Origin of the sequence: Paenibacillus kobensis NBRC 15729 (assembly GCF_004000825.1) — a bacterium.
In the GTDB taxonomy this organism is placed as follows: Bacteria; Bacillota; Bacilli; order Paenibacillales; family Paenibacillaceae; genus Paenibacillus_T; species Paenibacillus_T kobensis.
This window is the reverse complement of record NZ_BILZ01000004.1, coordinates 57,672-115,342: the sequence shown is the minus strand read 5'-3', so window position 1 is coordinate 115,342 and position 57,671 is coordinate 57,672. Positions and strand designations below refer to the sequence as shown.

The window sequence follows — 57,671 nt, the reverse complement described above, 5'->3', positions numbered from 1 at the left end:
ATGCGTCCGGTCCAGGAGGTTTGGCGCATGGATGGCGCAGCGCTGGCCCGATTGGAAATTAGCAGCGCAGACGGATACAGTCTGCATCCCGCATTGTTAGACGGAGCGCTGCAAACCGCAGCCGCAGTTATCGAATCGGCTGGCGGCAGACTTGCCGCCAGACTGCCATATTCTGTTGACCGGATCGACATTGCCGGACCTTTGCCGAACGAATGCTACGTGGTTGTATCGGAAGAGGGCGGCGGAGGGCCAACCGGACAGGAGGATTTCAAATGTACGATTCGCCTCGCTGATATGGAAGGCCGGGTACTTGTACAGATGGAAGGCGCTGCGTTCCGCTTGGATCAACGTTCGTCGAGTTCAAGCGGAGAAGGGGCGCTGAGAGCCGAGTCTCGGTCTAATGAAGCGGATCCATCAGAGCCGATGTTGTTCCGCCCTGTGTGGCTTCGGTCAAAGCCGGCGCAGCAGGGGGAGCACCCGGATGAAGGAACGACATTAATATTTGCACACAAAGGGATTGAGCAGTGGGCGGATCCGATTGTGAAAGGTGCGGTCATCGTGCATCCCGGGTTCAGCTTCAAACAGCTGGACGGCAACCGGTACGAAGTCAACCCATCTAACCAAGAGGATTACCAAAAGCTGCTGGAAGAGCTGAACCGCAGAGGGGAAGCACCGCGCCGAATCGTTCAACTGTGGTCGCAATCAGTCGGCCTGGCGATTGAGACGGCGAGTGCGTCAGAAGCAGATACCTCAATCGGCGCTCTGTTCTACCTATGCAAAGCATACTTGGTGCTGAAGCTGACTCAACCGGTTCATCTCGTCTATGGTTTTGCAACGCGAGCTGGCGAGACGATGCCGATGCACGCCGCTGTCGGCGGATTCATGCATTCGCTGCGCAAAGAAAATCCTTTGTTCCGCTGTACGCTAGTGGAATGGAAGGAACAAGAGCCGGCGAACACTGAGTCAGCGCGTTCGCTGCTGGCAGTTGTCCGTACGGAACTGGAGGCGGCGCATGACGGTGAGGAAGTCCGAGAGATTCGCTGGGAGAACGGCTCGCGGTATGTCCGTGCCGTGCAGGAGTGCGGTCCGGATGTGCTGGAAGCCGCCGGAGCCCAGGCGGTCAAGGCTGGCGGCGTCTATTTGATTACCGGGGGAATGGGCGGACTTGGACTTGTTTTTGCCCGTCATTTGGCGAAGTCGGCGCCTGTGAAGCTGGTGCTCGCCGGAAGATCGAAGCCAGATCGACAGCGGATACATGAATTGACGCAAAGCATCCGGACTTACGGTTCGGAAGTTGTCTATCTGCAGGCCGATGTGACAAGTCGCGAGGACGTCCGTTCGCTCATTCGCAGTACGAAAGAAACATTCGGCCCAATAGACGGCATCATTCATTGTTCGGGCGTCTTGCGGGATTCGTTCCTGCTCTTTAAGACGAAGGAACAGTTCGATGAAGTGCTTGCTCCCAAGCTGAACGGAACGGTCTATCTTGATGAAGAGACGCGCGGCGAACGGCTTGATTTCTTCGTTCTCTGCTCGTCGATCAGTTCGTTGTTCGGCAACGTTGGACAATGCGATTACGCGTATGCCAACCGGTTCATGGATGCTTACGCGGAGCAGCGGTCGCAGCAGGTTCGTTACGGACGGTCGTTGTCGGTCAACTGGCCCTTGTGGGCTGAAGGCGGAATGAAGGTGGATGGCCGTCTGGAGCACATGCTGGAGCAGTCGATGGGCATCCGTTCACTCGGCAGCGCGGCAGGCATTCGGGCATTGGAGCAAGGCTTGAACAGCAAGCTGACGCAACTGCTGCCGCTCCAAGGTAATCCGAGCCGAATCCGTGCTTCCATCCTTGGAGATATCGCGAGAACAGGTGACGCTCAGCAGAAGCCAGAGCCCCCGTCCGTTTCGCCGCGGCACAATGTTACACCGCAAGCGGTGAGGCCGTCACTTGATGCGTCGTCGTCGGCATCACCGCTTCCAGCGCCAACGGTACAACTAGAGCTGCGCAGCGTTGCCGAACGGTTCGTGACCGCTATATTGTCGGACATTATTAAGCTGCCTCCGTCGCGAATCAATGTGCGAACGGCGCTGGAGTCCTACGGCATCGATTCGGTTATGATCGTGCGTATGAACGAGGAGCTGGAGAAGGCGTTCGGACCATTGCCGAAGACGCTGTTATACGAGTACCAGTCGATTGCGGAACTTGCCGCTTATTTGGTTGAGCAGCATGCGGAGAGCATAAGCGCCCGCCTGATGCCGCAGCCGGTTCGCGAGGCGAAGCAAGCAGCTGTTCCATTAGCTGCTGCATCCGAGACCATTTCGGAATCCGGAATGGCTGAATCTGCTGGATCTGCCAGCGTTACCCGCACGCGATTCTCAGCGCGCAATGCGAATGCAAGCGATAGGAAGAAGACGGGGCACTTGATGACCGACATTGCGATTATCGGCTTGGACGGCAAATACCCGATGGCGTCAACGCTGGAGCAGTTCTGGAGCAACTTAGCCGAGGGCAAGGATTGCGTTACAGAAATTCCGCAGGACCGCTGGAGCGTGACGCCGGAATTTTACGATCCGGATCGGAACCGGCCGGGAACCAGCTATAGCAAATGGGGCGGATTTATCGACGAGGCTGACCGCTTCGATCCGCTCTTCTTCGGCATTTCACCGAAGGATGCGAAAGGCATTGATCCGCAGGAGCGGCTGTTCCTCGAATCAGTATGGAGAACGGTCGAGGATGCGGGCTACACCCGCAACTCATTAAACCGTTATAAGGTGGGCGTGTTCGCAGGCGTCATGTACGGACAGTATCAATTGTTCGCCGCCGAAGAGCATTTGAAAGGCAATCCCGTGACGGCGGCTTCCTCGTTCGCGTCCATCGCGAACCGGGTGTCGCATTTCTTCAATTTCCGGGGTCCGAGCATTGCGCTCGATACGATGTGCTCGTCTTCTTTGACTGCGATCCATCTCGCGTGCGAGAGCATCCGCCGGGGAGAGAGCCAGCTGGCCATTGCCGGGGGCGTCAACTTGTCGATCCATCCGAACAAATATGTGCTTCTAAGCCGGGGGACGTTCGTCTCCAGCGACGGAAGATGCCGCAGCTTCGGTGAAGGCGGAGACGGCTATGTGCCGGGAGAGGGCGTCGGTGCCGTCTTGTTGAAGCCGCTTGAGCTGGCAGAAGCCGACGGAGACCGGATTTACGGAGTGATTAAAGCAACGGCCGTCAATCATGGGGGGAAAACGAACGGCTATACCGTACCGAGTCCGGCTGCGCAAGGCGAAGTCATCGCTGAGGCGCTCAAACAGTCGGGAATCGATCCGCGCACGATCAGCTTCATTGAAGCGCACGGAACCGGCACGCCGCTCGGGGATCCGATTGAGATCGCCGGCCTTAGCAAAGCGTTCGAAGCGTACACCTTGGACAAAGGCTTCTGTTCCATCGGATCGCTGAAGTCGAACATCGGCCATTTAGAGTCTGCGGCTGGCATCGCGGGACTGACGAAGGTGCTGCTGCAGATGAACCGCCGGCAGCTCGTGCCGTCGCTCCATTCCGGCAAGCTGAACGCGAATATTAATTTTGCCGACACGCCGTTCTATGTTCAGCGATCGCTTACGGATTGGGAACAACCTGTGCTGACGGTAAATGGCGCGAAAGTGCAGCTTCCGAGACGGGCTGGCATTAGCTCTTTCGGAGCCGGCGGCTCCAACGCGCACATCATCGTCGAAGAATATGCCGGAAACGCAGGCGTCGGTACGGATCATGCGGGGACGGATCATCCGGACCAGCAGGAGCTGATCGTGCTGTCGGCCCGTAACAAAGACCGGTTGAAGCAAGCTGCTCAACGGTTAGCGGACGATTTGAGAAAAGGTGCGTCACCGCCGGTTGGAGTACGGACCTCGTCTATTGCTGTTATTGATGGTACGCCTATATCGGGGCGCGCAAAGCATAGTGAGCTGCTGCAGGAGCTGTCCGAAGTGGTGTCAGCCGTAACCGGCGTTCCGGTTGAAGCAGTGGACCGCTGCGAAGCGGTGCGGACGTACTTGCAGGACGGCCATCAAGCCGGCGCCTTCGCAGAATACGTTCATGCTTCGACGTACAGCGAGCTGTCAGCGGCCGAGCTGGCAGAATTCGGCTCGCTGAGCGAACTGGCAGAAGCGTTGGAGCCGAAGCTTAGGGCAGACCGCTCTTACTCGGAGAGTTGTAAGAAGGGCGATACCGGCGATGCCGTTTGCAGAGAAATCAGCCTTCGCGACTTAGCCTATACGCTGCAAACCGGCCGTGAAGCGATGACCGAGCGGATTGCATTCTCTGCAAGCGACATCCAGACCGTGATTCGCGTTCTTGAACAGTACGCAGGTTCGAATGAAGAAGCCGCCGGCGTATATTCGGGGCATGTGAACGAACAGACGGATACCGCGTGGGCAATTCTTGCCAGTGCGGAAGGCCAGCAGTTTGTAGAGCAGCTCATCGGCAACAGACAGCTCGACAGCCTGGCGCAGCTGTGGGTATCAGGCGTTCCATTCGACTGGAGCCTGCTGCACAATGGGGCGCGGCCAAAGCGGTTGCAGCTGCCGACGTATCCTTTTGCCCGCGAGAGGTATTGGGTGGATATTGCGGACATGCACTTTGCGAAGACGGAAGAGCGTTCCGTACGAATGCTGCATCCACTTGTCGAGATCAATGAGTCGACGTTCAAGCAAACACGCTTTACGGCGTCCTTGAAGGGCGGTGCATCCGCTTGGCAGGGAGGCTCGAAGGAACATTCGATCCTGTCCGGCGCAGCAATGCTGGAGATGGCGAGGTTCGCTGGAGCGGCCGCGCTGGAGCAATCTATATATTCGATTGCAGACGTGAAATGGGCAAAACCGGTTCTGCTTAAGGAAGCAATGCAGGGCAAGCTTGCCGCCATGCTGCAGATGAGCCCAGACGGCATCCGGTTCGAGGTTCGGCTGGAGGAAGAAGGCCAGCGGCGTTCGACCGTTATGACGCGGGGCTGGATGAAGTCGAGGGAAGCTGAACCGGAGTTGTCAGGGGCGGTATGGGCTGATCTGAATCCGAAGCGGATGACGGGACCAAGTGCAGCTGCAGTTGTCAGCGATTCGTCCATGCCAGGACGGAAGAAACACAACCGTATCCAACTGACTAGCGGCAATGGCGAGGTGCTGTTGTCTTTCCGCACGGAAGCGGCTAGCGATTCGGAGAACGCGAAGGTACAACTGCCGATCGAACTGCTGGAAGCGGCATTGCAGTCCATACCGGACTGGAATGAAAGCTCGGCAGCAACGGGTTCGAATGTGTATGTGCCAGTATCGATGGACGAGCTGCTGATTCGCGGTGATTTTCGTCAGAAGGAAACGCTGCTTGCTGCCGTGACAACCCGGCAGGACGGCAAGCTTAACATTCGAATTGCGGACGAAACCGGAAGAGTCGGCATCGTCGTACACGGCTTAAAGGCACGGACGATCGAACGGCAACCGGTCGCACGCGTTCAACAGGAGCAATGGCTGGATATCTTGCAGCGGGTATGGAACGGCGGACAGACGGAGGAAGCCGTACAACAATTAATGGGGGAGCGACATGAGTAATAGCCGTGTTCGACTGACAGAAATCGTAGATAAAGTCCGGCAGCATGAGCTGACGCCCGAACAAGGGGCCGAGCTTCTTCGCGCCTTAGCCGGGAAGGAGGAGGACGAGGACGGGAACGCTCCTGCCCTCGTCATGCTGCGCAACGACTGGATTCGAGAGGAAGAGCAGCAGTCAGCCGCAGCTGGAACAACGGCTAGTCTGGAAGGCGATCTGCTCGTTTTTGCGGAGGACAGGGGCTCTGGAATCATAATCGAACGATTGCTGCGAGAGGTTGGAGTTGCTTCTTCAGTACGCGCAGCCGTCGTCGTCCCCGGTACGGCGTTCCGCGAAGCCGGAGAACGATGCTGGCAGTTGAATCCGGATTCGCCGCAGGATTACATCCGGCTTGCTCAGGCGGTGAGCGATAGCGGCTTGACGCCTCGGCACGTATGGCAGCTGTGGCCGGTCGTTGAGGGGAGCTATGCGGAGCAAAGCGCGACGGACCGCTTCTGCTCCCTTCTCTATTTGACTCAAGCCTGCATGGAGCACAAGTCGACGTTCTATAAAGTGTCGTTTGCATGGGTTCATCCCATTAAGGATGGCAGCGCAACACCTCAGGACGAAGCAACGGCCGCTTTCGCCAAATCGGTTCAACTGGAAAATCCGAATTATTCGTTCGTCTCCATCGGGATCGATTCATCGTTGTACGACCGGCAGGCGGAGAACGATGCAAGCGGATTGTATCGCGCGCTCATTCAGGAATGCGGCCAGTCATTCGGGAATGGAACAGAGGAAACAACGGAGATCCGTATCGCCCGGGAAGGACGTTTCCGCAAAAGACGCGTTCGGTTCTACGGTGCGGGTGAAGCCTTATCCGATAACGCGGACGCAATTCAGACAGACGGCGTGGTCCTCATTACGGGCGGCATGGGGGGACTTGGTTATTTGACGGCTCTTCATTTGGCGGAACAAGGCGGCGCTAAGCTTGCTTTAATCGGTCGCTCGGAGCTGAATGAAGACCGGAAGCGGAAGCTTCGTGCGCTAGCCGAACAAGGAGCGGAGGCCGAATATTACCGGGCGGACATATCGGATCAGGAACAGGCGGTCCGGCTCGTCTCCGAGATCCGCTCGCGTTTCGGTCCGGTTCGCGGCGTTGTACACAGCGCGGGCGATTACCGGAACGCCTTCGTAATGCGGAAGAAGAAGGAAGATGCGGAGGCCGTTCTGGCGGCGAAAGTTTCGGGTACGATCGCATTGGACGAGGCGTTGAAAAATGAGCCGTTACGCTTTTTTGCGCTCTACTCGTCCCTTGCAGGGGTGACGGGAAAGGTCGGCCAATGCGATTACGCTTACGGCAATGCCTTCATGGATTCTTTTGCGCAGCATCGGGAACGGCTCCGTTCGCAAGGGGTGAGGAGCGGCGTAACGGTATCGCTCAACTGGCCGCTCTGGGAATCCGGCGGAATGACGCTTGACCAAGCGGAGCAGGAAGAGCTGGAGGCGAGAGCAGGCCTTCGCGCTTTGCCAGCCGCTGCCGGCTTGTCGGCACTGCGGCAATCGATTCGGAGCGGACATCCTCAACTGCTCGTTACATGGGGACAAGCGGACCGAATCGAAGCTTTTTTCACGCAAGGGTCACAAGTTCAAAAGTCCCCTTCATCGGCAACAGATGCGGCGTCACGCTCTCATGCCGCTGCTCCGGTAGACGAAGCCCGAATGACAGAAGCAGCGGAGCGGTTCGTCAGCCGAGTCGTTGCGGAGGAGACGGGCGTGCCGGAAGAGCAGATCGAGGCCGGTACGAGCTTCGAGCAATACGGCATCGATTCGATCGTCATTAACCATTTTAATGGCCGAATGGGCAAGCTGTTCGCCTCGCTGCCGAAGACGCTGTTATTCGAATATCACAATGTACGGGACGTTTCCCGCTATTTGATCGCCAATCATAGGGAGGAGCTGCTGCGGCAGTTATTCCCGGATGCGGCAGAGGGAAAGCCCACGGTAACGGCCCCTGCGAATGGTACATTAGCAGATGGCGAATGGGAGGTGCTGGCGCCGGCTGTAGGCACGTCAATGAGCGGAGGTTTATCAACGCAGCTTGCCTCATTGGAGAACGAGCCGCGACGGCAATCAGCGGATGAGAGCTTTGACGGGAACGGCGGAAGCCGCCCCCGCCCGAATGAGGAAGAAGCGATTGCGATCATCGGCATTAACGGGCGTTACCCCGGAGCAGATGATTTGGATTCATTCTGGGAAGTGCTGTCCGGCGGAGTTGATTGCGTGACCGAGATACCGGCGGAGCGGTGGGATTGGCGGGACTATTACGATGCCAATGCCGTGCGGGTGAAGGAAGGGAAGTCGTATTGCAAGTGGGGCGCTTTCTTGTCCGGTGCCGACCGCTTCGATCCGCTGTTCTTCCAGATTTCCCCCCGTGAAGCGGAGATGATGGATCCGCAGGAACGTTTATTTCTGGAGACGGCATGGGCCACTCTGGAAAATGGCGGTTACACAAGAAGCAAGCTGCAGGAAGCGGCAGGCGACGGAGAAGGAGCGAATGTCGGCGTATTCGTTGGGGTAACATCGAACACGTATATGCTGCTGGCGCCGGAGCAATGGTCGAAGGGCAACATGGTGACGCCGAATTCGATGCCTTGGTCCATCCCGAACCGGGTATCCTACGCGATGAATTTTACGGGACCGAGCATCCCTGTCGATACGGCGTGCTCCTCCAGTCTCGTTGCGATACACCTAGCTTGCGAAAGTTTGCGGAAAGGCGAATGCGCCATGGCGCTGGCCGGAGGAGTCAATCTCTATCTGCATCCGTTCAAATACGTCGGCATGAGCCAGATCAAGATGCTGTCCCCGACCGGCAAATGCCACAGCTTCGGTGCGAATGGAGACGGCTTCGTGCCTGGAGAGGGCGTCGGTGCTGTTCTGCTGAAGCCGCTGAAGCGGGCTATCGCTGACGGCGACCGGATTCATGCCGTTATCCGAAGCAGCTCCGTCAACCACGGCGGCAGGACGCACGGCTATTCCGTTCCGAATCCGAAGTCTCAGGAGGCTGTGATCCGGTCCGCGTTAGACAAAGCAGGCTTGAACGCAGCGACGATCGGATACATCGAAGCGCACGGAACCGGCACGGAGCTGGGCGACCCGATCGAGGTGGCGGGCTTGACGAACGCGTTCCGCGAAGATACGCAATCAGTGCAATATTGTGCGATCGGTTCGGTGAAGACAAACATCGGCCATCTTGAATCGGCGGCGGGCATAGCCGGACTGACCAAAATCGTACTGCAAATGAAGCACGGCCAGCTTGCGCCTTCCTTGCATGCGGAGCAGTTGAATCCGAACATCGCGTTCGGAACGACTCCGTTCTACGTGCAGAGAGAGCTGACGGACTGGCAGCCGCTGACGGAAGAGAGGCTTGGCCGCACCGTCGAGCTGCCCAGAAGAGCAGGTTTAAGCTCCTTCGGAGCCGGAGGAGCCAATGCGCATTTGATCATTGAACAATATGAACCGGCTGCCGTGCCGAGCGCAGACGCTGGTACCGGACCGCAATGCATCATCCTCTCTGCCCGCAGCAAGGAAAGCCTTCGCGAGGCGGCGGGAAAACTTGCCGCGAGCGCGGCCGGCAAGCTGCGGGAACAAGCAGATGGTTTGATTACTGCCGTTACTTCCAGCTTCGGCGCGGCGATGGAGGAGATTCGCGGGTTCTCGTCTCAGCGGTATGCGGAGGATGAAGCTGAGATTGCTGTTCTTTCTGCTGGATTTGAAGAACTGGAGGCTTATGGGCGATTCCGTCTCTACCAATCGTTTCAACGGATGGGATTGAGCGCAGAAGGCGGCGAATCGTATGCTGCTGCTGAGTTGAGGGGAATGCTCGGCATTACTTTGCAATACGAGAGACTGCTCGAAGTTTTGCTCGACATCCTCGTTCGGGCCGGACTGATCAGGATGGATGAAGGGCGTGTGACGTTCATTCGTCCTGTGCCGGAAGCGGCGCCGGAGCGTCTTGTGGAGCACCGCGACAGCATGCTGCGGCAGTATCCGGAGATGGCGGCGTACATCCGGCTGTTGGACGCATGCCTCGATGCTTATCCTGACGTACTTCGCGGACGGCAAAGCTTTGCTGACGTCATGTTCCCGGAAGGGTCGCTTGCGCTGGTCGAAGGCATTTACCGGGGGAACAGGCTGGTCGATTATTACAATCGCGTTACGGCACGTGCCGTGGCCGCCTCGGCAGAGCTGCGTTTGCAGCATGATCCGAATACGAAAGTGCGCATCATGGAAGTCGGGGCGGGGACCGGGGGAACAAGCGCCTTCGTGCTGGAAGCATTGAAGCCGTTCGCAGACCGGGTTGTGTATTGTTATACGGATATTTCGGCAGGGCTGCTTCAGCAAGCGAAGCAGACGTTCGGCCGCAAATATCCTTTTGCGGAGTTCAAGACGTATAATGCGGAGCTTGCTCCTTCCGTTCAAGGCTTCGGCAGCAGCGAATTCGATATCATAGTCGCGACCAACGTGCTTCATGCCACGAAGCGGATTGAAGGAACGCTTGGCCGTTTGAAGGAACTGCTGAAGCCGGCAGGGTTGATCGTGATTAACGAAATGACCAGCGTCGTCGACTTTGCGAACTTAACGTTTGGATTAACCAGCGGCTGGACGCTGTATGAGGATCAGCATTTGCGGCACTTCAATTCGCCGCTGCTAAGCGCAGCGAGTTGGCGGGCAGCGCTCCACAATTCCGGTTTTCAAGAGGCGCAGCACATCGGGATCGAAGGGATGGGACAGCATGCCGCATCCCAGCATGTCATCCTGGCTGAAGCTCGCCCTGAAGACGCCCGACAACACTTGTGGCTGGCGTCTGCAGCCTATACGCTGCAGGAGGGCCGCGAGCCGATGGAAGAACGTCTGGCATGCGCGGCTGAAAGTACGGAGATGCTGTTGTCCATGTTGAATGCTTATTCGGAAGAGGGGATCATGCTTCCGGGCATGTTCAGCGGCGCCGTCTCTCGTCAATCTGTTAACCGGCAGCAGCCGGCAAACACACCAGAGAGCATAGAAGCAGCGGCTTCCCGTTGGGTGACTGGCGGGACCGTAGATTGGGACAAGGTTAGTCACAGTCGTCTGCGGCAGCTTATCGATCTGCCGGCGTATCCTTTTGACAAGGCCCGTTATTGGATTCCGATAAGCAGCGAGAAGGCGGGGAACATTCTCGAACCGGCAGCACAGCCAGTTGCAGAGGAATGGACGGACGAGCAGGAGGAGCAGCGGACGCTGGATGTGATCCGCATGCTGGAGCAAGGGACAATTAACATTGAAGAAGCTGACCGTTTGCTGGAGGGGATATGGAATGAGTAAGGATGCGATCCGCGGCCGAAAAGAGAAGCTGCTGCAAATGCTAGAGAGCGGTCAAATCCGTTCGGAGGGCGTATTGTCGCAGCTTCGGGATCTATATTCCGGGAATAAGGAAGAGGGCGAAGCGAAGCATTATCCTGACCGGCTGCTGTACAGGACGGAATGGGCTGAAGCACCGCTTGCAGCAAGTCCGGAAACGATGTTCACGCCTTGCTGCATTCTCCTCCTGGATACGGACCGTTCGTTATGGTCCCATCTCCAGCAGTATGCCGGCTCCGAGGCACGGCTTATTCTGGCCCTTCCGGGAGAAGCGTTTGAGCAAACGGATGAGTATACGTTCGTGCTTCATCCATCCCGTGAGACAGATTACCGGGAGATGATGCAGACGCTTGCACGGCAAGGCGGCCTGCCGCATCGCATTATCCATCGATGGTCACGCCGGCATGACGGCGTGACCATCGAGAATCTTGCGGCAGATATCGAGCGGGCAGCGGGGCCGGTCATATCTTTGACTTATTTGGCCCGCGCATTAATGGAGCATAAAGTTCGGCACGAAGTCGATCTTCAGTATGTTTATACCACGGCTCCAGGCGTTATCCGCCCGGTTGACGGAGCAGTCAGTGCTTTCGGCCAATCGCTGGCGATGGAAAATGACGCCTACCGGTTCCGCTCGGTTCAAGTCGAGTTGGAGGAAGGCGAAACATCGGCAGCAGCTCAGCTCGGCTCCGTTGTATGCGCAGAATTCGGAACTGGCGCAGCATCCGCTTCAGAAGTTGTTTATCGGAATGGACGTCGCATGGTTCCGGTTTGGAAGAGAGCGGATCACGAGAGTTCGCCGGATATACCGCTGATCAAGTCTGGCGGCGTATATCTCATTACCGGCGGTCTGGGTGGTGCCGGTTACAGTATAGCGCGTCAGATCGCCGATAAGGCGGATGTGAAGCTCGTGCTGTCCGGCCGGTCCAAACGATCGAAGAAGAGGGACGAGAAGCTTCAAGCGTTGAAGGAGCTCGGAGCGGAAGTCTTATACATACAGGCGGATGTCAGCAATCAGGACGAAACCGCCGCTTTAGTAGATAGGATTCGCCGGACATACGGCCGGTTAGACGGGATTGTTCATTGCGCGGGCGTCCACTATGACGGCTATGTATTAAGCAAATCCAACGAGGATACGCTCCGGACGCTCGGTCCGAAGCTGGCCGGAACGGTTCATTTGGATGAGGCTGTTCACTCCGAACAACTCGACTTTTTTATTCTGTTCAGCTCAATGGCGGCCCGGTTCGGCAATGCGGGGCAGAGCGATTACGCCTGCGCGAACCGGATGATGGATCTGTATGCGGAATACCGGAACGTACGGGTACGAGCAGGAGAGCGCCATGGCGTTACCCTATCCGTCAACTGGACGCACTGGGCAGCCGGCGGCATGAAGGTGCCGGAACAGGCAGCGAGAACGCTTCGCGACGAAGCCGGACTGCTCCCGCTTCCCGAAGGGGATGCGTGGGCATTGATGGAGGCGGCGGCTGCTTTGCGTGAAACGGTCTGTTTTGCCGGTGTCGGCGACAGGCCGGTGTTCAAGCGTTTTTTGGATCAGTTGAATTCGCATGCGGATTCTGCAGCGGGGGCGGCAGCGGATGAGGAGAAGGAAAAGGTGGAGGCTCAAGACCATCCCGTAAACCGGGAATGGCTGCGCAGCCGCACCGAAGCACTGCTGAAGCAGGTGTTCGAGGAAGCGCTTAAGCTTCCGCCTTCGCTTATTCGGCCGGACCGGACGTTCCAAGAGTATGGCGTCGACTCCATCATGGTAGAGCAGTTCAACCTAAGAATGGAGCGTTACGCGGGACATTTGCCCAAAACACTTCTGTTCGAGTATCAGACCATCTCTGAGTTGACCGATTATATGCTGGAACGGCACGGCGCAGCGATGAACGCGTTGTTCCCTGCGGAGCAGCCGAAGCGCTCTGATCGGAAGAAGGCGCAGTCAGATCAGGCAGTAGTCGAATCCGCGGCAGCAGACCCAATCACAACGGCAGCAACAACATCAACAACATCAACATCAACAACATCAACAACAACGAACAGTACCAGCAGCCGGGACATTGCGATTATCGGGCTTAGCGGACGTTTCCCTGAGGCGGACACGCTGGAGCAGTTCTGGAACAACCTTATTAACAGCCGGGACAGCATTACCGAAGTGCCGCCGGACCGATGGGACGCCAACCGCTATTATGACCCGGACCCTGAGATGGCTTCCTTGGGCAAAATGTACTGCAAACAAGGCGGCTTTCTTCGTAACGTTGACCGTTTCGATTACGGCTTCTTCTCCATCTCGCCAAGAGAAGCGGCGACGATGGATCCGCAGGAGAGACTGTTCCTTACTCTCTGCTGGGAAGCGATGGAGGATGCAGGCTACACGCGGCCCTCGAATCGGACCGGAGCTGCTCTTGACTCTAAAGTCGGCGTGTTCGCTGGCGTAACGACGAATACGTACGCACTGCTAGGGCCGGAGCAGTGGATGAAAGGCAACATCGTCATTCCGAACTCGATGCCTTGGTCGATTGCGAACCGGGTGTCCTATCATTTTAATTTCACCGGTCCGAGCATGCCAGTCGATACGGCATGCGCTTCGGGACTGACGGCGATCCATCTCGCGGCGGAAAGCATTCTGAAAGGCGAATGCGCGATGGCGATAGCCGGCGGAGTGAATATGTACCTTCATCCGTCGCGTTATGTCGGCATGTGCGCAATGCGAATGCTGTCTAAGAAGGGGCGCTGCAGCACGTTCGGCGAAGATGCGGACGGCTTCGTTCCCGGCGAAGGGGCAGGCGTCGTCCTGCTGAAGCCGCTTGAGCAGGCTGTTGCCGACGGTGACGCCATCTACGGCGTTATCAAAGGAACGGCAGTCAATCATGGCGGTACGACGAGCGGCTATACGGTGCCGAATCCGAATGCGCAATCCTCATTAATTATGGACGCGCTGGACAAGGCCGGTCTGCATCCACGGACAATAAGCTATATGGAAGCGCACGGAACCGGAACGTCGCTGGGCGATCCGATCGAAATTGCCGGTCTTACGAAAGCGTTCGGAGCGTATACGGAAGACGAGCGGTTCTGCGCCATCGGCTCCGTCAAATCGAATATCGGCCATTTGGAATCGGCAGCCGGCATTGCGGGCTTGTTCAAGGTGCTGCTGCAGATGAAGCATAAACAGCTCGTGCCGACGCTTCACGCTTCCCGGCCCAATCCGAAGATCGCATTCGAACGTTCCCCATTCTACGTGCAGCAGGAGACGGCAATCTGGGAGCAGCCGCTTGTGCGGATCGGGGGGACGGAGGTCCGCTGTCCTAGGCGTGCGGGCATCAGCTCTTTCGGAGCGGGGGGCGCCAACGCTCATATCATCGTCGAGGAATACGATCAGCCGTATTCAGAGACAAAGACAACAACGCAAGGCCCTTATCTCTACCTGCTGTCGGCCCGTAATGAAGAGCGGCTGCGCGCGTATGCGCGAAAGCTGCTGCAGTACGTCGAAGATGTTTTCGGCGGCGACGATCTGGCGTCGGATGAACTGGATGCATGGCTTCCGGATGCCGCCTACACGTCGCAGATCGGACGCGAGCCGATGAAGGCGAGGGCGGCTTTGTTATGCGAGAGCGGGAACGATTTGATCCAACAATTGCAGGCACTGGGCAGCGGTGAAACCGTGCTTGAGCATCTGTCAGCGGGAATGGCGGAAAGAGCGGCGGAGCATGCGGAAGCAGACGATGCTTATGTGCGCGAGCTGCTGGCGAAACGAAATCTTGCGGATCTGGCACAGTTGTGGGTCGGCGGTCTCGAACTCGATTGGCGGCTCCTCCATGAACCGGGCGAGCGCAGGAAGGTAACGCTTCCGATTTATCCGTTCGCGAAAGAACGCTGCTGGATTCGTCTGGCCGACAACGATCTGCCTGCTGCGGAGCAAGCGGGCCGTCCGCTCCATGCCTTGATCGACCGGAACGAATCGAATTTTGCAGCTTATAAATTCTCGAAACATTTTACTGGATCGGAGTTTTTCTTGGAGGATCATCTGCACATGCTGCCTGCTGTCGTCTACATGGAGATGGCGCGTGCTGCTGGGCAATTGGCCGACGTCTCAAGCCGGGTAACGCATTTGAGTAACGTCGTGTTCGCAAGTCCGATTATGGCAGCCGCCGGCGGAGTAGAGACGGAGACGCTGTTGTTCCCTCGGGATGACGAAACGGCCGACTTCGAAATTCGTACGGTATCTGATACAAGCCGCGGAGCACATGCGCAAGGAACGCTGCGATTCGGTTCGCAAGTCGCGGGTACGGCTTCTTCGAGCATCGACATCAGCGCCGTCATGCGGCGTTGCGAAGGCGGCCAAGAGGAAGCCCAGTTGTATTACCGGCATTTGGCTTCCATCGGAGCGCCGTTCGGTCCGCGGTTTCAAGGCATTGGCGCTTTCTATTGGAATGAAGAGGAGGCGCTGTCCGCCGTCCGCATGCCGGACGGTCTGGAACAGGAACAAAGCAAATACGCGCTTCATCCGACTTATGCGGACGCCTGTCTGCAGACGGTAATCGCATGGGCATACCGGACATCGGCAGATCTAGACTCCATTTACTTACCGTTCGTGATCGGCGAACTGGAGCTGGCGGCATCCCCGCTGCCTCAAGCCGCTTTTGTGTACGCAAAACGCCAGGCAAGCCCGGGGGCATCGACGGAGGAAGCGGTGTATGAGGCAAACATGCTGGACGAGAACGGGAACGTGATCGCATCATTCCGGGATTATTCAGTTCGTCCATTCCAGCCTTATCAAGCCGGAACGCCGGCTTCGAATGCTTCTGAGCTCCACTATTTCCGGCCGGAATGGCATGCCGGTCAGTTGCAGGAGCGGAGCGCTGGAGACAGGCGGAGCCATTCCGTTATCTTGCTCTTCGACGAACAGGAAGAAGTAGCTGAAAGTCTAAGGAAACATGCAGACTGTCAGGAATCGAAGGTTATACGGGTCGCACGGGGAAGCGGATGCGGCTGGACGTCCGACAGCATTTACGAGCTTCATCCTGGGAAAGGCCAGCATTATGAGATGCTGCTCGACCAATTGACGGAGCGGTATGGGCCGTTCGCGGGCGAGCGCGGCCTTGCTGTCGTGCATGCTTGGTCACAGGAGTTGGCAACTGATTCGCTATCCCAAATGTTGGAGCGCGGCATCGTTTCGGTCTTCCATATGATGAAAGCCTTGCAGCAATGCGGATTACACGCATCGCTGCTATTTGTGCATGCAACAGAACAGACAGAACCTCATCCGGCTTATGCCGCCGTAAGCGGATTTGCTTCCTCGGTTTCTCAGGAATCCGAAGAAATCCGATTCCGTACGGTAGCTTTAACCGGACATAGCAGAAAACCGGACGATACAGCCGATTTAATCGCTGCTGAGCTCTCCTTTCCGGCTGGAACGGCCGATGTGCGTTATGCGGGACAGGAGAGGCAGGAGCGCCGGATGGTGCGTCATGCCGCCGAGAAGAACGCAGCCTCTCTGCGTGAGAATGGAACGTATATGATCACGGGCGGTGCCGGGGGCCTTGGCAAGCTGTTCGCACATTTTCTTGCTGCACAGTACGGGGCGCGTCTAGTGCTTGTCGGCCGTTCGGGAATGAACGGCGCTATAGAGCAGCTGATCGCCGGACTTCGTCAGTCAGGCGGACATGCTGTATATATGCAAGCGGATATCGGCGTGCCGGGCGAAGCGGAACGGGTCGTACATGCGGCCCGTGAAGCATTCGGTCCTATCCATGGTGTATTGCATTGTGCAGGAACGGTGCGGGACGGGATGCTGAGGAGCAAATCCTGGTCGGATATGGAAGCGGTCATGCTGCCTAAAGTGAACGGTTTAATGCAGCTTGGGGAAGCGTTGAGGAACGAACAGCTCGACTTGTTCGCGCTGTTCTCTTCCTTGTCTGCTTTCGGCAATGCCGGCCAGTCCGATTATGCTTATGCGAACAGCTTCCTCGATCATTATGCGGCACGTTTTGCCGGAAAAGCACATTTCGGCAAGCTGTTGTCCATTAATTGGCCGTATTGGTATGAGGGCGGCATGCGGCTCGGAGAACAAGAGCTTGCCGCGCTCGAAGCCCGGCATGGCTTCCGGCCGCTGGACTCAGAGGACGGGACGCATGCGTTCTCCCTTCTACTGGGGCAGCAGGGCTGTCAGTATGCGGTCGTAAACGGGGACGCGCAGCGGATACAAGCTGCTTTCTCGCCGGAACGCACAGACGAAGTCAGGCATCCCGTTTCGCCGTCAGCGGTTCAGAATACAGCCGCCGATGCTGCGGCAGCAATGGAGCTGTTCCGTGCTGATTTCGTGAAGAGCATCAGTGCGGTTCTGCAGCTCCGGGAATCGGAAATTCAAATGAACAGCAGCATGAGCGAGTTCGGATTCGATTCGATCACGTTCACCGAATTGTCCAACCGGTTGAACCGGACTTACGGCTTGAATCTGACGCCGGCCGTCTTCTTCGCGCATGAGTCGCCGGAGTCGGCAGCCCGTCATATCTACGAAGTCTATGGGAATCGGTTGGATGACTATTATAGGGAGTCCTTACCCGAAGCGGCGCCGCAAGTTCAATCGGCTGGAAAGGGAAGCGGCAATGCGGCAGCGGCGAAGCGTGCTGGCAGTATGGCCCAATCTGCAATTAGCAAGTCAGCGCCTTCAACATCGCCATCACGGCCATTAACACCAGATCGTTCGAAGGCTGCCGCTTCGGGACAGGCTCTGCCGTCTGCGGGCGAGCGGCATCTCGAGCCGGTCGCCGTCGTAGGAGCGGCAGGTCTGTTCCCGCAATCGGATGATATCGGCCAGTTCTGGGGTCATCTTGCTGCAGGAGATAATCTGGTGACGGAAATCCCTGCGGACCGTTGGGATTGGCGGCAGTATTACGGCGACCCGCTCAAAGAACCGCATAAAACGAATATCATCTGGGGCGCGTTTATGAACGATCCCGCTTCGTTCGACCCGCTGTTTTTCGGCATTTCGCCGAGGGAGGCGGAGCGTCTCGATCCGCAAGCTCGTAAAGCGATTGAGACGGTATACCGGGCGATCGAGGATGCGGGCTATAAACCTTCCGATCTGTCCGGTACGCGTACAGCCTTATTTATGGGCGTCTCGAATGCGGACTACTCGGAGCTAATGGCGCAGCACGGACTGGAGTCGATCGCCACGCAATCGATGCTGGCGAACCGGATCTCGTTCCTGCTCAATTTGCGCGGACCGAGCGAGCCGGTCGATACGGCATGCTCCAGCTCGCTGGTTGCGATCCATCGAGCCGTCGAAGCCATTCGAAACGGCGGCTGCGAGATGGCGATAGCCGGCGGTGTGAACATGATTTTCAGCCCGAACTTGTATATCTATGAGAGCCAGTCCGGCATGCTGTCGCCAGACGGCATGTGCAAAACGTTCGATGCAGCCGCCAACGGCTATGTAAGAGGCGAAGGAGCCGGTGCGGTGCTGCTGAAACCGCTCAGCCGGGCGGTGGAGGACGGCGATCATATCTATGCTGTCATTAGAGGCACCGCCATTAATCATGGCGGCCGAGCCAGCTCGGTAACGGCGCCGAACTCGGGTGCGCAAGCGGATTTGATCGTGGAAGCTTACGCGCAAGCGGGGATCGATCCGGCTACCGTCAGCTATATCGAAACGCATGGCACGGGAACGAGCCTAGGTGATCCGGTCGAAATTGAAGGCTTGAAACTTGCATTCGATAGAATGTATAAGCAAGCCGGGCATACGGAGCGGCCGCAGGCGCATTGCGGACTTGGCTCAGTGAAGACGAATACGGGCCATTTGGAATCGGCTTCCGGAATTGCGGGCTTTATCAAGGTGCTGCTTGCGATGAAGCATCGGATGCTGCCAGGCTTGATTCATTATACGAAGCAAAATCCTTATATCCGGCTGGAGGACAGTCCGTTCTACTTAGTAACGGAAGCGACGGAATGGAAGTCCTTAACGGATAAATCAGGGCGCCCGATTCCGCGAAGAGCCGGCATCAGTTCCTTCGGTATCGGCGGCGTCAACGCGCATATCGTGTTGGAGCAGTTCGAGGAGCGGGAGGCAGCGGCTTCGTTCGAAGAAGGACATTCCCATCTGTTCGTTCTTTCCGCGCGGAACAAAGAACGGTTGTCGGCTTATGCGATGCGAGTGTACGAGCGGCTGACAGCCGAGGCTGACTCCGGACACGCTGGTGAAAGGCTGAGCAAGCCTATGCAGCCGGGCACGACCGAACGAAACCGCGTCTATGAGATCTTGTTAGAAGAAGCGGCTGATGTACTGCAGGTCGACCCGGGCAGCATCGACGGCAATGCAGATCTGGCAGAGGCTGGATTCGATCCGGCGTCGCTTGAAACTTTCTTGCTTCGCGCCGCAAGCCGACTAGACGCCGATGTTTACGGGATATCGTCCGGTTGCCGCAGCTTAGCGGAGCTGGCACACCTATGGCAGGAGTCGATCCAGACGGATCAGGCGGTTGCTGCGCAGATGGATACGGTTTCCTTGTCGGAGTCTGCGGACGAGGAAGCGGCGTGGCTCGCTCACGCAGCCTATACGCTGCAAGTCGGGCGGGAAGCGATGGCGGAGCGCGCCGCTTTCCTTGTCCGGAGCAAAGCCGAGCTGGCGGACAAGCTGCTTCGTTTTGCCGAAGGCGATACAAGTCTGACCGGTGTGTTCGCCGGAAACGTGCAGAGCGGCAAAGAAAAGCTGGAGTGGCTGACAATGCTTGCGCCAGCTGGCAGCAATCCCGCAGAACAATGGCTCAGCAGCGGGAATCTGGAGGCGTTGGCGAAGCTGTGGACGAACGGCATGGCGATCGATTGGGAGCAAATGTACGGCGGACGGATCATGAAGCGTATGCCGCTGCCGACTTATCCTTTTGCCCAGCAGCGGTATTGGATGGAAACGGGTCCGAGTCATCGCCCTCAGCAGCCATCCATCGTGAAGCCGCATCCGCTGCTCGATTACAACAGCTCGACGCTACGAGAATCGAGCTATACTGCCATGCTGGACGCGAGCGGCTACTATATGAAAGATCATCACGTTGGCAGGCGGCCAATGCTGCCAGGCGCGGCTTATGCGGAGCTGGCTAAAGCAGCAGCGGAGCTTGCGGGCGAAGGGCAAGTGAGCCGGATCGAAAATATGGTGTGGGTTCGTCCATTCATCGGCACTCACGAGCCGCAGCCATTAAAAGTGGTTCTTGTGCCGCAAGGCGATTATGTATCCTTCTCGATGCAAGGCGCAGTCGAGACAGGGGCTCAGACCGTGTATGCGCAAGGACGTCTCACTTTCGACGGGCCGCGTCTTAACGAACGGCGGACGATCGATCTTGCGGCGGTTCAAGCCAGGTGCGGCGATACGGCGGGACCCGCTGCCTTTTACGACATGATGGGGAAACTCGGCATTGCGTTCGGTCCAAGCTTCCGCAGCTTGCAATGGATACGGACGAACCAGAAGGAAGCCATGTCGCTCATTCGGCTTCCGGAACATTTGCTGCCTGATTACAACCGTTACGGCTTGCATCCTGTTCTATTGGACGGGGCGCTGCAAACGGTCACCGGGCTGTTGAATACAGACGGTTCGGATCCGGACTCCGGGTACTTCCCGTTCTCGGTTCAAGAGATTCAAATATTCGACCGGCTGCCGGCTGAAATTGTCGTATATGCCGTATTATCCAAAGCGGATGCGGAGTTCCGAACGTTTGACCTATGGCTGACAGATACGTCCGGCAGCGTCGTGGCTTCATTAACGCATTATTTAGTGAAACGGTCTGAACGTATGCCGGTTCAATCGCTCACCCCGGTGCACAAGCCGGCAGATGCCGTATCATCTCCGGGAACGGCGGCGGAACAATTCGATGTGATCGAAATTCTTAGAAGACTTCATGCAGGGGAGCTCGATTGGGAGCAAGCCGATCGTTTGATAGGAGGAGCCGTATGAGTTCGGCGTTGATCAAACAGCACATTTTGCAGCAAATTCAAGCGGGCGTGCTCACTCCCGAGGAAGGGTTCGGCAAGCTGGAGGCGCTCCGATTAGAGGAACAGTCAAGCGGGATTCCGGGCGGAAATCCGGCAAAAGGCCTTCGTGCGGAGGAAGATGCGCTGCTGTATGTGAAGCCGGTATGGGAAGAAGCCGGTACAACTGGAGGAACGCTCCGTTCGTGGCCGAAAGGCATTTACCTGCTCTGCGGCAATGCTGCCCAACAACTAACGTCAGCACTGTCGGACAGTCTGCGCGCGGCGGGCCGCAGAGCGTTCATCGTTCGTTCGGGCGAACACTTCGAGACGGGCGGGCGCGTTCAGGATGAAATTCAGCTCCATCCGGGTTCGGAACCGGATTACGTCCGTTTAGCCGACTATATCAGCACGTTGCTTGGCAGCGGGCCGGACCGTCTTCCCCTGTATGTCTTCCATTACGCAGCGTTGGATACAGATGATGCGGAGATTGGGCTATTGTGGGACGAGCGGCTGTTGACGGGTATCGAACGGTTATTTTATATGACCAAAGCGTTTATGGCCGGTAAAGGGTTTGGAGAAGTGAAGCTGACCTATCTCTACTCGACCGCAGCGAATGGGGTTGCGGCACAACATGAAGCGGTCAGCAGCTTCGCTCGGGTCATCCATCATGAACGGACAAGCTTTGCTTTTCGTGCTGTTGGGGTTGATGTGCCGCCGGGAGCGGCGGGCAGATTCGATGAGCAGCAAGTTGTCGAGGTGCTCCAGGCAGAAGCGAACGACGGATCGTTCGAGCCGGACGTTCGATGGCGGGAAGGCAAGCGCGTCATCAAGCGAATGGCAGAAGTACAGCCGGAGGCGATCGGAGAGGATGTCCCTCTCTGGCGTCCGGGCGGGGTCTATTTGCTGACGGGCGGGATGGGCGGATTAGGCAGAGCATTCGCAAGTATGCTCGCTGACCGGTACAAAGCGAAGCTGGTGCTGTGCGGCCGCCGCGAGCCGGATGCGGACACGATGGCTGTGCTCGGCAGGCTGCGGGAGCAAGGTGCAGAAGCGGTCTATATCCGCAACGGATTGTCGGACCGCGCTGCTATCGACAGTCTGTTGGATGACATCCGGCTCCGGTTCGGCCAACTGAACGGCGTTCTGCATATGGCGGGCGTGGTGAAGGACCGCTATTTGAAGGATAAGAGCAAAGAGGATTTCGATACGGTACTGCATGCGAAAATCAAGAGCACGATGCTGCTCGATGAAGCGCTGCAAGATGTGCCTCTCGATCTGTTCTGCCTCTTCTCCTCGATATCGGCGGAACTCGGAAGCGCGGGCCAGAGCGATTATGCCTATGGCAACGGCTTCATGGACTATTATGCGGAATACCGCGAACGGCTCCGCAATCAAGGCATGCGGAGCGGCCGGACGCTGTCCGTCAACTGGCCGTTATGGCGTGACGGCGGAATGAAGGTCGACGAGGAAGCGGGCAAGCTGGTGAGCCGCAGGCTGGGTATACAACTGCTCGAGCTGAAGGACGGTTTCCGTGCGCTGCAGCGCGGTCTAAGCGGACCGGAGTCCCGGTTCATGGTGCTAAGCGGTGACCGTCCGAAGATGAGAGCCGCATTCGGGCTGGCCGGTCAAGAGCTGCTTCGCCCTGTGGCAGCGGGTAACCGGGGCGCACAGGAGACAGCCGCTGCTTCCGCAGCTGCACTGTCACCTGCTAAACGGCAGATGACCGACGCTGATGTGCTGGAATTAGCAAGGCGGGATCTGGTCGCGAGCGTAGCGGAATTTATGAAAGTGCCGGCTGCGGATATCGGTCTGAATACGGACTGGAGCGAGTACGGCTTCGATTCGATTTCTTTTATGAATTTCAGCAGCTTCCTGAACGACCGATTCGGCTTCGAGCTCATTCCGTCCGTCTTCTTCGAGTATACGGCGGTTGGATCGCTTTCCGAGCATTTGGCGCATACGTATAAAGACAAGCTGCAATCTGCCGCGGCCGGGCAATCGGTTGCCGAAGAGAAGGAAACGGGCTTCATACCGCACTTACATGCCGACCCGGCAGATTCGGTGCCTTGGATTGATGTGCCGGCTCCTGCTCCAACCCCGGCGGAGATGGCACCGGCTGCGCAGCCTACAGCGACGGAACACCAGGCTTTTGCCGGCATCAAGGCAGCATCCGGACGGGAGCATCAGATCGAAGAGGGTGCAGCCGTTGAACCGGTCGCGATTATCGGCATCAGCGGGGTCATGCCGCAATGCGATAATGCGGACATCTTCTGGAGCAAAATAGCCGCAGGCGAAAACCTTGTCACGGAAATTCCGGAAGACCGGTGGAACTGGCGTGATTACTACGGAGATCCGATGACGGAGCCGAACAAAACGAACGTAATCTGGGGCGGCTTTATGAACGACGTCGATAAGTTCGATCCGTTGTTTTTTAACCTGTCTCCCAAAGAAGCCGGTTTAATGGACCCCCAGCAGCGTCTCGTTATCGAACAGGCGTGGAAGGCGATCGAGGATGCCGGATACAAGGCGTCCGCGCTCTCCGGTTCGAATACGGGCGTATACATCGGGGTAGGCAGTATGGATTACGGCGAAGTGCTGATGGAAAGCGGCGTCGAGCCGAATGGCTTGTCGGCTACCGGCCTTGCCCATTGCATGATAGCCAATCGGGTCTCGTACCTGCTCAACCTGCACGGACCGAGCGAACCGATAGACACAGCGTGCTCCAGCTCGCTCGTCGCCATCCATAAGGCGGTGGAAGCAATCCGCGCCGGCCAATGCGATCTTGCGCTTGCCGGCGGCGTCAGCGTTATTCTTCGCCCAACTTACTATATCGGGCTAAGCAAGGCGGCCATGCTCAGTCCGGACGGCCAGTGCAAAGCGTTCGATAAGGATGCGAATGGCTATGTGCGCGGCGAAGGCTGCGGTATGCTGCTGTTGAAGCCGCTTAGTAAGGCGCTTGCCGACGGAGATCATATTTATGCGCTGGTCAAAGGCTCTGGGACGAACCATGGCGGGCATGCGAATACGCTGACGACGCCGAATCCGAATGCACAGGCGGACCTGCTTGCCGATTGCTGGAGAAACTCGGGTATCGACCCTTCGACAGTCGGTTATATCGAGACGCATGGAACCGGGACGAGCCTGGGAGACCCGATCGAAATCAACGGGCTGAAGAAAGCGTTCAACCGGCTGTACGAAGAACGGAACTTGCCGCAGCCTGCGGCTCCTCACTGCGCGTTCGGATCGGTGAAGACGAATGTCGGCCATCTCGAAGCGGCAGCAGGAATGGCAGGCGTCTTGAAAGTCATTCTATCGATCAAGCATGGACAAATTCCGGCAAGTCTGCATTTGAACGAGCTGAATCCTTATATCCAGTTGGATGGCAGTCCTTTCTATCCGGCACGGACGACGGAGCAATGGCATCGGGTGAGAGATGCGAAGGGGCAGCTGCTGCCTCGGCGCGCAGGCGTCAGCGCGTTTGGCTTCGGCGGTGTGAACGGCCATATCATTCTCGAAGAATATGTGGATGACCGTCTTTCTGCCGTATCTGATTCTCCACAGGACAAAGAACTTATCATACTGTCGGCTCGTAACCGGGAGCGCCTTGTGGAATATGCAAGCAGGATCGGCGATTATGCAGCGGATCACTTTCAGCGGAACAGCGGAATGACGCTCCGCCAGATTGCGCATACGCTTCAGACTGGCCGGGAGGAGATGGAGGAACGTCTCGCTTTCACGGCAGGCAGCCTGCATGAAATGGCTTCCGTGCTAAGGCAGTTCGCCGGCGGGGATCAACCGGAGGGGCTATTCACCGGACGGGTCAAATCGCGCACCGGCGATTCTGTTCCGGAGTCTGTCGATTGGATATTGGAAGAAACGGCGAGAAAATGGACTTCCGGAACGGTTATAGATTGGCGTCGTCACTCGGAAAGCGGCGGTCCGCTTCCGTTAAAAGCACAACTGCCTACTTATCCTTTCGCACGTAAAAGATGTTGGATTCCGAGCTCCCCGCAGAAGGCTGCAGGGGGTTATTCGGCGTCTGTGCATTCAGCAGCGGCGGATGCTCGCTACCCGGCCGTGAATACCTATTCGGTCATACTGAAGAAGTCTGACATTCTCGCGGATCACCATCGTGTCGATGGCAGAGCCGTGCTTCCGGGAGCGGCTCAGATCGAGCTGGCTTTATATGCGGCGAGGCGGACCGCAGGCGACGGTTGGAAGTTGTCGCGGATCGTGTGGCTGGAACCGGTCGTTGTTGACCAAGAAGAGCAAGAGGTCGCCGTAACTGCACAATACGGCAGCGGCGAGCTTCTGGTGGAACTGGCCGGAAGCCGAGGCGGAGCGTCTGCAATATATGCGCGTGCTGAATTTCAGCAAGCGGATTCCGCGAGCCGTCCGGAGACCGACCGGCGCAGTGTCCCATCCGACATTGAGGCACGGTGCCGTTATTTGGGCGGGCAAGAATGGGCATATACGCCGGAGAGAAGCGGAGATGTCGCCTATGGGCCGTACTTCCAAGGTTTGCAGCAGGTATGGGGCAGCGGCACGGAGTCGCTGGCATTCTTCCGGCTGCCGCAGCTAGCAGCTCGTGATAGTGCGAAGTACGAGCTGCACCCGGTCGTTCTGGACTGCGTCCTTCAGACGCTCAAAGGCATTCAACCAGTTGACAGGCGTGATGGAGCTGGAACGGTTCTCATCCCTTATGCTTTGGAAGGCCTTGAATGGATCGACCCGCTGCCGACGCAAGCGTATATTTACGCGCGAGTGACGGGTCCGAACCGGTTCAGCATTGAAATGATGGATGAATCCGGGACCGTTTGTTTGCGCGTGAAAGAAATCGCTTTGCGGGAAATCAAATCGGCTGGGCAATCGGTGCAATCCGAGGAATGGTTGTTCGTTCCCGAATGGAAGCCGGCAGATGCCAGCGCTTTGATGGAGCATGACTCCCTTGGCAGTAATCGGCAACGGATTTTGTTCATCGGGTCCGATTATTGGGAAGCGCGTTGGAACGGGCTGTTGGACGAGATGCGCGGCTTGGGCGACTTGTTCATCATTCAATATGGCTCTAGTTCAACACGCCGGGTCGGCGGCAGACGTTGGGAAGCGGATCAGAACGATCCGGCAGCTTATCAGGTCTGCTTGAGCGAGATCGGGCCGGTCGACCATGTTTATTTCCTCGGGGGGGTTAATGAGAAGTTTAGTACGGAGCTTACGTTACGCGCGTTAAAAGAAACCCGGGACCGGGGAGTTGTACAGCTGCTGAGGTTGGCGAAGCCGCTGCTGTCCCGTATCGATGAAGACGGCATGCCGCTTATGGTTACGGTTGTGACGGGCGGCGTGTTCCGAGTACGCGGCGGAGAACGGGTCGATCCGGCAGCTTCGGAACTGGTCGGTTTCGCGCTGACGCTTGGCTTGGAACAACCGAAACTTGGCGTTTGCATTCTGGATGTCGATGTCAAGGAGCGTGAAGAAGCTGCACATTCGTTCGTGAGCGGTCTTGCGAACTCGCTCCGCCTTCGAATGAGGCAGGTTGACGGGACGACCGTGATGGCGGTACGGAACGGCGTCGTTCATACGCGCAGCATGGCATCAGCCAGACTGCCTGCCGCCGATCCGCGCGAATTGCCATTCCGCAATCAAGGCGTATATATGATCGTCGGCGGTGCCGGCGGCATTGGCCATGTGTTGGCGCTCTATTTGGCCCGCACCTTGAAGGCCCGTCTTGTGCTTACCGGCAGAAGTCCGCTGGATGAAGAAAAGCGGAACCGGCTTCGAATGATCGAAGAAGCGGGCGGTCAGGCACTGTATGTACAAGCTGACGCATCCGACTGCGCTGCCATGCATGCTGCCGTTGAGGAAGCCAATCGGCGGTTCGGTCCGATTCAAGGAGCGGTTCATTCCGCTGCTGTACTGCGGGATGTGACTGTTAAGCGGATGACCGAACAAGACTTAATGACGGTTCTGTCGGCCAAATCGGAAGGCAGCGTCGTATTGGCTAATGCGTTAGCAGACGAACCGCTTGATTTTATGCTGTTCTTCTCTTCGGCTGTCTCGCTGGCAGGAAGTCCAGGCCAAGCGAACTATGCGGCCGGCAGCTCGTTCACGGATGCTTATGCGCTGTCGTTGGCTGAGCTGCGGCCTTATCCGGTTCGTGTCATCAATTGGGGGTATTGGGGATCGGTCGGCGTTGCATCGGACGAATGGCACTATAAAAAGCTGCTCGCGCAGGGGATTCATCCGATTACGCCGGAAGAAGGCATAGATGCCGTCGTCCGGATTACGGCCGGTACTGAGAAGCAGGTGATGCCTTTCAAAGCGGAGCGGGCTTTCCTTCAGAAGATGGGAATTGCACCGCAGGAAGGTTATCGTGATCGATCGGCTGCGATTGTTACGTATAACAATGGCGGTGCAGTGGGCGTTACAGCTACATCCCAGACTGCGGCGGTTGACGCCGGGGATCTGGAGCGGCAGGCGATCGGCTATATTCGGAGAGTGTTCGCCGAAGCGCTGGCGTTAGACGCCGAAGAAATGGACGAACGCGAGACGTTCGAAGCGTACGGCGTCGATTCGGTCGTAGTGCTCGATATTAACCGACTGTTAGAGCGGGATTTCGGCAAGCTGCCTTCTACATTGTTGTTTGAATATATGACAATTGAAAAGTTGGCCGATTATTTGTTGTCCCATCATGCGAATCGATTGCATGAGATGTTCCGGATAACGATTGAGCCGGCGATTCCCGTTGCGCAGGTCAGCAGTCACAGTGCTGCAGACGTGACGGATACTCTGCCGGACAGCGTCTTGAGGGAACGGACGACAGCTTATATTTGCGGCGTCTTTGCCGAAGCGCTGGCTTTGGACCCGGACGAAATCGATCCGAGCGAAACGTTCGAAACGTACGGCGTCGATTCGGTTGTGGTGCTTGATATTAACCGGCTGCTGGAGCGGGATTTCGGCAAGCTGCCATCGACTCTTCTGTTCGAATATATGACGGCCGATAAGCTGACAGGCTATTTGTTAGCTCAACATAAAGAACGGCTGGAACGTATGCTGAGTGCGAGCGATATCGGAGTGCAGCGGGAAACTGAACGCTCCGAGGCACCGGAAGCGGATGGAGTGAAGGTGTCTCGGGAAGCAAGAGCGGCTGACAACGTACAGACCAGCTTGCCTGATGACGGCGTTACGGACATTGCCATTATCGGCGTAAGCGGCAAATATCCGCAGGCGGACGATCTCGGGCAGTATTGGGACAATCTGCTGCATGGTCGTGACTGCATTACGGAAATTCCGTCCGACCGGTGGAGATGGCAGGATTACTTCGATACGAGCGAGGGCGCTCCGGGCAAAACATACAGCAAATGGGGCGGCTTCCTGTCGGACGTCGACAAGTTCGATCCGTTGTTTTTCAGCATTTCTCCCGCCGAAGCGGAAGGGATGGACCCGCAGGAGAGGCTGTTTCTGCAAACCGCTTGGGCGGCGCTTGAGGATGCGGGCATTACGCGCCGGGAGTTATCGGACATGGCGCATCAGATCGGCGTCTTCGTAGGCGTCATGAACGCGGACTATGAATGGCTGGGCGCGCAGGCGACGACGCAAGGCATCCTGACGCATGCGCATTCGAATTTCTGGTCCATCGCGAACCGAGTCAGCTATGTGCTGGACCTGCACGGTCCGAGCTTGGCCGTCGATACGGCCTGCTCTTCTTCGCTGACGGCGCTTCATCTGGCGTGCGAAAGCCTGAAACGCAAAGAGTGTAAGGCAGCGATTGCCGGCGGCGTACATCTTATTCTTCATCCGGCCCACTATACGCGTTATTCGTCCGTAGGCATGCTCTCGCACGGCGATCAAGTAAAAGCGTTCGGAGACGGCGCGGACGGATTCGTCGACGGGGAAGGAGTAGGGGCCGTTCTGCTGAAGCCGTTAGCTGATGCAGTGAAAGACGGAGACCGGATCTATGGTGTAATCAAATCGACGGCCATCAATTCCGGCGGCAAGACGAGCGGGTTTACCGTCCCGAACTTAGCCGCTCAAGCGGATCTGGTCGTCGACGCGCTGCGTAAATCCGGCATCGATCCGAGAACGGTCAGCTATGTCGAAGCGCATGGAACGGGCACGTCGCTCGGCGATCCGATCGAGGTGGCCGCCTTAACGAAAGCTTACCGGACGTTCACGCCGGACATGAATTATTGCGCGGTCGGAACAGTGAAATCGAATGTCGGCCATCTGGAGTCAGCCGCCGGCATCGCCGCGCTGACGAAGGTTGTGCTGCAAATGAACCATGGGACGATCGCTCCTTCGCTTCACTCGCAGCCGCCGAATCCGAAAATCGATTTTGAGCAAAGTCCGTTCTATGTCGCACAGCAGCCGATGTCGTGGGAGAGGCCGGTATTAATGAAAGAAGGACATGCGATCGAATATCCGCGCCGGGCAGGAATCAGCTCGTTCGGCGCAGGCGGCTCCAACGCTCACGTCCTTGTTGAAGAATATGTCCCATCAGGCGATTCTTTCAGACGGGAAGAGCAAAGCGGACCTTCAATCGTCGTGCTGTCGGCCAAAAACCGCGACCGTCTTCGCGAATATGCAGGACGGATCGCATCGTATATCCGGCATGAGCTGACAGATCATCCGGAGCGGTCCCGTTTCCGGTTGGACGAGCTTTGCTACACGCTGCAGACGGGCCGCGAACCTATGGAGGAACGAATCGCATTGTCTGCTGCGAGCCTTGAAGAAGCGGCGAGCAAGCTGGCGGCTTTCCATCAGAGCGGCGAAGCTCCGCAAGGCGCATTCCAGTCCAGCCTGAAAGGGAAGCGCAAGAGGAAGGCAAGTTCTGGATCGGTCGAAGACCAGAACAACGTTCATGCCCCTGCCGTTATTCAGGAATGGCTGTCTGGCGCTGAGATCGATTGGAAGGCGATGTATACACGGCTTCCGCGTCGGATCGGGCTGCCGACATACCCTTTTGCGCAAGAGAGGTATTGGATTTCGGATGACAACGTAAGCCTGCCGGATCGAACGTCTGTCTCGGCGGCTGCGGGCATCCACCCGATGCTCGACAGCAATGTGTCCACGATGCAGACGCAGCGGTTTCTCAAAAAATGGACCGGCGACGAGCCATATTTGCGCGATCACCGGGCTGGCCATGTGAAGATACTGCCGGCAGCCGCTTATTTGGCGATGGCGTGGGCAGCCGGGAACCGGTCGACCGACAGGCAGGCAACGGTTCGGTTAACCGGCTTGTCCTGGCATCATCCGCTTATTGTCCGCGACGTGCCGGTACAGGCGGAAATTCGGCTTGAGGCGGACGGAGCAGGTGCTGTATTCGTTGTCGCTTCGCAATGGGCGGCTGACGAGATTGTACATGCCGCCGGAAAAATCGAATTCGGAGATGTTTCGGTGATCGGCCGGGGGGCTGCTTCGATTGATCTGCATGCGGTTCGCGGCCGCTGCGGCGGCCGTTCGCCGGGCGATCATTTTTATGCAAAGCTTCGGCAAGCGGGAATGGAATACGGTCCGTCATTCCAAGTTGTGCAGTCGTTGTCGTACTCGGATGAGGAGGCGTTGTCGGAGCTGCAGGCGCCGTCAGATGCGCTGAATTGGGGCGGCTCCAGCGGGACGATTCATCCTGCACTGCTCGACGGCGCGTTCCAGACGGCTGCGGCGGCATCGATCGGTCTGTCAGGAAGCTTGGATTCGTACCTTCCATTCGGCGCCGATTCGCTGGACGTTTATGATACGGACGCTTCGGTCCATTTTGCTTATGCCATAGAACGTCTTCCAAGAGAAAGCGGCGAACGGCAAGGTGCGGAGAAACGGTACGACGTCTCTCTATTGGATGCCGAGGGCAATGAAGCAGCTGTTCTGAGAGGATTGGTTTTGCGAAGGACCGCATTGGCAAGCGAACCGGCAACAGATGCGATTCCGGCCGAGCAAGAGGTTGAAGATTGGCTGGAGCAAATGTTGACCGGCGAGCTGTCGGCCGATGCAGTAGAACAGCTGGTAGGAGGTTGGATCAATGGATGACCGGACGGAATTGAGCAGGACGATACGGCGTATCGAAAGCGGAGAACTGTCGCGCGAGCAAGGCCTTGAGCTGATTAAAAGCTTGAAGCGCAGCAAGGCAGAGTCCGTTTCGTCCCTTCCGGTGCCTGAGCATGAACATATCTATTACGTCCCCGGATGGGAGCGGATTTCCGAAGCGGATATCCCTTCTGAGGACCGCCGTCCGTCAGGCATACTGCTGCTCTTTGATCAGGACGATTCGCTCTTCCGAACCTTAGAAGAGCTGAATGATTTCGATAAGCAGGTCCTCGTCGTTCCGGGCTCGAGGTTCACGAAGCATAGCGGCAAGCATTACGAGCTGAACCTCTCTTCCCAGACGGATTATGACCGGCTTGTATCCGAGCTGAATTTGGAGGAATCCGGCGGTGATTCGATTACCGTCGTGCATGCGTGGCTTCACGAAGGATTTAGTCCGGAGAACGCACAGATGGAAAGTCAGCTGATACAAGGGCTGTTCGCTATGGCGGGTTTGTCCCGCGCTTTGACGGGCAGCGGATATACAGGGGCGGTTCGCCTAATGACAATGCATGCCGGACAAGAGGGAAGCAGCTGCCATCCGCTTCATCAAGCGCTAAGCGGGTTTCTGCATACACTGGTTCAAGAATACCCGGCCTTAACTTGCACGTTGTTGAATGTCATGTACGATGAGCCTGGCAAGCGGGGCGGGGAGCTTCAATCGGCGCTGCTGCAAGAATTACGCTGTTCTCCGGAACGAGGGTCGTCGATCGAAGTCCTCTACAGGTCCGGTTATCGACATGTGAGAGCCTTCACAGAGCTTGAGCCTTCCGCAAGGAATGGCGGTTCCGCTGTATGGGAAACGAATGGCGTCTATTTAATTGCCGGCGGAATGGGCGGGATTGGATACGAGGTTGCCGGCTACTTGGCGCAGCATGCGGGAGCCCGGCTCATTGTGGCAGGCAGAAGTCCCTGGTCCGAACGGATAGAGGAACGTCTGCAAGCGATTCGGTCGCTGGGCGGCGACGCGGTCTATGTTCAAGCGGATGTGTCGGATGCCGCTTCCGCCGTCAGCTTGGTTCAACAAGGGAAGGACCGATTCGGACCGATTAAAGGCGTGTTTCATTGCGCGGGCGAACTGAACGATTCTTACTTACGAACGAAAAGCAACGAGGAGATGGCGGCCGTATTGGCGTCCAAAGTGTTCGGCACCGTCCAACTGGATGCCGCAACGCGCGGCGAGCCGCTTCGTTTCTTTGCGCTGTTCTCCTCCGTGTCGGCTGTTGCCGGCAACGCAGGACAGTCGGATTATGCATTCGCCAACGCTTTTCAGGACGAGTACGCGAATTGGAGAACCGATTCCGGCGCGGCAGGTCAATCGCTCAGCATAAATTGGCCGCTCTGGAGCGGCACTGGAATGAGCATGCATCCGGATGCCATCCTGCATATGGAGCAAGTGACGGGCATGCTGCCCGTTCCCGCTCACGAAGGCATGCGAATGCTTGAGACGGCGCTGGCTTCTGGTTCGAGCCGATTGATTGCCTTATACGGGAACGGCAGTCGAATCCGGGAGACGTTCGGTTCGGGCACGAAGCCGTCGGCAATTGCAGGAGCAGCGACGACGGCTGTTGATCCGCCGGTTGTTGCCATGCAGCATACGGCGGATACGGCCGGTGCAGCCAGCTCCGGCCGCGATGACCGCGACGGCCTTGATGATGATGTAAGAGAACGTTTGACCGGCATGCTGAAATCGGTTTTTGCGAAGACGATGAAAATAAAGCCTCAACTGATCGATACCGAGGAGAGCTTCGATGCATACGGAATCGATTCGATTGCGACGGTCAACTTAATCCGGGAGCTGGAGAAAACGTTCGGACCGCTGTCCAAGACGCTTATGTTTGAACGCCAGACGCTGGAGGAGCTCGCCGATTATTTCGAGTTGAAGCACCAAGAGACGCTGCGTGGTCTGTTCGGGTCAGCCTTGCGTGATAATAGCCGATCGAAGCAGCAGCAGAATGATATGGCTCCGAGCGAGCGTGTTCCCGTGGAAGCGGCTCCTCCATCGGAAAGCCGTATTCCGCCGCGGCATACGGTTTCGGCCGACGGCGATGAGCAGGTCCAGCCGGAGGCTGCTGGCCAAGCCAATGGAGCTGACAGAGACATTGCGATTATCGGGCTGGCGGGCCGGTATCCAATGGCGGGCAATATCGACGAGTTCTGGTCGAACTTGCAAGCGGGCAAGGACTGCGTCACAGAAATTCCGGCGGACCGCTGGGATTATCGCGATTGGTATTCCGAAGACCGCTCTGACAAGAGCAGAACGCACAGTAAATGGGGCGCCTTCCTAGAAGATGTCGACCAGTTCGATCCGTTGTTCTTCCAGATCGCCCCTCGTGAAGCGGTCTATATGGACCCTCAGGAACGGCTGTTTCTGGAGACGGTATGGCGGACGATGGAAGACGCTTGCTACACGAGGGAGAAGCTTCATCGCAGCAAGGTTGGCGTATTCGTTGGAGTCATGTATGGACAATACGAGTTGTTCGGAGCGGAGGAAACGCTGAAGGGCAATACGATGGCGCTCAGCTCCTCGTTCGCCTCCATCGCTAACCGAGTCTCTTATTTCTTCCGATTAACTGGACCGAGCATGGCGGTCGATACGATGTGCTCGTCTTCGCTCACGGCCATCCACTTGGCTTGCGACAGTATCCGCAGCGGCGAGTCGGATTTGGCAGTTGCGGGCGGAGTCAATTTGTCGCTCCATGTGAACAAGTATTTGATGTTGAGCCAAGGGAATTTCGTTGCGAGCGACGGCCGCTGCCGAAGCTTCGGGGAAGGCGGCGACGGTTATGTGCCCGGCGAGGGTGTCGGTGCGGTGTTGCTGAAGCCGCTCAGCAAGGCGATTGCCGACGGCGACCGGATATATGGCGTCATCAAAGGCTCGGCGATCAATCACGGCGGAAGAACGAACGGGTTTACGGTACCGAATCCGAATGCCCAAGGCGAAGTGATCAAGGAAGCTTATCGAAAAGCGGGTGTCGACCCTGTCACGGTCAGTTACCTGGAAGCGCATGGAACCGGGACATCGCTCGGTGATCCGATTGAAATGGCAGGTCTGCTTCACGCGTTCGGCGGACGGGAAGACGGACAGCCGTGCGCGCTTGGTTCTGTGAAGTCGAATATCGGGCATCTGGAGTCTGCCGCCGGCATGGCGGCTGTCACTAAGGTGCTGATGCAAATGCAGCATAAGCTGCTAGTGCCATCCCTCCATGCCGAGACGGCCAATCCGAATATCGATTTCGAAGCCGCGCCTTTCCGGCTGCAGCGCGAGCTGTCGGACTGGACGGCGCCAGTTTCTAGGCATGGCGGAAGTGGTCGTGCATTGCCGCGCAGGGCAGGCATTAGTTCGTTCGGCGCTGGCGGCTCGAACGCCCATCTCATATTGGAAGAATATGAAGACAAGGCACCGAGAACGCCAGAAGTTCAAACGCCGCAATTGTTTGTGCTGTCCGCGCCGAATCGCGATGGCCTCGTAAAATACGCCGACTCACTGTTGCGTTTTTTGCGCGGCCAGATTAATGTGCTGCCAATTCGTACGGCAGAAGATAAAGGCAGCCTGCAGGCTGATATCCGCAGGGAGCTGCATGCTCTCGCTTGCGGCTTGGCACAGCCTGATTCGCTTGAAGAAGAACGGGAATCATGGGACGAATATGGGCTCGATCCATTGACCGTTGCAACGCTGGCCGAACAGGTGAATGCGAAGTACGACCTGGAGCTTAGCCCTTCCATATTCGAGCGCCATCGCACGGTTCAAGCAGTGGCAAGCTTCATTGCAGACATCGTTCACAATCAGAGCGAACGGTCGCTGGAGGAAGAAGGGGCGTCTGTGGTTGGTACGCAGCTTCGTATGGACGATTTAGCGTACACCCTTCAGGAAGGGCGCGAGGCGATGGAGGAGCGGCTTGCTTTTGCCGCGGCTTCCATCGAGGAATGTATCCGCAAGCTGGCAACGTTCGTTCTCGGGGATGGAACCCCGCACGAAGAGCTCTTCACGGGCAATAGCGCCGACAACCGATTCGCTTTCTTGAAGGGAGACGAAGCATTCCGGGCCGTCGTGGACAGTTGGCTGCACAGCGGCAAGCTGGAGAAGCTTGCCGAGGCGTGGGTAAACGGCACCCCAATCGTATGGAGCCGGATGATCCGCCCAACCGGGTGCCGGTTCACGGGGCTCCCGGGCTACCCGTTCCAGAAGGAACGGTATTGGTTCAAGCAAATCAAACCGCAGCAGCATTCCGACCGAAACCGTAATTCAGGCAAGCCGGCCGCTCGGATCCACCCGTTCATCGACAGCAACGAATCGGATCTGTCGGGGCTGAAGTTTAAATCGGTCATGAGCCATGAAGACCGCTATATTGATGAATTCCGTCTGGCGGGACAAGCGGCAGGCTCTTCGGCGATCGGTTTAGAGCTGATCAGGGCAGCGGGCGAGGCGGCAGGCGGCGGGCCGGTCAGACAGTTGAACGGCGTTCGTTGGTCCGGCCAATTAATGGGCTTGGCGCCCGGCGCGGCAGCGAGCACGCGGTTGTATCCGCAGCAGTCCGGCATTTGCGCCGAAGTCGCTAGCAACCTTCTGCCGGAAGGGGAACAAATCTTCCTTCAGGCTGTACTGCGTTCGGATACCGTGGATGAAATTCGGTCAACCGTTGACATTGCAAGGATTGGGTTGGAGCTGGACGAGCGCGTGAAGGCATCGTCGGACGGCTGGTCCATGACCGGTGCGGACTATTATAAGCAGTTAACGGTCAGACAGGCGGACTTCATGCCGTTGTATGCCGTTGCCGAGCATATCGCCGCCGACCGCCAGGAAGTACTGTTTACTTTACGTCCAGGGGAAGAGGAGCAAGGCGAAGGGGAAGCGGCTTCAATGAAGCTTGCTCCGGAAAGGGTCGAAAGCGCATTCCGTGCTGCATCGGTCTTATTCGCCCTTCGCTCTGCTGCGACGGACGATGCTTTCTTAAACCCGGTCGCTGTGAGTCGGATTTATATCCGCCGCTCATTGTCAGCTTGCCGTTATGTGTACGCATATTGGACGGTGCCTGAAGACGGCCAACAAGAGCAGCTGGATGTTCTGCTGCTGGACAGGAACGGAGACACGCTTGTTTCGCTGGAAGGCGTCGAGCTTGCTCCGGTGCTGATGGAAGGGCTGGTTCAACAAGAACATGAGGAACATGCCGCTCTGCCGATTAAGGAGAACGAGGTTCTTAAGGATGCTGACCTAAGCATGGCAGAGCAGTTGAAGCAGCTGCTTGCCGATGAGCTGCAAATCAATCGTGACCGAATTGGCGAGCATACTTCGTTCATGAACCTGGGCGTCGATTCGATTCTTATCGCGGAGATGGTGCCGAAAGTAGAGCGATTGGTTGGCATCCAAGTCGACCCTTCGGCCTTCTTGGAGCATCCGAATCTAGGCGAGCTGTCGGCTTACTTGCAGCGCGCCCGTTCGCAAGCGGGCTTTGGTGCCGATCCGGCAAGTCGCGGCAAGGCTGCTGCTTCGCCACCGAATATGCCGGGAAAGGCGGATACAAAGGTGAACGCTGCTTCCGCATCAGCAGATCCGGTGCTTCCTAATGCCGGCGATGCTGCCGGTTCAGGCGCAATCCCCGTGCTCGCCGTGCAACGCAAGTTGGCCTCATTCGGTAGCGGCAATGCCGCAGGCACTGACGCCATGCCGGCGATATCAGCGGCAAGCGGCAAAATGCAGGAAGCGCAGCCTTCCAAGCGCATTGCCGTGATCGGGATGGCCTGCCAGTTCCCTGGTGCTCCGAACAAGGAAATGTACTGGAGCAATCTGATGAGCGGGACATGCAGCATCACCGAGGTGCCGCCTGAACGCTGGAATGCGCAGCAGTATTATTCGCCTGATTATGAACGGGGCAAGAGCATCAGCAAATGGGGAGGCTTTATCCGGGACATCGAGATGTTCGATCCTGATTATTTCAAGCTGAGCGAAGATGAAGCGTACCAGATGGACCCGAACATCCGGAAGATGATGGAGGTGACGGCTGACTTGCTCCGGGACGCAGGATACCGGGAGGAAGAGCTGTGGGGCCGCCGCGTCGGCGTATTCGTCGGAACCCGGATCGGGCCGTTCCAAATCCCGAAGGACAAGCTGACCAAGAGCGCGATTACCGGTCTGGGGCAAAATTTCGCAGCTGCGCAGCTGTCGCACTACTTCAATTTCAAGGGGCCAAGCATCGTCGTCGACACGGCTTGTTCCTCGTCGATGGTCAGCATCCATCTGGCTTGCCAGAGCTTGCTGACGGACGAATCTGAAGTGGCAGTTGCCGGCGGGGTAGAACTGAATTTTGATCAAAATCCGTATCTGCTTCTAAGCGAAGGCAAGGCGCTCTCGCCGGATGGCATGATTCATGCGTTCGACGAGAAGGCGAACGGCTTCGTCTTGGGCGAAGGCTGCGGCGCGGTGTTGCTGAAAAGTCTCGATCGGGCTATTGCCGACGGAGACCGGATCTATGCGGTGATCGAAGGTGCTGCGATAAATAACGATGGCCGGACAATGGGGATTACGACACCGAATCCGGAAGCGCAGTGCGACGTAATCCGGGAAGCGCACCGCAGAAGCGGAGTTCATCCGCAATCGATCGGCTACTTGGAGGCTCACGGCACGGGAACGATGATCGGAGATCCGATCGAGCTTAAGGCGCTGGGGAAAGCGTTCGGCACCGCTGCCGGCGAGAAGCAGTACTGCGCGATCGGCAGCGTGAAGACGAACATCGGCCATCTGCTGAGCGCAGCAGGCGTCGCTAGCTTCATTAAAGTTGCGATGTCTGTCTATCATGGCCAGCTGCCTCCTACGCTGAATTGCGATAAGCCGAACCCGCGCTTTACGTTTGCGGATTCGCCTTTTTATCCGATTCAAGCGGCGAAGGAATGGAAAGCTCGCCATGGAGTGAGACGCGCCGGTATTAGTTCGTTCGGCTTCGGCGGGACGAATGCGCATCTGGTTATGGCGGAATACGAGGCGGCCGCGGCTCGGCAGGTCAGACAGCCGCTCGAGCCTGTCCGGTTCAACAAGCGCCGGTTCTGGCTGGAGCAGACTAAGCAGCCCGAACCGGTCGCTGCCGTACAGACCCAGCCGAGCGTGATGAACAAGTCGTTATCGATTCCGGCTGTGAACGACAGGCCAATCGGCCTGATCCAGGAAGAGCCGCGAGCATCAGCGAATAGGCGTCCGATCGGTATGATCCAGGAAGAGCCGCGAGCATCAGCGAATGGGCGACCGATCGGCTTGATCCAAGAAGAGCCGCGAGCCGCAGCGAATGGGCGACCGATCGGCTTGATCCAAGAGGAGTCGCGAGCCGCATCGAATGCCCGACCAATCGGCTTCATTGTCGAAGAAATGGCGGGTATTGGTTTCAGTCACGAGCGTGATTATAAACCGCTGCTTCAAATCATGATGGAATAAAGGGGAGATAGGGATGACTGCCGCCGAGCGTATGAGTTTTAGCGTCATCGTGCGCAATACGGATTATATCGTAAGGGATCATCAAGTGTTCGGCGTATCCATCATGCCGGGCGTAACGTATATCGATATATTGTTTCGCTATTTAGAGATGAAAGGGTTCCAGCTTGCCGCTTGCGAACTGCGGCATGTACTGTTCGTCGAACCCGTTGTGACGACGCCGTCGACGGACCGCAAGCTTATGTTCGAGCTGGTCCGGAAGGCCGACTACTGGTCGGTGACGGCGGGCAGCCGCGAAGTGAAAGACGGAATCACGGACGAAGCTGGCAGCTTGACCGTTCATTTTGAATGCAAAGTATATGACCGGAAGCCGGAGGCAGCGGAGTATGTGGATACTGCAAGATTGAAAAGAGAGGCGCTGTCCGTGGCCGACATGGATGACGCTTATGCTTACAACCGAATCGCTCAGATTAATCACTATACGTTTATGAAGTCGGAAGGGACGGTTCACCAAGGCGAAGACTTTCTGCTCGCCGAACTGACTCTTAGCCATCTGGCACGCCAATATGTGGATGAATTTCTGCTTCACCCGGCTTTCTTGGACAGCGCTTCGATTGTGCCGGCCTTGTTCTTGAAGAAGAAGCCTGACGGCGGCAAGGCGGAGATGTCGAGCTCCGGGACCGGAAGCTCAACCTTCATCCCGATCTATGTCGATTCGGTTCGGGTGACGGGCAAGCTTGGACCGGTTTGTTATGTGCATGTCCGCGAGAGCCGGGATATGTACAAGCAATCGTCCGACATTGCTTATTTGAACTTGGATCTGTTGAACCAAGAAGGCAAGCTGATCGCCAGATTAACGAAGTTCGGCTGCAAAAACGTCCGTTCTCAGAATCTGATTCAAAAGCTGGAAGGGAATGAGACGTCTGCTGCGGGAGCGAATCCAATCGCTTCCAAGCCGCAAGCCGCGCAAGCCGTTACGGCAACCGTCGCTCCAACTTCTAAGCCTGCGGTTCCTGAACCCGTCAGCACCTCCGGTCCGGCTTCCCGCTTCGGAGGCGCCGGGTGCAAGCTGATCGAGCGGGACTTGCTCCAGTTGCTTGCCGGCATGAACGGCAGCGTGCCGGATTCGATGAATCCGGACACAAGCTTCTATGAGCTAGGACTCGATTCGCGCCAGCTTCTGACCTTCGCCGACCGGCTGGAAGAGAAGCTGGGCAAAGAGTTGTATCCGACGCTTCTGTTCGAATATACGACCGCTGCCAGCTTGGCCGCCTTCTTGTTCGAGCATTATGGAGACGACTATCCGGTCGTCTATTCTGCCACACCTTCGAACGAGCAGGCACGCGATGCCGGCAATATCGAAGCCGACTCCGGTACGAAACAAGCGGTTACGAGTGCCGCAGCATCTGGGGCAGCTGCCCAATTCGGAGCCGAAGGACGTCAATTGATCGAGCGGAGCATCCTAGAGCTTCTGGCTGGCATGAGCAACTGCACGCCGGAAACGATGGACCCGGACGTCAGTTTCTACGAGCTAGGGCTCGATTCGCGTCAACTGCTTACTTTTGCGGATCTTCTGGAAGAGAAGCTTGGCAAGGAACTGTATCCGACGCTTCTGTTCGAATACACGACTGCCAGTGCCTTGTCTGCCTTTCTGTTAGAGGAGTACGGGGACTTATATCCGGTCGTTAAGAAGTCATCGACGCCTATATCGTCATCCAAGTCGCAGATCGAGTTGAAGCCGGTTATGAGGGCGAGCTCTCAACCGAATGAGTCTCTAACGAAAGAACAGCAAATTCGCCGGGATTTGCAGCAGATCATTGCTGGCCTGACGGACAGAGAGACCCAGGAAGTCAATATAGACCTCAGTTTCTATGAGCAGGGAATGGATTCGCGTCAACTGCTGACGTTCGTCGACCGGCTGGAAGCAAAGCTAGGCTTTGAGCTGTATCCGACGCTCATGTTCGAATATACGAATATCGAGGGTCTGGCTGCCTACTTGTTGGAAACGTACGAAGATAGTTATCCGTTTGCCGATGCAGGAGCCCTTCGTTCGACTGCCCCGGCTGCTCCCGCTGCGGAACATGAGTCGGCTCCGCAAATCGTTCCAGCCTTGGCTTCGATTCCGGCAGCAGCTTCGGACAAAGTCAAAGAGGGGCTGCTCTGCTTCGATACGCAGTGGCAGCCGGCACAGCCAGGCTTAAGCGTCGGGTTAGGCCGTAACGTTCTTCTGTTCGAGGACGGAGATCTTTATATGGAGGAAATGGCTCAACAGCTAAGAAGCGAAGGCGTAAAGGTTGTGTCAGTTCGTCCTAGCGCCTTGTTCGAAGGCTCCGGCGACCGGTATGCTATCCGTCCGGAAGCGGCGGACGACTACGAGCAACTGATTGATGCTGTAATTGCTTCGGACATTTTCCCAGATACGGTTATTCACGGCTGGTCAACGGAACGTCAACACACTGCCAGCGAGCAGATGGACGCTGGCGTCCGGTCCGTATTCCGACTCGTGAAGGCGATAGAGCGCCGGCGGGAAGGAAGAAAGCTTCAATTGGTCTACGTGTTCGAAGTCGACCCGATTCTCGGCTGCCCAGCATATGAAGCGGTCGGCGGGTTGCTGAAATCGGTCGGACTGGAAATCCAAGCTATTTCCGTTAAGACGGTTGAGGTGCAATTAAACGGCGGCAAAGCGCCCGAAGGATTGGCGCGTATGCTGATTGACGAAGCAGGTAAACAAAGCCCGGACCAAGTGCACATCCGGCTTGCAGAAGGCGAACGGCTCGTGAAAAGAATCGTATCCATACAAAATGATGTCTCAAGTATGCCAGAGGAGATAAAAGCCAAGGACGGCGGCGTATACGTCATTACCGGCGGTCATGGTGCTCTTGGACGCTTGACGGCTCGATATTGGAGCAAGCAGGCGAAAGTGCAGCTCGTGTTAGTGGGAAGGTCTCCGGTAAGTGAGGAAATTCGTTCGGAGCTGAGCGCAATCGAGCAGAGCGGAAGCAGCGCTGTTTATGTGCAGGGCGATATTTCGAACAAGGAAGGTGCAAGCCGTTTAATCGAAGAGGTGAAGAGCCGGTTTGGGTCGGTCAATGGCGTCATTCATAGCGCCGGTGTCGTAAAGGATAATCTGATCTCCCGCAAAACGGCCGAGGAAGCGGAGCAGGTATGGGCGCCCAAAGTATTCGGCACGCTCTGCCTGGACGAGGCGCTGGGCGATGAGCCGCTTGATTTCTTTATCATTTATTCTTCACTGGCTGCCGTATCGGGCAATGCAGGACAGTCGGATTATGCGTATGGGAACTCGTTCCAAGACAGCTTCAGCGCAGCGCGGGAAGCGCTCAGAAGCAGCGGGCAACGTCATGGCCGGACACTCTCCATCAATTGGCCGTTCTGGGAGGATGGGGGGATGCACATGCCTCCGCGGATGAAAGACTTGATCAGCCAAGCGACCGGCATGCTGCCGCTGCCGACTGATTCGGGGCTGCAGGCTTTGGCGGAATTGCTCCGCATTCCGGGTCATTCGCTCGGCGTTACATACGGCGATGTCGCGAAAATATCCGCGACGCTCGGCGTCACGGGCCGAATGTATAAACCTGTCGCTAGCCGAGCGACAACGTCTGAGTATCCTGTCTTCCTTCACTTGTCGGAGGAAGAGGAGGATGCGACCCGGGTTTACATTAAGCTGCTGGGCAAAAACCGCAGGCTGGCTCAGCGCTATTTGATCCGGACGGAATCGTCAGCGCTTACCGAGGTGATGACGTTCGGGGAAGGGCCGCCATTGCTGCTTATTCCTGCCTTCGGCTATACGGCTCCACAGTGGAACAGCCAGTTGGAGGCATGGTCAAGGCAGCATCGGGTCATCGTCTTCCATCCTCCTGGCAGCGGCTTAAGCTTAGGCGGGGAGGATGTGGCGTACGAAACGGTATGCCGCGGTTTAATAGAAGCGTTGGATGCACTCGGCGTTCAAGAGCCGCTGCCGGTTTTTGCTTCCTCATGGGGCGGCATGGTGGCGATGTCCTTCGCTTCGCTGTATCCGGAACGCGTACAGTCGCTTGTGCTGGCTGGATGCTTCCATTCCGTGTCTCTGGAAGAGTCGACCAGGCTGAAGGAGATGCTGAAAATCGACTTCGATCACAATGGTGCTTCGGATCTGTACGAAGCGGTGTTCCAAACCCAGTATATGAGCAGCGCAGTAGCCAAATATGCGACGGCACAAATGTTCCCGAATGGCATTGCATCGACGGAATCCTACTTGACCGGCATTGAAGTGCCTGTATGCATTATCGCAGGCGAAGAGGATCAAGTATTCAGCAGGTCCCGAACCGAAGAACTGCTGTCTCTGCTGCCGCATGCGAGTCTGCAGCTCATACCGAAGGCGGGGCATTTTCCTCATTGCACAAGCGCTGACACCTTTAACCAGATTGCGATGTCTTTCGTGGAGACGTCCCAGACAACGCCTTCCATGCCGATCGCAGCCGGGCAGAACGGCTGAATGAACGACGGAGGAGATACCCGCATTTAGCTGACGAGGAAGGAGGAAATCGCTTGTATAAGTTTTCAGTCGTCATTCCCACTTATCAACGCCCGGAGCTGCTGGCGAATACGCTGAACTATTTGAACATGCAGGACCGTTATTTGGACGACTTGGAAGTCATCGTTGTCGATGACGGCTCCAAGGATGATGCGACACGGCGTCTGGCGACCAGCTTTCCGGCCAAATTCGATCTCCATTATCTCTACTTGGAGAAGGACGAGCATTCCTGTCGTTCCCGAACGAGAAACGAAGGCGCGAAAGCGGCCAAAGGCGAAATTGTCGTGTTTATCGATGACGATATACTCGTCCGAAGCAGCTTTCTAGCCGAGCATGCCCGTTATCATGAACAGTACGACCATTTGCTGGTGCTCGGTTACCGCCGTTATTTGGATCAAGAAACAACCCGGAGCTTAGGCGGGCTGCCTCTCAGTTGGGAGGAGCTCGACAATGGATCGACTCATGAATCCAGACACGGCTTGTTCCAGAAGCAATCGTTCAACATGAACCTGTTCGAGGATGCTTGGGTGCATGTGTACAGTGTCATTATGTCGATCAAAAGGAGCAATCTGGTCCGCAGCCAAATTTTGTTCGATGAGGATTACAAGGTGTGGGGAGTGGAGGATGCCGATTTCGGCTACCGGTTGTACAAGAACGGCTACAAAATCGTCGTCAATCCGGAGCTTGAAACCTATCATCAGTTTCACGGTGAATACCATAACGTCGTATTGAATTACGAGATGTCCCAGTTTCTGAAGACGAACGACCGTATTTTTCAGGACAAGCATGGCTTCTCGTATATTTATCGAATGCGAGACGTCTGGCGCGAGGCGGTCTTTAGAGGTTCGATTAATGAAGACGTCTCCCATGTGAAGCTGTATGTGCTTCGCGATAAGGCGAACGCAGAGACGCTGAAGAAAGAGCTGCTGTATGACATGGCCGTGAAATCCGGGAAATGTCTGATCATCTATGACGAGACGGATTCGAGCCTGGATCTATGGGTCCAAATGCTGCACGGTTCGTCTTCCAACTATCCGATGTATTACCCGTCGTCGAGTCCGTTGTCCGACGTTCTGGAGCCGCTTCGCCATAATGAGCAAGTGGACCGCGTCATCTATTAACAAATAAATAGAAGAGAAAACGATTCTAGTTCCATTGGGGGAATACGAGCGATGTATAAGTTCACGGTTGTCATTCCGACGTTTCAACGAACGGAGTTGCTTGCCAATACGTTGGCTTATTTGAACAAGCAAGACCGGTATACGGATGACCTGGAAGTGATCGTAGTGGACGACGGCTCTAACGACGGCGGCCGGACGCGGGATATGGTCAGCCAGTTTCAAGCGAGATACGATCTGAAGTATATCTATCTGGAAAGAATCCCAGACGCCTCCGCATCAAGAACGCGCAATGCCGGACTTGATATTGCAAGAGGTGATATCGTCGTGTTTATGGATGATGATATTTTGGTGCGCGAGAACTTTTTGACCGAACATGCTCGTTATCACGACCAGTATGACAGCCTGCTGACGCTTGGCCACCGCCGAAATTTGAACGAGGCGATAACGAACAGAATCAACGGTCAAACGTTCACAAGGCAAGAGCTGACGGAAGAGTCTTTCCCTGAGACTCGCATGCACATCCTGCAGTTGCAATCATTTAATTTGAACTCTTGTAAGGACGCATGGATTCACGCTTACAGCTTCACGATGTCGGTCAAGAGGAAGAACCTGCAGCGCAATGGCATTTGCTTCGACGAAGCCTACCAGCTGTGGGGCAGCGAGGATGTGGACTTCGGTTATCAGCTGTATGTGAACGGGATGAAGGTTGTCCTGAATCCGGAGATCGAAGTGTACCATCAATATCACGGTGAATATCATACGCATCCGACCGGATTGGACGACTCGAAGCTGAGGGAACTCAAAATCAACGACCAAATTTTCGAGGAGAAGCGCGGCTTTTCTTACGTCAAACGGGCGCACAAAGTAAGGGTCGAATCTGTTCGCAACAATCCATTCTTTGAGCCAATGCCTCCGACCAAGCTGTACGTGCTGCGGGATGCGGCTCAGGAGCAGGAGCTTCGTACGAGTCTGCTGCATGACATGGAGAAGGACCGTCACAAATTTTTGGTCGTGTATGACGAGAGCGGCTTGTCGAACATCGACTTATGGATTCAAATTACGAAGCAAAGCCCGTCATGCAAGCTGTTATATTATCCGGCGGACAACCCTGTAGCCGAAGTCGTTCGACCGCTTATGAACAAAGATGCAGTGGAGATAGTGGTCTTGTAACCAAATGGAGGGAAACATAATGACATCCGTTCTGAAAGTGGATCGATTGACCAAAATGTACGGAAGCAAGCAAGCGTTGGACGGTATCTCTTTCGAAGTGAAGGAAGGCAGCTGCTTCGGATTGCTTGGACCTAACGGTGCGGGCAAATCGACGACGATGAAAATTATTACGAGCATACTGGAGCCGACGAGCGGCAGCGCCGAAGTGTTAGGGTACGATATCCGCAAGCAAAGCGCGGCGATCCGCCAGCAAGTCGGGTATGTGCCGCAAGAAATTACGCTTCACAACAAGCTGACGGCCGAGCAAAATCTTGCCTTCTTCGGCGAAATGTACGGCGTTAAGGGAGCGACGTTGAAGGAGCGTATTCGCGTCGTATTGGAGCAGGTCGGATTGGCAGACCGGGGCAAAGATATGGTCGGTTCCTTCAGCGGAGGGATGAAGCGGCGGATCAATATTGCGGCCGCATTGCTCCATCGTCCGAAGCTCGTTATTTTGGACGAGCCAACAGTCGGTATCGACCCGCAATCGCGCAATCATATTTTCGAGATGGTACGGGAGTTGTGCCGCGAAGGCGTAACCTTGATCTACTCCACCCATTACATGGAGGAGGTCGAAACGCTGTGTGACGACATTGCGATTATCGACCATGGCCGTGTCGTTGTGCAAGGAGCACTCGATGAACTGCTGGAACGGTATACGACAAAAGCGGTTTATGTTGAAGGGATTGGTCTGGATGGCGCGCCTGAAGCGGAAGAGATCAAATCAGTGGTTCAAGAGGGCAAAGGCTGGCGTCTGGAAACCGACGAGCCGCTGCGTGTAATGAAAGCAGTCAGTGAACGATATGAGAAAACACGTGCCACGATTACGGCTCTCGAGATGATGCGACCGTCGCTTGAAAGCGTATTTCTGTCAATGACCGGCACCTCGCTGCGCGATTAAGAACGGGAGGAACAAGGATATGATTAAGAGTTTAATTTATAAAGAAGTTTTGGTCATTTTCAAGGAAAAGGGAACGTTTTTCTGGCTGTTTCTGCTGCCGATCTTTTTTATCGTCATTTTCGCATTGATTTTCGGCAATCAGAAGACGAGCCAGACGGTCCATTATTATGATGCCGATCGGACGGCTGCGTCTCAGCAGCTTATTGAAACGATGCAAAGCACTGCTGGCTTCGATCTGAAATACGACAGCAAAAAATCGTTGGACTCGCAGCTCGCAAGCTTGAAGAACGGCAAAATAACGGCGCTTCTCGTCATTCCGGAAGGGTTCGAGGCTTCCTTGAACGCTGCGGACGAAACCTCGCCTACGTCGTTGAAGCTCTACCGAGACGCCTCGGCCGACATGACGATCGGTCCTATTAAGGCGCTGTTGAACAACGTGGTGTCGATCTATAAGGATCAGAAGATTACGGCTGCATTGAAAGAAAGCGGTCAGACGGACGTCGAAGCAAGCGCGGCCATCGCGCCGCCGATTGAGATTCAAGATGTCGCGGAAAAAGCGTTCAAAAATGATTCCGTCACCCAGTATGTGCCGGGATATACGATTATGTTCGTCTTCTTCATTATGACGACGATGATTAACAGCTTTATGCGGGACAGAGGGAACGGCATGCTGTCCCGTCTTCGCAGCACGCCGATGCAGCCGATCCATTATTTGATCGGCATGTGGATTCCGAACATTATTGTCGTTATCGTGCAATGTACGGTCCTGCTTCTTTTCGGCAAAATCGTCTTCGGCATGCATCTAGGAAATCTGTTTGCTCTCTTCTCGGTCGTATTTATCTTGTCTATTTGCGCGACGGGATTGGGACTGATGATTTCGATGGTATCCAGCAACGAAAACATAGGCAATGCGTTCGTGCAGATATTCACGATGGGCGGCGCAATCGTCGGCGGTCTGTGGTATCCATGGGACTTGCTGCCGGAATTCGCAAGAAAGATCGGCGTGTTCCTTCCGCATCATTGGGCGCAGGACAGCCTCCAGAACATTATGATAAGGGGCGCGAATGTGGAAGACGTCTGGCAGGGGCTGCTTATTCTGCTCGCTTACGGCGTGGCAGGACTCGTCATCGCGCTGCTTCGTTTCAAGAAATTTATTACCTCTTCCGTAAGCTGATTGCCTCTCTGTCAGCCATGCACAACAGCCCGGTACTCATAAGGTACCGGGATTGTGTCGCGGAGACAGATACGGTTATGGATCGCATTATCTTATATGAGGAGAGTTGGGGATGAAGAAGAAAGCGATAATAACGGGGGCTGCCGGGTTTCTAGGGTCCCATCTGGTCAAGGAGTTGTTGAATGACGGGTTTCAAGTAATTGGCATCGATAATTTATGCAGCGGCAAGATCGAGAATATTGCGCCGTACCTGCATGCGCCGGGCTTTTCGTTCATTCGGGAGGATGTGGGACACCGGGATTTTGAGTACGACCCATTGTTCGACGAAGTCGATCATGTTTATCATCTTGCTTCACCAGCATCCCCGAAATTTTATCAAAAATATCCGATTGAAACGATCCAGGTCAATACGGTCGGTACCCACAATATGCTGGAGATTGCGAGAAGGAACGACGCTTCTTTCTTATTTACGAGTACGAGCGAAGCCTACGGCGACCCTGAGGTGCACCCGCAGCCGGAAGAGTACAGAGGGAATGTAAATACTTGGGGACCGCGGGCATGCTATGACGAATCTAAACGGCTAGGCGAGGCGTATTGCTATGAATATAACAAGCAGTTCGGTGCGAGAGCGAAAGTCGTCCGGTTGTTCAATACGTATTCGGCAGGCCTGCGCAACGACGACGGGCGCGTCATCTCGAATTTCGTCATGCAAGCGCTGACGGGTGAAGACATTACCGTCTATGGCGACGGCAGCCAGACGCGGTCGTTCTGTTATGTGGACGATACGATTCGCGCGTTGCGGTTAGCGATGGAAAAAGACAGTGCAACGGGTCAAATTATTAACATCGGCAATCCTGCCGAGTATTCGATCCTGCGAGTCGCCGAAATGATTAAATCTTTAACGAATTCGCGGAGCGAAATCGTCTTCATGCCGTTGCCGCAGGATGACCCGAAGGTGAGAAGGCCGGTAATTACGAAGGCAATTGAATTGCTGGACTGGTCGCCTAGAATTGAACTGGAAGAAGGGCTTATTCGCACGATTAACACCTATAAGAATCAATTGTGCAAAATCAGTATTTAATTGATCGCATTGATCAATTCCCTATGCGATGGCAGATGACAGGCTACTCATTCTGCTGTCGCATGGGGAGTCGATGTGCCGCGGCGTCAGCGCCGCAATTCCAAACCATTCGAATCGTCTTCAACGTATAACCCTCCAGTTGTTCCTCCAACTCCTCTACCGTAACATATCCGTTATGTATGCGTTTTGGTTACCGGCTAAATTGCCGCTCCACAAAAGAATTAATAGTCGTGCACAGTCTATTAATTCACTCTGTCACCATTCGGATTTCAATTAAGATGCTCGAATAGACTCTTAATCATCCACTTAAACGGCTTTCGATCACCAAACGAGCAAGTAAGTGACTTTGGGAGGCTCTTATTCGCTTGCGTACGGCAAGACCAATCAAATAAGCGCCCTTACGGGGCGCTTATTTGAACATTCTATTAATATCGAACATGGCGGATGTCGATAATCGGTTCGAACTACCGCGTAACGGGAGTTGGACGGTAAAGCCTTAAGTCCTTGACCCGATATCCTGCTGCTCGATCCGTTCGATAAACGCTTTCGCCGCGATCGATAGCGGGATGTGACGCAGTGTCATGATGCCGACCTTGGACGGCGGCAGCGCAACATCGAGCTTCACCTCGAACAACGATCCTTCCTCCAGCTCCTTCGCAACAAACTCTCGGGTGACGAATGAAATGCCAAGCCCTTTCCGTGCGAATTCGATCAACAAATCGACGCTTCCAAGCTCGATCTCCGGCTTCAGCTCGCAGCCTTGTTCGCGGAACAATTCAGTGACGGCCATACGGGCGCGGCTGTTCCGGGAGAAGAGAATAATCGGATACTGCGTGAGCTGCTCCATCGTTAGAACGCGGTCTCTCAGCTCGTTGAAGCGTGAGCCGGCGACGAAGCAGTCCTGGAGCTGTATGCCTTCCTTCACTTCCAGCTGCGGATCGATGATCGGCAGACGGACGACGCCAAGGTCGATGCTGCCTTCCTTCAACGAGCTGATGATCTCGGGCGTCGTTCCGTGCGTAAGATGAATGCCGACACCGGGATAATGCTCATGAAACGTCTCCAAATACGGAAGCAAATAGTGCTTAAACAGTGAATCGCTTCCGCCGATGCGAAGCTCGCCGGAATCCATGCTTTTGAACTCCGCCATCTTCTCTTCCGCTAGCGAGATGAAATTATAGGCTTGTTCGATATAAGAGAAAAGCACGTTGCCTTCCTGCGTCAGCGTGACGCCGCGCGCGTTGCGTGTGAACAGCGTGACGCCCATATGCTCTTCTAGCTGCTTAATCGCGTGACTGACACTAGGCTGCGTCAGAAATAAGGATTTGGCCGCTTGCGATAAGCTCCCGGATTTCGCAGCCAAATAAAACACTTTGTACAACTCGAAATTTATCATAGACATCGTTTATATCCCCTGTCGAATATATCGATTGTTTATATAACAATACCGCTATTATACTGGACAATCCCAATTCGCACCAGTCCAGTCCAGTATGAGCGTTTCGATTCGACGACGCAGTCTTATGAAGGCTGCGTCGTCTCAGGAGATAAGCTGCTTGCTTAAGCGCCGCTTGACCGGATCGATCTAGCCGAAGAAGCAATCTTAGCGAACAGGCTCGGATTCGAGTGATGGCGGAACAATTTGTAATGCGGCTTCGTATTGGCTTCGAGCAGCCAAATCTGACCTTTGGTATCAATCGCAAGGTCTAATCCGAGCTCCGTAATGCGAGGGAAGCTCTTCTTCATGGCTCTTGCGAACTGGCCGGACAGCTGCTTGATAAGCATCTCCCATTCATGGCTCTCTTCAATGGACAGCTCGAGCGCCTGATGCAGCTGGATGGCACGACCACCGCTGTTGTAATTCGTCACGATCTGATTCGCTGCTGCGACCTTCCCCATAATGCCGAAGAACCGCCAATTGCCGTCAGGTTTAATGTGAAGCAACGCTCGAAAGTCGATCGGCTTGCCTTTCAACCGGATCAGATCGATGCCTTGCTGCACGAGATATTGCTGGTGCCCGATCAATTGGGACAGCTTCTTGGCCGCATTGCGAACATCCCGGTAGGCGAAAGCGTTATCTGCGGTTCGAATCACATAGCCGCCGCCGTTCTCCTTAATGGTGGTGACCTTCATTACCCCTTTTCCCTGCATCCCCAAGTCAGGCTTAACGAACACCACTTTATACTTGTCGATCATATCGATAAAAGCCTGCTGGCTGAAGAGCATGGTATCGGGCAAATGGTCGCGGAGATTCGGATATGCCCAAAGCGCCTCATGCTTTAACCACTTTCTTCCGGGATATCTTATTAGTTTTGCCTTCATATGCAGGGATCTCCTCCGTTGCTTGATAAGCAGGTGCTCCTATTGTCCGGCATAGGCTGCCATCCACTACGTTGTATATCGTATTCGGGCACGGAATAAAGCGTACCAAGCATAGGCGTCAGTTCGGCATAGGCATCCGTCCATGCCTAGCGACGAATGTCCTTCATATTATAATGAAGAAATTCTAATGAGAAGTTCTCGCTAATCCGTAATCGAAAGGATCAGGTGACCGTACTGCAATGCATAACTATCTAGGCATTATGACGCATCGAGTCGCAAGTCCGAGCAAATATTACCGCCATCAGTCGTCCGCACAGGCAGAGAAGTTCGACGGCGTCATTATGTATACCCCGAATGGCGTTGATATGAAACGGAAGCAGGTGAGCGGGTACATCTATCAGGACGGCAGCTGGAAATGGAAGACGGTCGGGTTTCCGAAGATGAATATGGATATCGGATTTTATAACGAAGCGGACATGGCCAAGGCGACGAAGGTGAAAAAGAATCCGGCGCTCCGCTTTACGGGCTACGGTCTGGGCAACAAATGCCGTATTCAGAAGCATCTGGACGCCTCGGATTATTTAAAGCCTTACTTGCTTCCGACTGAGCAGGTGCAAACCTCGCAGCAATTTATCGCTTTTGTGCACAAGCACGGCAGCGTGATGCTGAAACCGATTAACGGCTGGGGCGGCAGAGGCATTATCCGGATTACGGAAAGCAAGGACCGCCGTTATCGCGTGCAGACGAACGGCAAGCCGGCGGCCGATCTGTCGCAAGCCGGTCTTGCTTCATATGTGAAGGGTATATTAGGGCAAGGCAGACATGTGATGCAGAAGTGGATCGACATACGCAACAAGGACGGCCAGGTCTATGATATCCGGGCATTGATGCAGAAGAACGGGGAGGGCAAGTGGCAGCTGACAGGCATGGCTGTACGCGAAGGCAAGAACGGAAGTATCACGTCGAATATTAAAAGCGGCGGCAATGCGCACGGCGTTCAAGAGTATCTCGAGAGTCAATTCAACGAGGAAGAGGGGCAAGCGCTGACGAGTTCGATCGTCGAAGTGGCCGAGTACATTCCTCCATACACGGAAAAATCATACAGATCTAGGCTGTTCGAGCTCGGCATCGATCTTGCAGTAGACCGAAGCGGCAAACTATGGCTAATCGAAATCAATATTAAACCCGGCAAATCGATTATGCACCGTGTTTACGGGCGCAAAGCGTGGGAGAAGTGCCTGCGGCATCCGTTCGAATACGCCCGGTTTTTAGCAAGTACAAAATGATGGATAAAGCGTGCTTTCAGCGTAAAGCACGCTTCTTTTTTATTCCAAAAGATTGCTTTGTAAGCACTGTTGGTCGAATCTACCAATAGTTCTGCCGTATTCTTCATGCTACTATGGTGATACATCCCAGATAGGAGTTGATTGTTGTATGAAGAAGAAAATCGTGGCTCTGACACTTGCGTTATCGCTAAGCGCTTCGGGAATGGCATTCGCTGCAACAACGTATACGACCTCTAGTGCTGTGACGAAGTACAATCAGTACATTAATGCAGACAGTTATGTGAAAGACGAGCTCTACAATGTAGCGGATTTCCGGACCAAATACGTAGGCATGAGAGGAACGCTTGCATATGAAGTGGTGGAACGGGCAATCTGGTATATGGAGAATGGTTACTTCGTTTACGGACATGGAACAGCCGCATACGGCAAATATGGCTACGAGGATTGCTCAGGCTTTACCAGCCTCGTATATGGTGACGTTGGATATAAAATCAGTGAATCTTCCGCGAGTTACAACTCGGTCGGCACGAAGGTAGCTGGCGTCGGCAAGCAGAAAGTTAACGGCAAATGGCAGCTGACAGGCATCGAGAACTTAAGAATTGGCGATCTTATTACATTCCAAGAAACCGACCATATTATGCACGTTGCCATTTATATGGGAACGAACCGCGATGGCCAGCCTGTCGTCATCGGCACGCGCGGCGATGGCAACCCAACAGCACTCGGCACGGTTGACAGTTGGCAATATTGGTGGGGCGAGAACTTCCATAGCGCGCAGCGCGTGTTGCCTGATGCGGCATTCACCGGAATGGCAGGCAAAACCGTGAAAGCGCCTACAATTCCTCAGAAGTATGTACTGCCTCCGCAAAGGGCAGTACCGACGTGGGGCGGAACGATTCCACCGATAACAGGAGATGGAGGGGCGACCGCTCCGCCGGCTACTACCACTCCGCCAGCAACGACTGCGCCTCCGGCAACGACGAACCCGGGTACAGGTTCGAGCGTAAGCCAGAAGCAGTATATCGTTACGAATAAGGGTTGGGTATCGTTGAAAGCAGGGCCGAAGTCAAGCAGCGCGACGGTTGGCCGTCTCGAGGTTGGGCAGAAGGCAGAGCTTGTGAAGAAAACGAATTCTTATTGGTATGAAGTGAAAGTAAACGGCAGCACCGTCTACATCACGACGAACAGTACATACACGAAGGTAGTTAAAGGTTAACAATAATTGTATGCAAGCAGGCATGCTTGTCTGGTGCAGAACGGAATACGAACCCGATTCGTATTCAGTCTTGTACGGGCAGGCATGCCTCTTGCTATTTCGGGCGGTGTTATGGTTACGGCCAGCATCTGCTGCATATATGCTCAAAAGATAGGCTCATTTCCCGATGCACGACGATCGCCTTGTTCATATGATAGGGTAATGGCCTTCTGCCCTCCGGGCGAGGCAGGAACCTCCATAGAGCCTGTATGCGCATAGAACGGAGTTGACTCATGAGCACGGACATTACGATATCTGCGGTCGGAGATTTCCTGATGAAGACGCGGATCATTAATTCTGCCCGGCTTGCCGGCGATAACAACTATTCTTTCGATAAAATATTCGAGCAGGTCGCTCCTTATTTGCGAGATGCGGATTATACGATCGGCAATTTGGAAACGACGTTCTCGGGAGCGGGACGCAATCCAACGAAAGCGATGATCGACAGAACATACTCCATCGTTAGGCGCAATCCGCGCACCAATTGGCCGATGTTTAATTGCCCGGACCAATTCGCGGACACGCTCAACAATCTAGGCTTTGATGTTGTATCAACCGCGAATAACCACTGCATGGATTGCGGCATAGACGGCTTGAAGCGGACGCTGGACGTATTAGACCGTGCCGGCATCGCACACACCGGGACGTACCGGACGGAGTCGGAATCGCAGCGTTTCCTCATCCAAGAAGTGAAAGGGATCCGTATCGGCGTTCTGGCGTACACGAAGACAACGAATAGAATTCCGGTCCCGTCGAAGCAGGCTTGGGCTGTCAACCTTATTCAACCAAACAAAATCGCAAGCGATATAAAGAAGCTGAAAGCGCAGAAGGTTGATCTCGTCATCGTATGCATCCATGTCGGCCGAGAATACAGCATGTGGCCTGTCGAACGCCAGAAGCAGCTTACTCAGCTTATGATTCGCAGCGGAGCAGACATTATCCTTGGGGCCCATTCGCACGTGATACAGCCTGCCTTGTTCTATCAGACGAAAGAGTCCAAGACGAAGCAGAAGTTCGCGATCTACTCGCTTGGCAACTTCGTATCGACTCGGCTGTACCGCAATGATCATACGCTGACAGGGTTGATTACGAGGCTGAGGATTCGGAAGGAAGACGACGGGACGATTCGGATTATGAAAGTGGAATGCATACCGACATGGGTACGCATATCGCGCGTCGGTCCCCGCAGCATATTCCGTGTCGTACCGCTCGGTGAGGCTGTGAAGAGCGATGCCGGCCGCAGGAGCGGCGAATGGGCAAGGATGAAGGCAAGCTACGAGCATGTGAAGAAGCATCTGAAGTGCCAGTGCGATGCGCCGGAGATCGTCGTTATATAATCCGGACAGGAGCATCTGCAATTAGAATCGAGATAGAGCACAGCGCAAAACAAGCCGCCCCGCAGCTCCGATTGGAGCGCAGGGTGGCTTGTTCGCGCTGTGCAGAGATCTGCACGGACGATTAATAGATGACGCGGCGCGCGCCGATATATCTCGTTTTCCAGTAGCTTCCGTTCAGGTCCGAAATAATAACGTCGTTCTTCGTGCCTGCGTTGTGAATGATTTTGCCGTTGCCCATGTAAATCGCCACGTGGCCGACATCGCGTTTATTGTTCGGGTTCAGCCAGAAGAAGACAAGGTCGCCCTTCTTCAGGTTCGACTTCGAGATGAGTTGGCCGACATTCGCTTGATCGTCGTCATCGCGGTTGACGAGCGTTACGCCGACATTGGCAAGACGGTATACAAGATACGTGTAGCCGGAGCAGTCCGTTTTGTAAGGCGCAACCTTCTCTTGACGCTGGGACCAGTGCACGTATTGAACTTTGCCTTTCAAGGACAATGCAGTTTGTACAACTTTCTCACGTTTAGCGTCAAGGGACGAGGCAGATGCAGCGTAGCTTGCATCGTGCAGCAATGCTGTAGCAGGAAGGCTCACGGCCATCATCGCAAGTGCGATTTTCGTTTTCATTCCTTGTTTCATATTGTTATCTCTCCCTTTGATTACGTTTTTGTTCGTTGGCATGTTTGTATTATAAGTTCAAGCCAAGAACGCAATAAATAATCAGAAATTGGCAAGGCAGAGAAAATGAGATATCCCGAATGGCGGGAATTCAAGCCCTACAACCGTTACACTCTAATTGTGTGAAAGCGTTAGCAAATTCTAAGGAAACACTCATCTAATTTTAAGTTGTTCTTTGGCTGTCCGTATGGTATAATGGCAACTTTTCTCGAAAAGTAAGGATGATCGCAAAAATGATACGGGTAATTGTAATTTTCACGCATTTTATTAGAAAGCAAGTTTGACTATGATCGATGAGTAAGAACTCTATTGAGACAGCCGAATGAAAGAAGGGAGCTGATCTGGATAGGAAGGGGAGTGAGCGGCTTCGGTTTGGCGGGCCAATTGAACGGAGCTTCATGGGAGCAAGAACATTTTGAATGGAGGAAATGATAAGTGAAGACACGCACAATAGCACATGCTTTGTCGCTGCTTGCCGTTGCAAGCAGTGTGGTTGTTCTGTTCTGGGTAAAGGAGAACAGCCGTAATACGGAACCAAACATTCGGTTTCGTTCCGTATTACGGCTGCTGGATCCTTCTAGCTAGCTGTGCGCTCGTTTGATCGGCTTTTGCCGGAATCAATATTGTGCAAACGCCAAGGAGCTGTTGTGGAATCACGGCTGAAGGTGAATCGGTACCGATCATTCCGCTGGGATCCGCCCTGCATCCGGTAAGCGATTGGAAGACTGACTTGTGCCGTCAATTGCTGATCCCATTCGTTCGATGGAGCGGCATGGCCTTGGTCTCGCTTTGTCGTGTCCCGGATCGATTCGAGCGTATCCATAGCGCGAAGGATGGATTCGATTTGCTCCTCCTGCATGCCGTATATGACTTGCCGAATAACGGTTCGGTCTTTATGGTTTAACCCTTCGATATAGCTTCGGGCCAGCATCGTCGGATCTGCTCCGTCCAGGTAAGGACGCAGATCTCCGGACGCTTTATGCACCATGAGTTGATGGGCCAGATCGGGCGTTTCGGATTTATGCGTCGTGCTGAGATAGAAATGAATACAGAAATGGCCGGAGAAATCATTGTCCGGAATGCCATCTCCGCCGTGCGGCATTCCGTTCATAGAAGCAGCGATCCAGTCCTGATCGGTTCGCACAAGGATTGCGCGCCGTTTCCATGTCCATTCCCCATCGAATATTTGCTTCATGATGCGGGTATCTTCTTTCGCAATCGGCTGAACGTCGGCGTGATCCGATCCAGCGCGGCGCTGAACGCGGAAGCTGAGACCCGTCTGTAGGTCAGTCACTGTAAATATCGTTTTGTTCGGGATGAGCTTCTTCGCTTCCTCCCATGCCAGCCTGCGTCCGTAATATTGACTGCGGACCGATTGAACCAGCGATATCAGAAGTTGAGACGTCTGCGGTGGTGGCGTGAGCAACTGGCGCGTCGTTTCATTCCATAATGCTCCGTCTTTCGTAAGTTTAAGCTCCGTTACGCTCGCGCCAATTCTAACGGTCAGATCGACATCCGGGCAGAGCGGCGGCTTCACGGCGGCAGATTGCCAATTCGTATGCTTCAGACCGCGTGATAAAGCTAAGCTGTCGACCATCAGCGAACTGGACAAGCCAGCCTGTTCTTCGACACGAACGGTTATCGTCAGACGAATCGGCTCTGCTGGCTTGGCGGCAGCAATCCGTTCATACGGTTCGAGCAGCGACAGCCAAATGACGGCCGCAAGGATAATGATTGCGCAGCCTCGGTAACAGGCCTTCACGCTATAATTTCACCTGCCTTATTGATCGTGTTAATGATGATCGGAACCTAAATCCGCTGTTTATTGTGTTCTGCCGATCCGCCTGTTATGTGTAGAATCGTTGCCATTGACTTGGTGAATTGGTCATGGCTAACAAGCATAACGTGAACGCATTTAAGGCAAATTAGCGATGATAAACTTAGGAGGTCGTACAACGCATGTTCAAGGGGATTCGATCGCTGGGCTTATTCGGAATGCTCTTCATCTATCCGCTGACGCCCAGCAGCACGCCGCTGACGGTCGATTTGCACGGCCAGCCTGTTGCCAGCATCAAACGAATCGATTATATGGCGAATATTCCGGGCTTACCGGTTGTGAACGAATTGAAAGTGGAGAGATTGATGGATTCGCTGGAGAAGAAAACGAATATTCCATCCGTCAATGCGGTGCTGGATGCAGGCGGCCGAGTCGTGCCAGAGAAGATCGGTTACCGTCTCGATAGAAGGCAATTCGCAGAACAGGTGTACAGTTATTTGATCGAAGGGGGTATGACGCGCACGAATCTTCCGCAAAATAAGGTTTATCCGCGGGTGGACAGCGAATTAATGACGTTGATCAAGGAAAAGCAGATCGGTTAT

Annotated in this window: 20 protein-coding genes and 2 pseudogenes (2 of these 22 cut by a window edge); 18 read left to right on the top strand and 4 right to left on the bottom strand. The window is 55.4% G+C overall.

The genetic code is table 11. From position 1 onward, the window contains the following. The 13 genes and pseudogenes from PKO01S_RS04625 to PKO01S_RS04575 form a co-directional block, all read left to right on the top strand. Window positions 1–5,580, top strand: the 3' end of a protein-coding gene (locus PKO01S_RS04625; protein WP_127530134.1) for an SDR family NAD(P)-dependent oxidoreductase. Its footprint begins 8,523 nt before the window's first position; only the last 5,580 of its 14,103 coding nucleotides appear in the window; the start codon falls outside the window, past its left edge; it ends in the stop codon at window positions 5,578–5,580. Continuing rightward, window positions 5,573–7,480 (top strand): annotated as a pseudogene (locus tag PKO01S_RS29745) (beta-ketoacyl reductase); the annotation flags it as partial. The gene PKO01S_RS04625 and the pseudogene PKO01S_RS29745, both read left to right, overlap by 8 nt. 264 nt (window positions 7,481–7,744) lie before the next feature. Further along, window positions 7,745–8,878, top strand: a pseudogene (locus PKO01S_RS29740) (type I polyketide synthase); the annotation flags it as partial. Next, window positions 8,855–10,918, top strand: a complete 2,064-nt coding sequence (locus PKO01S_RS29735) for a class I SAM-dependent methyltransferase (RefSeq protein ID WP_407669628.1) — start codon at window positions 8,855–8,857, stop codon at window positions 10,916–10,918. The pseudogene PKO01S_RS29740 and the gene PKO01S_RS29735, both read left to right, overlap by 24 nt. Beyond that, the gene (locus tag PKO01S_RS04615) at window positions 10,911–20,891 is read left to right on the top strand and encodes an SDR family NAD(P)-dependent oxidoreductase (RefSeq protein ID WP_127530132.1); all 9,981 of its coding nucleotides are present in this window, start codon (window positions 10,911–10,913) and stop codon (window positions 20,889–20,891) included. The genes PKO01S_RS29735 and PKO01S_RS04615 overlap by 8 nt, the downstream gene beginning before the upstream one ends. After that, window positions 20,888–30,925, top strand: a complete 10,038-nt coding sequence (locus PKO01S_RS04610) for an SDR family NAD(P)-dependent oxidoreductase (RefSeq protein ID WP_127530131.1) — start codon at window positions 20,888–20,890, stop codon at window positions 30,923–30,925. The genes PKO01S_RS04615 and PKO01S_RS04610 overlap by 4 nt, the downstream gene beginning before the upstream one ends. Next, window positions 30,918–38,399: an SDR family NAD(P)-dependent oxidoreductase gene (locus PKO01S_RS04605; RefSeq protein ID WP_127530130.1), complete on the top strand. Its 7,482-nt coding sequence runs from the start codon at window positions 30,918–30,920 to the stop codon at window positions 38,397–38,399. The genes PKO01S_RS04610 and PKO01S_RS04605 overlap by 8 nt, the downstream gene beginning before the upstream one ends. Before the next feature lie 13 nt (window positions 38,400–38,412). After that, complete coding sequence (locus tag PKO01S_RS04600; RefSeq protein WP_127530129.1) at window positions 38,413–42,888, top strand: alpha/beta fold hydrolase; 4,476 nt, start codon at window positions 38,413–38,415, stop codon at window positions 42,886–42,888. A 53-nt stretch (window positions 42,889–42,941) separates the two neighbouring features. Next, window positions 42,942–44,048 (top strand): glycosyltransferase family 2 protein, encoded by a 1,107-nt coding sequence (locus PKO01S_RS04595; protein ID WP_164779478.1) that lies wholly within the window; start codon window positions 42,942–42,944, stop codon window positions 44,046–44,048. A 51-nt stretch (window positions 44,049–44,099) separates the two neighbouring features. Continuing rightward, a complete protein-coding gene (locus PKO01S_RS04590) occupies window positions 44,100–45,218 on the top strand; it encodes a glycosyltransferase family 2 protein (RefSeq protein ID WP_127530127.1) in 1,119 nt (372 codons plus the stop codon). 19 nt (window positions 45,219–45,237) lie between these two features. Then, a complete protein-coding gene (locus PKO01S_RS04585) occupies window positions 45,238–46,158 on the top strand; it encodes an ABC transporter ATP-binding protein (protein WP_127530126.1) in 921 nt (306 codons plus the stop codon). Between the two features lie 19 nt (window positions 46,159–46,177). After that, complete coding sequence (locus PKO01S_RS04580; RefSeq protein ID WP_127530125.1) at window positions 46,178–47,332, top strand: ABC transporter permease; 1,155 nt, start codon at window positions 46,178–46,180, stop codon at window positions 47,330–47,332. Between the two features lie 112 nt (window positions 47,333–47,444). Next, window positions 47,445–48,413: a UDP-glucuronic acid decarboxylase family protein gene (locus PKO01S_RS04575; RefSeq protein WP_127530124.1), complete on the top strand. Its 969-nt coding sequence runs from the start codon at window positions 47,445–47,447 to the stop codon at window positions 48,411–48,413. Window positions 48,414–48,909: 496 nt separating this feature from the next. On the opposite strand, the gene PKO01S_RS04570 is transcribed toward PKO01S_RS04575, so the two are convergent. After that, window positions 48,910–49,815, bottom strand: a complete 906-nt coding sequence (locus PKO01S_RS04570) for a LysR family transcriptional regulator (RefSeq protein ID WP_127530123.1) — start codon at window positions 49,813–49,815, stop codon at window positions 48,910–48,912. A 158-nt stretch (window positions 49,816–49,973) separates the two neighbouring features. Further along, complete coding sequence (locus tag PKO01S_RS04565; RefSeq protein WP_127530122.1) at window positions 49,974–50,735, bottom strand: YheC/YheD family protein; 762 nt, start codon at window positions 50,733–50,735, stop codon at window positions 49,974–49,976. Between the two features lie 239 nt (window positions 50,736–50,974). Between PKO01S_RS04565 and PKO01S_RS04560 the strand changes: the two genes are divergently transcribed. The 3 genes from PKO01S_RS04560 to PKO01S_RS04550 all read left to right on the top strand — a co-directional run bounded on the left by PKO01S_RS04560 (window position 50,975) and on the right by PKO01S_RS04550 (window position 54,613). Further along, window positions 50,975–52,021, top strand: a complete 1,047-nt coding sequence (locus PKO01S_RS04560; RefSeq protein WP_127530121.1) for a YheC/YheD family endospore coat-associated protein — start codon at window positions 50,975–50,977, stop codon at window positions 52,019–52,021. A 148-nt stretch (window positions 52,022–52,169) separates the two neighbouring features. After that, complete coding sequence (locus PKO01S_RS04555) at window positions 52,170–53,237, top strand: NlpC/P60 family protein (protein WP_127530120.1); 1,068 nt, start codon at window positions 52,170–52,172, stop codon at window positions 53,235–53,237. 272 nt (window positions 53,238–53,509) lie between these two features. Continuing rightward, complete coding sequence (locus PKO01S_RS04550; RefSeq protein WP_127530119.1) at window positions 53,510–54,613, top strand: CapA family protein; 1,104 nt, start codon at window positions 53,510–53,512, stop codon at window positions 54,611–54,613. A gap of 121 nt (window positions 54,614–54,734) precedes the next feature. On the opposite strand, the gene PKO01S_RS04545 is transcribed toward PKO01S_RS04550, so the two are convergent. Further along, entirely contained in the window at window positions 54,735–55,253 is a 519-nt protein-coding gene (locus PKO01S_RS04545; RefSeq protein WP_164779477.1) for a C40 family peptidase, read from the bottom strand. A 474-nt stretch (window positions 55,254–55,727) separates the two neighbouring features. On the opposite strand from PKO01S_RS04545, the gene PKO01S_RS28670 reads away from it, so the two are divergent. Next, window positions 55,728–55,877 carry a hypothetical protein gene (locus tag PKO01S_RS28670; RefSeq protein ID WP_164779476.1) on the top strand — a complete coding sequence of 50 codons (150 nt, stop codon included), beginning with the start codon at window positions 55,728–55,730 and terminating at the stop codon, window positions 55,875–55,877. Here the strand turns inward: PKO01S_RS28670 and PKO01S_RS04540 are convergent. Further along, window positions 55,870–57,054, bottom strand: a complete 1,185-nt coding sequence (locus tag PKO01S_RS04540) for a hypothetical protein (protein WP_127530117.1) — start codon at window positions 57,052–57,054, stop codon at window positions 55,870–55,872. The genes PKO01S_RS28670 and PKO01S_RS04540 overlap by 8 nt on opposite strands. A gap of 197 nt (window positions 57,055–57,251) precedes the next feature. On the opposite strand from PKO01S_RS04540, the gene PKO01S_RS04535 reads away from it, so the two are divergent. After that, a protein-coding gene (locus tag PKO01S_RS04535) for a VanW family protein (RefSeq protein ID WP_246070436.1) crosses the window boundary here: on the top strand, window positions 57,252–57,671 show its 5' portion. 534 nt of this gene lie beyond the right edge of the window; 420 of the gene's 954 nt are visible here — the first part of the coding sequence; the start codon lies at window positions 57,252–57,254; its stop codon lies beyond the right edge, outside the window.

Excerpts from the sequence above, each read along its gene's own strand:
- PKO01S_RS29735 (WP_407669628.1), top strand. The coding sequence starts at position 8,855 with ATGAAGCACGGCCAGCTTGCGCCTTCCTTGCATGCGGAGCAGTTGAAT.
- PKO01S_RS04615 (WP_127530132.1), top strand. The coding sequence starts at position 10,911 with ATGAGTAAGGATGCGATCCGCGGCCGAAAAGAGAAGCTGCTGCAAATG.
- PKO01S_RS04610 (WP_127530131.1), top strand. The coding sequence starts at position 20,888 with ATGAGTTCGGCGTTGATCAAACAGCACATTTTGCAGCAAATTCAAGCG.
- PKO01S_RS04605 (WP_127530130.1), top strand. The coding sequence starts at position 30,918 with ATGGATGACCGGACGGAATTGAGCAGGACGATACGGCGTATCGAAAGC.
- PKO01S_RS04600 (WP_127530129.1), top strand. The coding sequence starts at position 38,413 with ATGACTGCCGCCGAGCGTATGAGTTTTAGCGTCATCGTGCGCAATACG.
- PKO01S_RS04590 (WP_127530127.1), top strand. The coding sequence starts at position 44,100 with ATGTATAAGTTCACGGTTGTCATTCCGACGTTTCAACGAACGGAGTTG.
- PKO01S_RS04585 (WP_127530126.1), top strand. The coding sequence starts at position 45,238 with ATGACATCCGTTCTGAAAGTGGATCGATTGACCAAAATGTACGGAAGC.
- PKO01S_RS04580 (WP_127530125.1), top strand. The coding sequence starts at position 46,178 with ATGATTAAGAGTTTAATTTATAAAGAAGTTTTGGTCATTTTCAAGGAA.
- PKO01S_RS04575 (WP_127530124.1), top strand. The coding sequence starts at position 47,445 with ATGAAGAAGAAAGCGATAATAACGGGGGCTGCCGGGTTTCTAGGGTCC.
- PKO01S_RS04570 (WP_127530123.1), bottom strand. The coding sequence starts at position 49,815 with ATGTCTATGATAAATTTCGAGTTGTACAAAGTGTTTTATTTGGCTGCG.
- PKO01S_RS04565 (WP_127530122.1), bottom strand. The coding sequence starts at position 50,735 with ATGAAGGCAAAACTAATAAGATATCCCGGAAGAAAGTGGTTAAAGCAT.
- PKO01S_RS04560 (WP_127530121.1), top strand. The coding sequence starts at position 50,975 with ATGCATAACTATCTAGGCATTATGACGCATCGAGTCGCAAGTCCGAGC.
- PKO01S_RS04555 (WP_127530120.1), top strand. The coding sequence starts at position 52,170 with ATGAAGAAGAAAATCGTGGCTCTGACACTTGCGTTATCGCTAAGCGCT.
- PKO01S_RS04550 (WP_127530119.1), top strand. The coding sequence starts at position 53,510 with ATGAGCACGGACATTACGATATCTGCGGTCGGAGATTTCCTGATGAAG.
- PKO01S_RS04545 (WP_164779477.1), bottom strand. The coding sequence starts at position 55,253 with ATGAAACAAGGAATGAAAACGAAAATCGCACTTGCGATGATGGCCGTG.